The organism is Pseudomonas sp. p99-361, assembly GCF_003935475.1.
In the GTDB taxonomy this organism is placed as follows: Bacteria; Pseudomonadota; Gammaproteobacteria; order Pseudomonadales; family Pseudomonadaceae; genus Aquipseudomonas; species Aquipseudomonas juntendi.
Genome location: NZ_RHQO01000037.1, coordinates 1 through 53,386 on the forward strand (window position 1 = coordinate 1; position 53,386 = coordinate 53,386).

Here is a 53,386-nt window from a genome sequence, read left to right on the forward strand (position 1 = left end):
GGCATCGTGGCCCTGGACAACGGCATCTACAAGATCTGGTTCGCCCGTAACTACAAGGCGCACAAGCCGAACACCGTACTGCTGGACAACGCCCTGGCGACCATGGGCGCCGGCTTGCCATCGGCCATGGCTGCACACCTGGTCTACCCGGATCGCCCGGTGATTTCGGTGTGCGGTGACGGCGGCTTCATGATGAACAGCCAGGAGCTGGAAACCGCCGTGCGTCTGGGCATGCACATCACCGTGGTGATCCTGCGTGACGATGGCTACGGCATGATCCGCTGGAAGCAGGCCAACATGGGCTTCACCGATTTCGGCCTGGACTACGGCAACCCGGACTTCGTCAAGTATGCCGAAGCCTACGGCGCCAATGGCCACCGCGTGGAAAGCGCCGACGGCCTGCTGCCGCTGCTGGAGCACTGCATCAAGACCCCAGGCGTGCACGTGATCGACTGCCCGGTCGATTACAGCGAAAACGACCGCATCCTCAACAGCGAGCTGCGTGAGCGCGCGCTGGCGGTGTAAGAGCTGATGTCCTTATCGGGACTGCACGCTGGCACCCACAGGTCTCTCAAGATTCTGTGGGTGCTGGCTGGTGGCACATAACCAACACTTCACGTCTCGCAAGTCGATCATGCTCAGGCTCTTCAATTTATGGAGAGTACGAGTTCATGACCATCGGTTCTAGTCACAACTACCCTGCTGATCTGGCCATTGAGCCATCCTTGCCTTTGCAGCCTTGGGCCGCGCGTTTCCCAAATCCTCCAGACCTCTGCTTCGACTATCGCCGTCTTGTTGAACAACAGGGAGGTGTTGCACGTGCCGCCCGCCCGGAGCATCGGATCTGTATTGTTGGTGCTGGTGTGACAGGGCTAACAGCTGCTCGGGAATTGTTGCGCTGTGGTTTTACCCGCATCACTTTGATAGAGCAATCTCAGCGCGTGGGTGGGCGCCACCTGACAGTGGTGAACAACGGCGGCAATTACAAGCAGCCTTCAACCCCCTTCGAAATGGGGGCCATGCGTATGCCTCTGTTCAACAGGACAGGGGAATCACCTAAAGATGGTTGCTCGCTTATGGCCTACTACGCGACGCTGTTTAAGCTGAAACTTTCTGATTTCCCCAACCCTGGGACGCCTTGGGTGAACACAACCGGTATCTATCTTCGTGACGGGGAACTTGAGGAGGAGGGGAAGCCGAAGTTGCTGTTTTGGCGGAATCCACAAGGGGATACTCCTCCACCTACAGCAACGCTGCAAAAGGTCTATGAAAAATGGCAGCGCTTCGCCACGCAGTTTGCCGAGCGCGTTGCCATGGTGTATGGCACGCCATCCTGGGCGTCGACATGGCAAGCTATAGTCGAGCGTTACCACCTGCTGTCATTCAGGGATCTTGTGCGTTTGCCAATGCTCACTGTGTGGAATCCCGCAAACCCTGCTGATTTTGGCGGGCTGGGCATGAGCAGCGAAGAGTCGGCTATTTTCTATTCAATCGGTATTGGTGATGGTAGCTGGGGTGCATTTTACGACGTCTGCTGCCTGTATCCGCTGCGTACTGCGATCTTTGGCTTCAGCAGTCATTTGCAACTGGTGCATGGCCGCGTTGATCAGGATGGATTGCCCTATGCTGCGCCGTATCTGGAAGCCAGCAATGTTCCTGATAGTAGAGGGCTGATGTTCAACGGTCCGGCGTATATCGGTCTAGCGGCGATGGATGAAAGTCTGTTGTTTCTCGACGCCGGGATGAACGGCACTTCGCTTTATGATCATCTCCTTCGACAAGATGACGGGCTGTTGACAGACACCTCGGTCCGTTCCTTGCAAAAGCTTGAAGCGGGTCGTATTCGGGTCGGATACTGCTGGCACTGCAGTGATCCTGCACATCAAAGCCTCCAATATGATGACTTCGACAGTGTGATCCTGACTGTCCCTTCCTGGCTGATCGAGACCAACATGCGCCTCGACGGTTTTAGCCGTCAGATACTGCCGCAGTCGATTGTGGATGCGTGGAAGCACGCTCATTGGGAAACCAGCTGCAAAGTCTATGCGCCACTGAAGAAGAGTTATCTGGACAGTAAATCAGCGTTACCCCAGATCCTCGTCACCGACAGCTTGGTCCACGACGTATACGCCTATCGATACAACGATCGTTACCCCGACGACTGCATCCTGCTCAGCTACACATGGGAAGATGATGCAACGAAGCTAGCCGTATTCACTGATGAAGAACTGGCCAACAAGTGTGTGGAGGAACTCGACCGAATCCTCCTGCGCTGCTGCAATGTGGCCGAACCTATATCGCCTTACATCGATACCCGAAACATCCGCATACAGCGCTGGGCTACGGACAAAAATGCGCTCGGCTGCGCAAAGCTGTATCGCGCTGGTACCTACTACGACGCGGTCGGCCTGATGAAGTATAACCGCGATTACAGTGCCAGCTCGGGGCTTTATCTGGCTGGGGAGTCCTTCTCCGTTGACGCCGGCTGGACCGAGCCGAGTCTACGCACCGCGCTTGATGTAGTGATCAATCTTTGCAACAACACATCCGCAACGTTCAATGGAGACTTTACCCTTGAACACTATCCGCATTATCAACTTGGGAAATAGCGGCGGCTGGGTGTTTTTGTGAGATTCGTCCTACTGCGCTTACTCGCTTCTCCTTCGACCTCATAGGACCTGCCCGACTGTCTCTCCCAACCCCAACCCCGCTCTACTGGCGACCTTCCAAAACAACCACAAAAAGGAAGTCGCCATGTCCGAACATTGCCCCCCCGTCAGCCCTGTCCGCATCGCTGTCATCCAGTACGACCCACAAGTCGGGCTAGAGTACTGCGATGGCAACCTGAGCAGAGGCCTGGCACTGGCCCGGCGTGCGGTGCGTGAAGGTGCCAATCTGATCGTGCTGCCCGAGCTGGCCAACACCGGGTACACCTTTCACTCCCGTGCCGAGGCCTATGCCCATGCCGAAACGTTGCAGGCGGGCCGCAGCCTGAAAGCCTGGGCTGATTTCGCCAGGGAATATCAGGTGTACCTGGCAGCAGGATTCGCCGAGCGTGAGGGCCTGAAGCTCTACGACAGCGCCGTATTGTTTGGCCCCGACGGCCTGCTAGGCCACTATCGCAAGGCCCACCTGTGGAACCAGGAAAAGCTCTGGTTCACCCCTGGCGACCTCGGCTTCCCTGTATTCGAGACGCCAATCGGCCGTATTGGCCTGCTGATCTGCTGGGACATCTGGTTCCCTGAAGTGCCAAGGCTCATGGCCGCGCAAGGGGCAGACATCATATGCAGCTTGAACAATTGGGTGTGGACACCGCCTCCACTGTTTGATGAAACAGGGCGTTGCATGGCGTCGTACCTGACCATGACAGCCGCGCATGTGAACAATGTCTACATCGCCGCCGCAAACCGTATCGGCAGTGAGCGAGGAGGGCGCTTTCTCGGTTGTTCGTTGATTGCCGGAACCAACGGTTGGCCCATTGGTGCTGTGGCCAGTGCGGAGGAGGAAAGCATTGTCTACGCCGATGTCGACCTCAGCAGCGCGCGTTCAGCGCCGATCTGGAACAGCCTCAACGACCTGCAGCGTGATCGCCGTACCGACCTCTACGATGCTGCGCTTGGCTACCGCCTGCATGCGCCTATGCCACGCTGAGGATCCGCACATGAAGCCATTACTGCTGCCCAATCGGCAGCACGCCCCCGTGCTGATCTTCACCTGCCTGGCAATGCTGCTGGCAGCCAGTCTTGCGTTAGGCCCGTGGCCAGACTACGGGCAACTGGCGGCGACACTGGACCAACCGCTGAGTCGTTTGCGCTGGATAGTGGGCGATATCAGCGAGGTCGCATTCTACAAGCATGAGCTGCCTGCGCTGGGCTTGCTGCTAGGCGCCAGCCTGGCACATTGGGCCCATCTTCGCGGGTACCGCTGGCAGGGTTTTGCCATCTGCTATGGAAGCGGACTGTGGCCATGGGTGTTCACCAGCTCGCTGATGGGCCTTTTACTTAGCCATGCCTTGTGGGGATGGACCTTGGCCAGTGGTACCTGGCAACCAACGTTCGTGGCCTTCGTGTCGTTGCCGGCAGCCATGGTGCTGTTGTATGGGGCGGGCTGGCGTGTGGCGATAGCAGGCGCATTGCTGGGGGCATTACTGGTAACCCCGGCGAGTCTGCTGCTGGTCAACTACCTGTGCTACCCCCTGCAGTTGCCTGTGGTTATCGGCAACGTGGGTGGAATGGCCGTGGCAAGTGCCGCCGCTTTCCTGCTGTGCAAGCGCTACCCGTCATGGGTCCGTCAAAGCCACGAACCCGACGTTGTGAAGCCTGTGGCCAGCCAGCCATCCTACGGTGTGATCTGGACTTTGCGGCGTGTACTGGCCGATTTCAGTGAAGCCCCCTTCTTTGGCAATGAGCTGGCCAGTCTGGGTCTCCTACTGGGTTTGTTACTGGCTTACCTGTTGGCCCCGGCAGCACCTGCATACGGTTCAATGTTGGCGTTGCACATACTGGCCGGACAGGTCTTGGCATCCTTGGTCGGGGTCGTATTCTGGCGCGGCCAGTGGCAAGCCCGGGGGTGGTATCCGACTTATATTCCGATTGTCTCGATCGTGCCGGCCGCCGTGCTGACGCATGGCGGTAGTTGGCAAGTCATTGTGGCCAGTGCAGTGCTGGGGGCCCTGGTGGCTCCGCCGCTGGCAGTGGCGATCACGCAGCGGTTGCCGGGTTATGTGCATGGCTACATCGGCAACGTGGTGTCGATGGCGATCAGCACGTTGGGAATCGTACCGCTGATCGGGTTACTGGTGGGGGGAGAAGGATGATTGAGCATTCGGACCTGCCCAAGCTGTCGATCGCCAGTTTGGGCGGGACGGTCAGCATGCAGGCTACAGCGGGTGAGTGTGGCGTAACGCCCACCCTGGATTGTGAGCAGCAACTGCTTCAGGTACCGCAGTTGCGCGAAATGGCGCAGTTGACTGTAACGTCATTGAGCTTGGTCCCCAGTGCATCGCTCAGCTTCAACGCGTTGCTGGAAGTGCTGGCCTGGGCTCGCTGCGAAGTCGAGGGCGGTGCCCGGGCCGTGATACTGACCCAAGGCACAGACAGCCTTGAGGAAACGGCCTATTTCCTTGACCTGCTTTGGCCATTCGATGCGCCTTTGGTGATGACCGGTGCAATGCGCTCGCCCAGCCAGCCGGGCAACGATGGCCCGGCCAACCTTCTGGCTGCGGCCCAGGTTGCATTGGCACGAGGCAGCGGTGGGCGTGGTGTGCTGGTGGTGATGAATGATCAGATCCATCGTGCGACAAAGGTTCGCAAGACAGCTAGCCTGGCGATAGCGGCATTCGACTCGCCTGGTTTCGGTCCTGTGGGGGAAGTTGTAGAAGGTGTTGCAACGTACCGCCATCCCCCAGACAGGCGGGAGGTACTCCCGCTGCCGGGGCGTACCGACCAGCGCGTCATCCTGCTGGAGGCGTGCCTGGACGCCGACACTGTATTGCTGCAGGCTCTGCCCGCATTGCGCTACGACGGGCTGGTCATCGCCGGGTTCGGCGCCGGCCATGTTTCCGGCAATTGGTCTGATGTTCTGGAGCACATGACGCCAACCCTGCCAGTCATTGTCGCCACTCGTACAGGTGAGGGGGCTACAGCCCGCGCAACATACGGGTTTTCCGGCTCCGAGATCGACTTGCAGAAAAAAGGTGTGCATATGGCCGGGCACCTCTGCCCGCGCAAGTGCCGCATTTTGCTGTGGCTGCTGATTGGCGCCGACCGGCAGCATGAGTTGCCGGGTTGGCTGCCCACCTGAGAAAATTTGCCCGTGCAGTATCTTGCACGGGCAACCCTCCAAGCATTGCTGTGCTAGGGTGCACACACTTTTGCTAGCAAGGATTCCCTGCCCGATGCTCCCGCCACTCAGCGAAAAAGAACTGCACCGCCTCGAAGACCTGCTGATCACCTACGGCAACGACTACTCGGTACTCAACCTGGCCGAGCTCAATGGCTTTTTCACCGCGCTGGCTAGCTCGCCGACCACGGTCACCCCCGAGCGCTGGCTGCCGGCAGTGGCGGGTGGCAAGGTGCCCAAGTTCAAGAAACCGGCCCATGAAGAAGCCTACGTTGCATTGATGCTGCGGTATGCCGACCAAGTCGCCGGACAGTTGGGCGATCACATCGATCAGTTCGAGCCGCTGTTCGAGGAAACAGAAGACGAGCAGGGCACCGTGGTCGTGATGGAAGAATGGTGCTTCGGCTACATGCGCGCTACCCAGGTCGCCAACTGGGAAGCTTTGCCGCCAGAGCAGGACCAGTTACTCAAAGCCATCTCTTTGCATGGGCTGGAGGATAACTTCGAGCTGCTGGACCAGATGAGCGAAGCGGAGATACAGGCCTGTGTGCCGAAGGTGATTGAAGCCGCGCGTGGTTTGTTCCGCTACTTCAGCAAGCCGCACTGAGGCACACGGGCTCGGTTGCTGCGGTGCTTGCTGGGGCCGCACTGCGGATCCGTCGGCAAGCACCCGAAAAACGCAGACTGTTTTTTGTCATGGGGCGGTTAATTATTCCATCTGGCGAAATTATGGTTTCCCCCGCGCACTGATTCTGCTGCCAGCCGAATCAGTGCAGCATGTGCTCCATCAGCCCAATCCGGTGCTGACCAGGAGCCAAGCCCATGTCGAACCCGATCAAACTCTACAACTTCCCCAAGTCCGGCCACGCCCACCGCATCGAGCTGATGCTTTCGCTGCTCAACCTGCCTACCGAGCTGGTGTTCGTGGACCTGGCCAAAGGTGCGCACAAGCAGCCGGACTTCCTGGCCCTCAACCCGTTCGGCCAGGTACCGGTCATCGATGACAACGGCACGGTGATCGCAGACTCCAACGCAATCCTCGTTTACCTCGCCAAAAAATATGACAACGGCACCTGGCTACCCGAAGCGCCAGCCGCTGCCGCCCGTGTACAACGCTGGCTGTCGGTCGCTGCAGGCCCGCTGGCCTTTGGCCCGGCCGCTGCACGCCTGGTGACCGTGTTCGGCGCTTCGTTCAACACTGACGAAGTGATTACCCGGGCGCACACCCTGCTCAAGGTGATTGATGCCGAACTGGCCAAGTCGCCGTTCCTGGCAGGCGACACGCCGACCATCGCCGACGTCGCCAACTACTCCTACATCGCCCACGCACCGGAGGGCAACGTGTCGCTGGAGCCGTACGCCAACGTACGTAGCTGGCTGGCGCGGATCGAGGCATTGCCGGGCTTCGTACCGATGCCCCGCACCGTCATCGGGCTGCAGACCAGCGTCTGATGCCCCTGCGAGGAACGCCACCATGCAACAGTCCCCCGATCACCGCCCCTCGCCTTGGCATGCGGGCGAGAAAACCCTGCAGGAAAAGGTCGGTGTAGCAGAGCGCATGGAGGCGTTCGGGCAAAAGGTCATTCGTGACTACATGCCCGACCAGCACCGCACGTTCTACCATCAGTTGCCGTTCATGGTGGCGGCCAGCGTAGACGCTCAGGGGCGGCCCTGGGCGACGCTGCTGGAGGGGCCGGAAGGTTTCGTCAGTTCGCCCGACCCACGCCAGTTGACGATTGACGCCAGGCTAGCGGCCGATGACCCGGCGACCCCGGGGTTGGTCGCCGGGCAGGCAATCGGCCTGCTGGGCATCGAACTGCACACCCGCCGGCGCAACCGCCTCAACGGGCAGATTCGCCAGGCGGTTGCAGGGCAATTGCAGGTGACGGTAGAGCAGTCGTTCGGCAACTGCCCGCAATACATCCAGTTGCGCGATTACGCGCGCGTCGCCGAACCGGCTCAGGGGCGCATCGATGCGACGGCCCTGGATGCCACGACCGTCAGTATGATCCAGTCTGCCGACACCTTCTTCGTCGCCAGCTATGTCGAGCATGACAACGGCCAGCGTTCGGTGGATGTGTCCCACCGTGGCGGTCGGCCAGGATTCGTCAGGGTCCAAGGCAATACGCTGACCATTCCCGACTACGCCGGTAACCTGCACTTCAACACCTTGGGCAACTTGTTGGTCAACCCGAGGGCAGGTTTGTTGTTCATCGACTTCAGCAACGGCAACGTGCTGCAGGTGTGCGGGCGTGCCGAGGTGCTGCTGGAAAGCCCGGCCATCCAGGCGTTCGAAGGTGCAGAGCGGCTGTGGACGCTGGAGGTCGACCAGGTGGTGTGGCGGCCGGCTGCGGTTTCCCTGCGCTGGGCGTTCAAGGAGTACGCCCCCACCAGCCTGATGACCGGCACCTGGGCCGAGGCCGATGCGCGTTTGCAGCAACGTCAGCAGCAGCACCAATGGCAAGCCTGGCGGGTGCTCCGGGTAGAGCAGGAGAGCCGCGATATCCGTTCGTTCTACCTCCAGCCGCCCACCGGTTCCGCTGTGGCATTTGCCCCCGGGCAACATGTACCGGTGCAGGTCAAGCGCGACGGTGAGGCGCCGCTTATCCGCACCTACAGCTTGTCCAGCGCACCTTCCGACGGCTATTGGCGCATCAGCGTCAAAGCCCAGGGCCCGGTTTCCCGCCACTTGCATGAGCGCATCGCGCCAGGCGATGTGCTTGACGTCCGCCCACCCATGGGCAGTTTCACGCTCGACGTGCAGAGCACGCGGCCGTTGGTGCTGATTGGCGCTGGCGTAGGCATTACGCCGTTGCTGGCCATGCTGCGTGAGCAATTGAGCCAAGGTCAGGCTCGGGCCATCCACGTGTTCCAGGGTGCGCGTAGCCTGGCCGACCTGCCGTTCAGGCAGGAGCTGGCGAGTCTGCAGCAACGGGCCGCAGGCTTGCTGCACATTCATCGCGCCCTGAGCCAGCCGGAAAGCCATGCGCTGCTTGGGCGGGATTACGAGTTTGCCGGGCGCCTGGGCATCGGGCAGGTCAAGGCGACGCTGGCACTGGACGACTACGAGTTCTACCTGTGCGGACCGGGCAGTTTTACCCAGGACTTGTATGAAGGGTTGCGCGGCGTGCATGTGCCGGATGCGCGGATTCACGCAGAAGCGTTCGGGCCGTCGACGTTGCGCCGGCACACGCACGCCGACCAGCCCGCCTTGCAGCAGCCACCCGCTGCCAGCGAGCCAGTACCGGTGCACTTTGCGGCGTCGGCCAAGGAGGCGCGCTGGGCACCCGGCGGCGGTACCTTGCTGGAGCTGGCCGAGGCGCGCGGGCTGGCGCCGGACTTCAGTTGCCGGGGTGGCTCGTGTGGTACCTGCAAGACCAGACTGGTGAGTGGCCAGGTGCATTACCCGAATCCACCGGCAGAGCTACCGGAGGCGGGGTCGGTGTTGATCTGTTGTGCCGTGCCGGCGCAGGTGCAGGAGGGGGTACAGGCCCTGGTGCTGGACATCTGATACACCAGCCCCGCCTCTTCGCGGGCAGCAGAAAATACCCAGATGAACAATAATCCCGGCACCTCATGCCCCCAGGAGCTCGCATGGACCAGATCCACCTGATGAAGGTATTCGTCGCCGTAGGTGAGCTGGAAAGCTTCGCCGCTGCTGCCCGCCGCCTGGCCATCTCCCCGGCCGCCGTCACCCGTGCCGTCAGCGCCCTGGAGGAGCAGCTGGGGGTCAAGCTGCTACTGCGCACCACCCGCAGCGTGCGCCTGACCGAGGCAGGCGGCCGCTACCTGGAGGACACCCGGCATATCCTGGCCAGCATTCACGAGGCCAACGAAGCGGCGGCCGGCATCAATGCCACCCCCAAGGGCGACCTGGCGGTGACTGCACCGATCCTGTTCGGCAAGAAGTTCGTCATGCCCAGCATCGTTCGCTACCTGCAGCAGTATCCGCAAGTCGACGTGGCCGCCTACTTTCTCGACCGCGTGGTGAACCTGGTCGAGGAAGGCATGGATGTGGCCGTGCGGATCGGCCCGTTGCCCGACTCCGGGTTGAAGGCCTTGCGGGTCGGTCAGGTCCGGCGCATGTTGTGCGCTGCGCCCGACTACCTGGCGCGCCACGGTGTGCCCAGGCACCCCTCGGACCTGGCCGGGCATGCGGTGATCGGTACCACCAACCTGTCCCCCCGAGCCGGCTGGCGCTTTGGCGTGACCGATGAGCCGACTTTGGTGCGCATGAAACCGCGGCTGACGGTGACCAGCAATGATGGGGCTATCGCTGCGGCCTGCGGTGGCCTGGGGATTGCCCGTTTATTGTCATACCAGGTGGCTGATGAACTGGCGAGCGGGCAGTTGCAGGTGATTCTGGCCGAGTATGAGGAAGCACCCTGGCCGATTCACATACTGCACCGTGAGAGCAAGTACGGGTCGGCCAAGGTCAGAACCTTCATCGACATGCTGGCGCAGGCGCTGCGGGACCAGCAACTGGAGTGAGCATGTAGCGCCCACAATGCGTTACAACGCTTGGTACTGCATGCTGAACCCCAGGCTCATCGTGTCACCCTGTTGCAACAGCCTCAGCCCCGGCCGGCCGGGCAGGTGATGGGCGTTGACCGGGTGGCTGACCGGCTCGAAGCAGAAGAAGCCTTGCCCCGGCGGGCAGAACAGCAAGAAGTGCTCCGCCCCGCTGGCGCGACAGGCCAGCCGGTAGCCTGCCCCTGGCTGTTCGATCACACAGTGCCCCGGCCAGCCACTGAAGGCGTGGTCGACCAGCGTCTCGGGCAGGTGGCCCAGTGCTTCGAACCGCCACGGCTCGGGCACCGTGGCCTGATACGACGGCAAGCGCCCAGCCTCGGCCAGCCACACCTTGCGCGCGGTCGCAGACAGCTTGGTATCGGGGTAGCGCGGAAGGTAAGGGTGCAGGCCCAACCCATACCAGTTGGCCGAATCATCCCGGTGCGTCACATGCAGGTCCAGGGTCAGGCAGCCTTCATGCAGGTGTATATCCAGCGTGGCCTGGTAGGCGAAGGGTACGGCACTGTCCAGCGTCAGCCGTGCGCGCCGTTCGCTGTGGTGCGCCACGTGCCAGGCCTGCTGCCAGGCGCTGCCATGGATGGGAAACGGGTCGTGCTCGGTATTCGGCGCCAACGCCTGCCAGCCCTGCGGCCGGGCATAACCCGCCTCGGCAACCCGATTGGACCAAGGCGCCAGTGGGTAGCAAGCCAGCCGCCTGGGCGTGGCGCTGGCCAAGGCAGCCGCGTCGGTATGGCGCAGCAGCGCCTGCCCGGTTGCCTTGACCTGCCAGTTGACCAGGCTGGCGCCCAGTTCCGGCGCCAGGCTCAGGCGGGTCAGGCGGTCCTGCAGGTGCAGTGTGGTCACAGCCATGCAATGTTCCTCTGGAGCAGAGCGATCAGTTGGCCCGCCGGTAAGTGAGCAGCACGATGCCGCATACCACCACAGCGCCGCCGAGCAATTGCAGCGGGCCCAGTTGCTGGTCGAGCAGGGCCCAACCCAGCAGTAAAGTGGCGATGGGTTCGACGTTCATCACCGGGGCGTTTTGCGCCATGTTCAGCCTGGGTACGCAGACGAACAGCAAGCTGAACGCCAGCCCATACAGCAGTACCAGGCTGGCCAGCGCCACCCAGCCACTGCTGCTGCCCGGCAGCGACAAACCGGCCGGCATCACCCCGCTGGCGCCCGCGAGCAGCATGCTGGAGAACACGATCAGCAGGGTCAGCAGGCTGCGCACCGGGCCCCGCACGCTAGCCAGCTTGTGGTCGGTGATCCACAACGCGCAAGCGAAGGCACAAGCGGCGCCGAAGGCCAGGCTGACCCCCAGCGCCCAGTGTGGGTTGCCCGCACCGCTGTCGGCCAGGCGTGCCGGCACATCCAGCGCCAGCACCAGGCCGCATAGGATCAAGCCCATGAACAGGACGGTGCGGCCAGTGGGGCGCGCACCGCCCAGCGCCCAGGTCAGCAGCGCCAGCAGCATCGGGAAGGTATTGCCCACCAGCAAGGCCAGAGCCACCGGGATGCGCGCCACCGCCGAATACAGGCACAGGCTCTGGGTGGCGATCAGCAGGCCAAGCAGCAGTTGCCAGCGGCGGGTGCCAGCGGGCAGCGCCAGCGCCTGACGTTGCCACAGCAGCAAGCCGGCCAGCACCAGGAAGGTAATGCCGGAACGGCAGAGTATGGCCAGCAGCACACCGGTGCCGTCATCGAAGGCGATGCGTGCGGCGATATGGTTACCGGCGAATGAGCAGGCAAGCAGAGCCAGCAGGGCGATGGCCAGCTGGCGCGGAAACAGCGGGGGAGCAGAGGAGGGGACAGCCATGTGCAGGATCCGTTTGCAGGTAGATTTTCCAGCCCTATCGCAGTCGTTGTAGGAGCGGCCTTGTGTCGCGATGGGCCGCAAGGCGGCCCCAGCAATATTCGCAACAACGCCGAAAACCTGGGGCCGCTTTGCGGCCCATCGCGACACAAGGCCGCTCCTACAGGCTGAGGTGCGGTTACAGCACCACGCTAGGCAGCCACAGCGAAATGGCCGGAATGTAGGTCACCGCCATCAGCACCAGGAACAGTGCCAGGTAGAACGGCAGCAGCGCCTTGACCGTCGATTCGATACTCACCTTGCCCACCGCCGAGCCGACGAACAACACGGCGCCCACCGGCGGCGTGATCAGGCCGATCCCCAGGTTCACCAGCATGATCATGCCGAAATGCACCGGGTCCACGCCGATGCCGGTGATCACCGGCAACAGGATCGGCGTAAGGATCAGGATCAGCGGCGCCATGTCCATCACCGTGCCCAGCAGCAGCAACATGAAGTTGATGCACATCAGGATCACATAGCGGTTGTCCGACAGGGTGAGGAACGCCGTGGTGATCTTCGACGGGATCTGCATCAGCGTCATCACGTAGCCAAAGCTGGCCGCGAAGCCGATCAATATCATCACGATCGAGATGGTGCGCACCGTGCGGTGCATCAGCTTGGGCAGGTCGCGCCACTTGTAGTCACGGTAGATGAACATGGTCACGAAGAATGACCAGACGACCGCCACGGCTGCCGACTCGGTCGCAGTGAACACGCCCGAGAGGATACCGCCCAGGATGATCACCATGGCCATCAGGCCCCACAGTGCCTCACCGGCAATCTTCAGCGCTTGGCGCAGCGGGATGACCTCACCCTTGGGGTAGTTGCGCTTCTTGGCGAACAGCAGGCACAGGCCCATCATCACCGCGCTCAGCAGCAACCCTGGCATCACCCCGGCCATGAACAGCGAGGCGATCGAGACCGTGCCGCCCGCCGCCAGCGAGTACAACACCGAGTTGTGGCTGGGCGGGGTCAGCAGCGCCTGTACCGAGCCGCTGACCGTCACGGCGGTAGAGAACTCGCGCGGGTAGCCTTTGCGCTCCATCTCCGGGATCAGCACCGAGCCCACCGAGGCGGTGTCTGCCACCGACGAGCCTGAAATTGCACCAAAGAACGTCGAGGCCATGATGTTGACCAGCGAAAGGCCGCCGCGCACGAAACCCACCAGCACCCCGGCAAAGGCCACCAGCCGCCGTGACATGCCGCCTTCGGCCATGATGGCGCCGGCCAGCACGAAGAACGGAATGGCCAGCAGCGAGAATTTGTTAACCCCGCTGGCCACTTGGATCATCATCGCTTGCAGCGGTATGTCGATCCACCAGGCGCCGATCAGCGCCGAAAGGCCCAAGGCATAGGCCACGGGCATGCCCAGCAGGATGAGCGCAATGAAACTGCCCAACAGAATGAACGCATCCATTTACGCCGCTCCTTCGTTTTCTTCCAGTTGGTCGAGGCGCACCACCTTGCGGTGGCTCTGGTCGCCCAGCAGGAGTTTTTCCAGCACAAATACCAAGGTCAGCACGCCACCGACCGGGATCGGCGCATAGGTCATGCCCACCCGCACACTGGGCAGTGAGGCCAGAAACTGGTTCCAGGTGGTGATGCACAGCTGGGTGCCGTACCAGGTCATGAACAGGCACACCAGGACCATCAGCACCTGCACCAGCAGGGCCACCAGCCGGCGCTGCAGCGGCGGCAGGCGGTCGGTGATCATCGCCACCGCCATGTGCGCCCCGGCGCGGTAGCTGGCGGCGGCGCCAACGAAGGTGAACACCACCATCAGCAAGATGGCCACCGGCTCTGGCCAGCTGGCCCCGGTGCCGAGTACATAGCGGGCGAAGATGCCCCACGGGATGATCAGCGACATGCTCAGGATCGACAGGCCGGCGACCCAGATACAGGCGCGGTACAACGTGTCGTTGGCACGCAGAAAGAGGTTTTTCATGGGCATCACCAAAGCGGCAGGGCGGCTGATGTGGCCCTGCCGAGGTCGGTAGGAAAGGTCGCGCTTACTGCACCGCGTCGATACGTTTCATCAGGTCGGCGTATTGCGCGCCGTATTTTTCCCGCACCGGTGCGGTCGCGTCGTAGAAAGGCTTCTTGTCGACGGTGATGAACTCGACACCGGCGGCCTTGAGCTTCTCTTCGCTGCTGGCCGTTTTGGCATCCCACAGCACCCGCTCTTCCATCTGCGCCTCACGCGCTACCTTTTTCACCAGCGCTTGCTGTTCGGGGGTGAGCTTGTTCCAGGTGGTCTTGGACATCACCACCGGTTCGGGCAGGATCAGGTGGCCGGTCAGGGTGAAGTATTTGGCACTCTGGTAGTGGTTGTGTTCGAGCAGGGTCGGCGGGTTGTTCTCGGCGCCGTCGATTACCCCGGTCTGCAGCGCGCTGAAGATTTCCCCGGTGTCCATGGCGATCCCGTTGCCACCCATGGCGTTCATCATGTCGATGAACAGCGGGTTGCCCTGCACGCGAATCTTCATGCCCTTCAGGTCTTCCAGGCTGCGCACCGGCTTTTTCGTGTAGAGGCTGCGCGAGCCGCCATCCATCCAGGCCAAGGCCACCAGGTTGAAGTCGGAGTTGGTGATCTTGTCGAGGATCTCCTGGCCGATCTCGCCATCGATGACCTTGCGCATGTGGTCGTGGTCGCGGAACACGAACGGCATGTTGAACACGTTCACATCCGGCACCACCGGGCCGACGATCCCCAGGCTGACGCGGGTCATCTGCACGGCGCCGATCTGCGCCTGTTCGATCACTTCCTTCTCCGAGCCCAGCACACCGCCGGCAAACATCTTGAAGGTGATGTCGCCATTGCTGGCCTGTTCCAGTTTCTTGCCCATGTTCTGCTCGGCCACCACCGTGGGGTAGCCGGCGGGGTGAATTTCCGCGAACTTGATGTCCAGCGCCGAAACGGGCATGGCCACGCTGCAGGCGAAGGGGAGTACGGCAAGAAGCAGCTTGCGTTTGAACGTCATGATGAAACTCCGTGGTTTTTATTATCTGGTTTCGGGCGTGCAAAGGGTGTGGTGCGCGTCGCGGGGCTCAGCCCCGCCAGGCTGGCTCCTCCAGGCCCTTGGTGCCTGGGTTGAGGGCGAATACCCCGCCCGCCAGCGGCTGGTCGCCAAGGTCGAGCCCCGCCGGGCGGATCGAGGTGACGTACAGGGTGTCGAAGTTGGTGCCACCGAAGGCGCACATCGCCGGTTTCTTCACCGGCACGCTGAGCGAGCGGTCCAGGCGCCCGTCAGGGGTGAAACGGTGGATCTGCCCGGCGTCATTGCCGCATATCCAATAGCAGCCATCCTGGTCGATGGCGGCACCGTCGGGGCGGCCGGGGTAATTGCGCATATCCACGAACAGCCGCGGGTTGTGGGGTGTGCCCGTGTCGGTGTCGTAGTCGAAGGCCCAGATCTTCTGCACGCTGGGGTGCGAATCGGACAGGTACATGCGCGTGCCGTCGGGGCTGAAAGCCAGGCCGTTGGGCACGATCATGCCCGCTTGCTGCAGGTGCAAATGGCCCTCGCGGTCATGCCGGTACAGTGCCCCTACGTGGGCGCCTTGCTGCATGTCCAGCAGCATGCTGCCGGCCCAGAAACGCCCTTGGCGGTCGCAGCGGCCATCGTTGAAGCGCATGCCCGGCTGCGCATGCGGCACCCCGCTGAGCACACGGCTGGCCAGGCTGCCGTCGGCCTTGGTTTGAATCTGGAAGATGCCGCTTTCCATGCCGGCCACCCAGCCGTCGCCACTGCGGGCGATACAGGCCAGCATCTGGTCGCCCTGCCAGACCTGGTGCGTGTTATCCACCGGCTGCCAGCGGTGCAACTGGCGCGCGGGTATGTCGACCCAGTACAAGGCCTGCTCGCCAGGGTGCCACACGGGGCTTTCCCCGGTGCCGTTGCGGGCGTCGACGATCAGTTCACAGTGCATGGCCGTGCCTCCTGGCGCGTGCGGTCAGTTGAACGGTCCGGCCACGGCAAATGCGCCGCCCTGATAGACCATGCTCGGGTCATCGGCGGCAGGCGCCGGCTCGGCTTCCACCGCTGCGCGGAAGGGCTCCGAGCTGTCCTTGGGCACGTAGCCCAGGTGTGCGGCATGGCGGTTGTCCCACCATACGGTGCGGTTGGCCGAGGCACCGTAGACAATGGTGTGGCCGACGTTCGGCGTGAACAGGCCGCGCTCAATCAACTGCACCAGATCGTCGTAACTTAACCACGTGCAGAGCATGCGCGGGTTCTGTGGCCGGGGGAACGAAGAGCCGATGCGGATGCTGACGGTTTCGATGCCGTAACGATCGAAATAGAAGCTGGCGACATCTTCGCCATAGCACTTGGACAGCCCGTAGTAGCTGTCGGGGCGGCGCGGGGCATGCGCGTCGATGCGCTCGTTCTGGCGGTAGAAGCCGATGGTATGGTTGGAGCTGGCGAAGACCACCCGTTGCACCCCATGCTTGCGTGCCGCCTCGTAGACATGGAACACGCCGCAGATATTGGGGCCGAGAATCTCTTCGAACGAATGCTCGGTAGACACCCCGCCGAAGTGCACGATGGCATCGACGCCTTCAACCAGGGCATGCACGGCTGCCTTGTCGGCCAGGTCGCAGGTGACCACTTCTTCGTGTGGGCCAGCGGCTGGGGCCATGGGGTTGATGTCGGAAAGGCGCAGGACCTCGGCGCAGCCTTGCAGGCGTTCGCGAAGGACCTTGCCCAGGCCGCCTGCGGCTCCGGTGAGCAGCAGGCGTTTGAGGGGGGTAGTGGTCATGACCGGCTCTTATTGTTAATTGTTGTAGGTTGTCGTATGACTTTTGTGATTATTGGCGGTGCGATTCAGTGTTGTCAATGACAACGCAATGTCAGTCTGGTGTTATGCGCGTGCCCTGTAGGAGCGGCCTCGTGTCGCGAAATGAGCGGCGTAAAGCCTTACAGCAATGACAACGGGTAGTTGAAAATCAACCGGTTCTCATCGAACTCGTTATTGCTGTAGTCCCGCCGAATCGACGAATTGCGCCATTTCACACTCAAATCCTTGAACGCTCCGCTCTGGATCACATACGCCAGTTCAGTCTCACGCACCCATTCCTTGCCATCCGTCACCACCCCGCTGTGCACGTCGCGGCCGCTGATGTAGCGGTTCATCAAGGTCAGCCCCGGCACGCCGACGGTGACGAAGTTGAAGTCATGGCGCACCTGCCATGAGCGTTCGTTGGCGTTGTCGAAGCTGGCGTTGTAGCTGTCATTGGCCAGGGTTCCGCCACTGGTGCCATTGACCCGCATCCAGGTATCGCCATCGACCTTCTGCAGCCCGACCCAGAAGGTGCTGCCGCCGTATTTGGCGGAGAACATCCCCGAGTACGTCTTGTTGTCCAGCTCGCCAGCGCGCCTGGAACCGTCGTCATCACCCTGGAAATAGCCCAGGTTGGCGCCCAGGGTCCAGTCGCCGAGCGGCTGGCTGTGGCTCAGCTGCAGGTATTGCTGCTGGTACACGTCCTTGAGCACCGCATTCCACAGCCCCACCAGGGTGCGCTCCTGGTTGAACCTGTACTCGCCCCCGACGAAGTTGAAGCGGTCCGACACCGCGCCGCCGTAGCTCATGTCCTCCATGCTGGCGTCGTTGCGCGGGCTGTTGGCGCGGAACTGGCCGCCGTACAAGGTCAGCCCGGCAATCTCGTTGGACGTGACCTGCCCGCCACGCAATGTTTGCGGCAGTGAACGCCCGTCGTCCGCGCGCAGAATTGGCAGTACCGGCATCCATTCGCCGATCTTCAGCTCGGTTTTCGAAATGCGCGCCTTGCCCGCCACGGCAAGCCGGCCAAAGTCATCCGCCGGCCGCCCATCGTCGTGGCGTGGCAGCAGCCCGGTGCCGTAGGTGCCGCCCCCGCCATCGAGCTTCACCGACCACAGCCCCAGCACGTCCACGCCAAAACCCACCGGGCCCTCGGTGAAGCCGGAACGGGCATCGAGGATCACGCTCTGGGTCCATTCTTCGGCTTTGCCTTGCGGGTTGGCGGGGTTGGTGAAGTTGCGGTTGATATAGAAGTTGCGCAGGCCCAGCACGGCTTTGCTGTCTTCGATGAAACCTTGGGCAAGGCTGGTGCCCGGCAGGCAGCTGAGCAGGCTGGCGCCAAGCAGCGCACAGGGGAGGGTGGTGTGGCAGATTTTCGACATGGGTTGCTTCCGCTGATGTTGTTTTTGTTATGTGTTGTCGTACAACTTCGGCTTTTTTAACAAGTGAAAAACCCGCTGTCAACGGCGTTGGCCGCCAGCATTCAGCTACTTTCAGCGATGAGCGCTCAAGCGCAGGCTCTAGTTCGGGCTCGCAATAACAATTGGTCATACTACGACTGCCCGCGAATTGTTGCATTTGTCGCAACGCACTGCCTCGGGTGCGTCAGTTTGTCGCAGAATTATTTAGTAATACTATTCTTCGTTGCTGAATGTCTTATCGATTCAGACCCATGGAAACGGAGATTTCACCGATGAGCACTACCCGTGCTTCACACCCCTCACGCTTGCTGCCCAGATTGCTAGGCGTGGTTTTTTTGCTGATGGGCCTGGCCTTGCTGGCCGGCGGCATCAAACTGGCAACCCTTGGCGGTTCGCTGTATTACCTGCTGGCCGGCATTGGCTTGGCGATTACCGCAGCCTTGTTGCTGGCTGGCCGACGTGAGGCATTGAGCGTTTATGGCGTCGTGCTGTTGCTGAGTTCGCTCTGGTCGTTGGTCGAGGTGGGCCTGGACTGGTGGCAACTGGTCCCCCGGCTGGCCCTCTGGTTCGTCCTTGGCCTGGTGTTGTTATTGCCTTGGCTACGCAGGCCATTGACGCAGGGCCAGCCTTATCCCCTCGGTACAGGGGTATTGAGTGTGGGCGTGGCGGCCGCGGGTCTGATGGCGCTGGCCAGCCAGTTCACCCAGCCTGGCACCGTGGTCGGCCGCCTGGACCGTGACACGGCAGGTACCACCAGCACGGCACCGGCAATGCCTGACGGTGACTGGCAGTCCTACGGCCGTACCGAGTTTGGCGACCGTTACTCGCCACTCAAGCAGATCACCCCGCAGAATGTGGGCAAGCTCAAGCTGGCCTGGACCTACCGCACCGGTGATGTCCCCGGGCCAAACGACCCGGGCGAGACTACGGCGGAAAACACCCCGCTGAAAGTCAACGGCAAGCTCTACGTGTGCACCCCGCATAGCCAGGTGATTGCCCTGGACCCCGACAGCGGCAAGGAGATCTGGCGTTTCGATCCCAAGCTCAGCACGCAGAATGCGGCCAATTTCAAAGGCTGGGCGCACATGACCTGCCGCGGCGTGGCCTATTACGACACGGCCAGCTCGCAAGCGAGCCCCGCGCAGGGGCAGGCCTGCGCCAAGCGCATTTACGTACCCACCGCCGACACCCGCCTGATCGCGCTGGATGCCGATACCGGCCAACAGTGCGCCGGCTTTGGCGATAACGGCCAGATCGACCTTACCCGCAACATCGGCAGCTTCGCCCCCGGTGGCTATTACTCCACTTCGCCACCCACCGTGGCCGGCGGCCTGGTGATACTTGGCGGTCATGTCACCGATAACGTTTCCACCGACGAGCCGTCCGGCGTCGTCCGCGCCTATGATGCGATCACCGGCCAGCTGGTGTGGAACTGGGACAGCGGCAACCCCGACGCCACCGCGCCGATCAGTGACGGCCAGTTCTACACCCGCAACTCTCCAAACGTGTGGTCGGTGATCAGCGCCGATGAGAAGCTCGGCCTGCTGTACCTGCCCATGGGCAACCAGATGCCCGACCAGTGGGGCGGCAACCGCACGCCAGAGGCGGAGAAATTCAGTGCCGGCCTGGTGGCCCTGGACATCGCCACCGGCAAGGTGCGCTGGAACTACCAGTTCACCCATCACGACTTGTGGGACATGGATGTCGGTGGCCAGCCGAGCCTGGTCGACATCAAGACCGCCGAAGGCATCAAGCCTGCGGTGATGGCATCGACCAAGCAGGGCAGCATCTACGTGCTGGACCGCAGCAACGGTCAGCCGCTGGTGCCCATCCACGAAACCCCGGTACCGCAAGGCGCCGTGGAAGGTGATCACACCGCACCGACCCAGCCGATGTCCGAGCTCAATTTCATGCCGCCCACCCTGCGTGAGCGAGACATGTGGGGCGTAACGCCGTTCGACCAGATGCTGTGCCGCATCGACTTCCGTTCGCTGCGCTATGACGGCATCTACACCCCGCCATCGCTGCAGGGCTCGCTGGTCTACCCAGGCAACTTCGGGGTGTTCGACTGGGGTGGCATTTCGGTCGACCCGGAGCGCCAGATCGCCTTCGTCAACCCCAGCTACATGGCCTTCAAGTCGCAGTTGGTGCCAGCCTCGAAAATCGCCGGGCAGCCGGCGCGCAAGAGTGAAACCGAGGGCATCCAGGCCAACAAGGGGGCGCCTTATGGCGTGATCATGGGCGCTTTCCTGTCGCCGCTGGGGCTGCCTTGCCAGGCACCGGCCTGGGGCTATGTGGCCGCAGTGGACCTGACCACCCACAAGGTGATCTGGAAGCACAAGAACGGCACCGTACGTGACAGCTCGCCCATTCCGATCCCGCTGACCATGGGCGTGCCGAGCCTGGGCGGAAGCTTCACCACCGCCAGCGGCCTGGCGTTCCTCAGCGGCACCCTCGACCAGTACCTGCGTGCTTATGCCGTGCGCGATGGCAAGGTGCTTTGGGAAGGGCGCCTGCCGGCCGGTGCCCAGACCACGCCGATGACCTACACCGGCAAGGATGGTCGCCAGTACGTGCTGGTGATGGCCGGCGGGCATGGCTCGTTGGGTACCCGGCAAGGGGACTATGTGATGGCGTTTGCCCTGCCGGAGTAAGCGGCGGCAGGTTCAAGGCCTGTGAGATCGAGCACCGCGCGGCCGGCGCTTGGTTTCACGGGCTTTGTTGACGGCCAGCACGTCCCCCACCCCTGTCGGCAGAGCTTGGGCTGAAGCACTAACCTGAAGCGCGTTGGGCCCAGAACTAAAAGCTACAACTGGTGTCTGAGCACCAACAATGACATGACGTCCATTTCCCCAAGCAAGGAGGCTTCACCATGCAACCCACCCCAGTCACGTCCGCCGGCAAGCTGCTCGGCAGTTATGGTTATGGCAAGGCGCTGATCGTCTGCATGCTTATCCTGGGCAGTGTCTTCCTGGGCCTGGCCGCTTTCGTCGGCTACCTGAGTGCTACCAGCGGCCAGAACTTCAACGGCCCGCAAAGCCTGTTCTATTCCACCATCGCCTTGCTGGCGGTGCTCGGTGGGGTGATGTTCGCCCTGGCGCTGTGGCAGAAGAAACTGCGCGCTGCCCGTTATGAGGTTTATGAGAAAGGCATCTGCCAGATCATCGGCAACCAGCGCGATTACGTGCCCTTCAGCGAGATGGGCGACTTTTACCTGTTCGCTTCTGGGCAGACTGCCATTGCCGGCCTGATCAACAACCTCGCTTATCGCCGTAACGCCAGTGAGCCGTTTCGCCGGGTCAACCCACACCTGCAAAAGCTTTATGTGTTTCTTGAGCAGGTACGCGAGCTGTACCTGAACGAACGCCTGCCAGCAGTATTCGCCACCCTGCAAAGCGGCGGGGCGGTGCAGTTCAACTACCTCGAAACGTCCCAGGTTTGGGGCAAGCGCATGAGCGGCGAGTTCTTCAATGTCACCACCAAACCGCTGACCATCACTCGTGAAGCGCTCGACGTGGATGGCCGCAAGGTCGCGTTGAGCAGCCTGCGCAATGTTGACCTCAGCCAGTGGACCGAACTTGTGGTGATCAAGGACGAAAACGGTCAGACCGTGCTGTCGACCGTATCGACCGGCATCATCAGCTTTGACCTGTTCCTCAATACGTTGCACAACCTGCTTGAAGCCGAGTCGGCCTTAGCAACGCATGAAGCGTGATGCAATGCATCAACGAACTCGTGTCAGGTGCTAAATAATTTCGGTATTTCAGTTATTAACTCGACTTTTTGACGTTAAAACATGTTTTACAGGAATTACTTGTGCTGTTGATTGTGGGTGAGCCTATAATTCCCCTACCGCTTCGCGCCTGGGGGTAGCATTTGCCATGCTGGATTTAAGCTTTAGTAAACCCGTTGAGGTCGTCAAACGACTGTGTGAGCGCCTGCGCAGCGAGCGTTTGTCTCAACAGCTGACGCAAGCAGAGGTGGCGGGGCGAGCCGGTGTCGCCATCAGTACTGTTTCGAGTCTTGAGGCTGGACGAAACGTCAGCTTCGAGAACCTTGTGCGGATTGCGATGGTGCTCGGGCGTGCCAGTGAACTGGAGGGCCTGTTTCAGCCCAAGCTGGACAGCCTGGAAGACTTGCGCCGATATGAAGAAGGCGCCAAGCGTCAACGCATAAAGATGAGGCAGGGCGATGCCTGAGCAGGTGCGCGTCTACTACGAAGGCTGGGGAGAGCGCTGGCTGTGGGGTACGCTTGCCTCCACTAGTGTGGTCGGCAGTCGCCCGCAAATCGTCTTCGAATACAGCAATGAAGCCAGGCGGCGCGGGTTTGAGCTGTCCTCGTACACCTTGCCTTTGCGGGGCGAAAACCTGCGCAAAGGATTCGCTGCTCATCAGTCTTTTCTTCCAAGCCCTGTCTATGATGCGCTGCCGGACGGCTGGGGCATGTTATTGATGGACCGTTTGTTCAAGCGCCGGGGCCTTAATGCCGCGCGCGTTGGTCCGCTGGAGCGGTTGGCGTACATCGGTGACAGCGCCATGGGAGCCATGTCGTTCGAACCGGTCGCAACTGAAGGGTTCGAGCCACCGCAACACATCCCCCTTGAGATGCTGGCGGCCGAAGTTCATGAAGTACTTAAAGGGGAGGGGGGAGAATTTCTGCAGCGTCTGCTTCTGGTGGGTGGCTCTCCCCAAGGTGCAAGGCCCAAGGCTCTGGTCTATCGCGATCCGCTGAGCGGCTCATTCACCACCGTTGCCAAGCCAGGTCTGGAAGCCTGGCTAATCAAGTTTCCCGCCAAGGAAGAGCATCCGGAAGTCTGCGCGATAGAAATGGTGTACGCCGAATGCTTGCGCTTGTGTGGCATTGCGACCCCGGACACCCAGCATTTCAGCTTGCCCAATGGGCAGGCGGCCTTTGCCAGTAGACGCTTCGACCGCCAGGGTGACCTGCGTGTGCCAATGCAAAGCCTTGCCGCATTCACCGGCGCGGATTTCAGGTCGCCTGGCGCGCTGGATTATGTCAATTTTTTGCGTGCCACCCACATGTGTACCAATGATTTGCGGGAGAAGGCGCGAGCCTTCGAGCGTGCCGTGTTCAACGTGGCATTCAACAATCGCGACGACCACCCGAAGAACTTCGCTTACCTCATGTCGCGTACCGGAGAGTGGACACTGGCACCTGCCTACGACGTCACCTTCTGTGAAGGCCCGGGTGGGTATCACCAGATGGATGTGATGGGGGAAGCTTTGGATATCGGGCGCCAGGAGATGCTTGCCTTGGCACGCGAGGCGGACATTCCGGAGGTGACGGCGAGTGAGATTATCGACCGTATTTGCGCAGTCGCCCGCCAGTTTACGGAGCGAGCGCACCAGAGCTTTGCGCGGTTGATCACTCAAGACACTTTGCAAACGGTGCAGCGCCGTATCGATGAAAACGTCGCGTTACTTAGCTGATTGGGGGAGGCGGGCATAGCTGTGCAATGTTGACGTTTGACTGGGGAACTCGCTTCGGCGAGGTTTGCAAAGGGGTGCATGTTCTGCGATCAACCCTATACTGAAGTCGTCCTCGCTCACGACCACTTAGACTGGCAAGTCCAGTCCCGGCACATGCAACTGAGTGTGCCGTACCCCTCCTGTCGGCGTGGGCGAGGTCTCTTCACTTTGGCTTTTTTGAGCATGGCTCTCCGCTCCCACAGGATCCCCGTTTGCTGAAGACTTTCGTGATACCTGCAGTAGCTGGTCTTGCCATCGATGATTGCATTGCAGGATTAGCCAGGCTTTGGCAATAAGCAATGCCCTGTGGGAGCGGGCGTGCCCGCGAAGCAAGCGACGCGGTGTCTGGCGAATCGGCTTCACCATCCACCTGTCCATGGGCGGTCTCAAGTGCCCTGAAACGCTATCTTGATGGACAGGGAGGGACAATGCCGGGAGCTGTATAAGCCTCCCGCTTTTGCTTCTGCCAGGCAATAAAAAAGGCTGCCATTCGGCAGCCTTCTCGATGCTCAGCCCGGCCTTATTTTTCACTGACTTCCGAATAATAGGCATTGATAAATATAGTTCACTTAGACTAGCGACTAGACAGCTTTCCAAAAACCCCCTTTCAGGCACACCGCCTTAGACTGATAGGCAAAGCAGTGTCTGCGGAAATGAATATCACGATGCTCAAAGCTTTACTCAAGTTGCTCGAGGAGGCTCTGCTGGTATCGCCTGGCATTGTCACGGTAGTGGATCGCGTTGGCTTCAATCTCTCGACATTGTGCATCGGTCGCCTGACGCACGATCCGTGCAGGAGAACCCATTACCACTGAACCATCAGGAATAATTTTTCCCTCCGTAACCAGTGCATTCGCACCGATGATGCAATGCTTGCCGATTTTGGCGCCATTGAGTACCACGGCCTGGATTCCGATCAAACTGAAATCCCCAACCTCGCAGCCATGAAGCATCGCTTGGTGTCCAACCGTTACGCCGGTACCGAGGCTAAGGGGGCTACCCAAGTCTGTATGAAGCACTGCTCCGTCTTGAACATTGCAATCTTTGCCAATATGGATCAGTTCATTGTCGCCACGAATCACAGCACCGAACCACACGCTACTACCCTCATCAAGCTTGACGTTACCGATTACGCTCGCACTGGGCGCAATCCAGCTCTCGGAATGGGCATTGACACGGTGGCTTTGAAGGCAATATTTCATACAAGTCTCCTAAGTGGAATTGTGTGGTCCAGATATACCCTGATTATTTGGTTGCAGCTCGCCGCAACTGCGCCGGCGAGCCTCATGTAGATGTCAAATTGTTTTACGAGTTGGCTCTCGCTGGGCAGCACAATCTTTGGTTTCCTGCCCTTGACGTAAGGCAAGAGAAGCGAGAGCCGCAACAAGTAGCAAGATGGCCATGAGAAGCAGTCCGTTGGTCGAGCGTCCAGTACTTTGCTCGATCCACCCCATTACCGATGGTCCTACGAAGCCTCCTAACAAGCCACACGAATTGACGAACGCTAATCCGCCTGCCAATGCAGCGCCTTTTAGGCGTGACGATGGGTAGATGAAGATAATCGATTGCACAAGGAAGAACATCGATGCAGCTAGGCAGAAGCCTAGAAGTGCTGCGACTGGCCCGCTAAACGCCGCGATCACCAAGCCTGCAGACATAACGACATAACCACCTACAAGTAACGCTCGACTGCGTGCAGGTGTATCTGCAAAACGTGGCAAGGACGCTGCTCCGATTGCGGCTGCAATCCATGGCAAAGCAGTGAGCAGTCCAATGGTGAGGATCGAAAGATCGCCATAGGTTCGAATGATTCCAGGGAGGAAAAAGATCACGGTGTACACGGTGATCTGGTGACAAAAGTACACGAATATCGCCAGCAATATCTGTGGCTGTAGCCACTGACGGATCGAGTGCTCACCTTTTCCACCTTCCTCTCGTTCACGTGCGAGTCTCTCCTCTAGCGCTTGGGCTTCGGCGATGCTCAGCCAGGGTGCCTTGTTCGGCCGATCAGGCAGTTTTTTCCACACGACAATTGCAAAAAGAGCCGCCGGGAGGCCCTCGAGCACGAACATCCATTGCCACCCGTGCCAGCCCCATACGCCATCAAGTTGCATCAGCAGACCACCCAGCGGGCCGCCGACGATGTTTGCCAAGCAAACACCAAGCAGAAAGTAGCCGGTCGCTTTTGCACGTTCTTCCCGACCAAACCAATAAGTTAGATAAAGCATTACCCCAGGGAAGAATCCCGCCTCGGCAATACCCAAGAGTACGCGCAGTATGTAGAACGAGGTTTCGCCTTGCACGAAGGCCATCGACGCCGATATCAAACCCCAGGTAACCATGATACGCGCTATCCAGAACCGGGCTCCAACCTTGTGCATGATCAGATTGCTTGGCACTTCAAACAGCGCGTAGGTAAGGAAAAATAGCCCCGCACCCAGCCCGTATGCGGCAGCGGAGATTCCCAGATCAATTTCCAACTGATGTTTCGCTAAAGCGATGTTTGTACGGTCGAGGAAACTCAGTACGTATCCGATCACTAATAGCGGCATTAGTTTTCGGAAAAGCAACGCGGTGATTTCTTTCTGGCTCCGGGCAGTGCTTGCAGGGGAGGTCATTTGAGGGTCCTCTTATATGGCGCCCGCAGAGCCGGGCGCCTCTGTCTTGTCATTGTTTTAAAGTGGACTTCAGAGCGCGGTTGGCAGGCGGTCACCTGCCAAATTTTCCGCTCGGATATTTGAGTGTGTGAACAGCTGCAGAGCCGCGCCAGTCAAGGCGCAGCCGGCCATTACCAAAAAGCAGGTGATGTAGCCGGAAAGGTTCGTCCAGCCGCCGCCGATTGTGATCAACCAACCCATCAATATAGGGGCGATGCCACCGCCGATGAACATGGCGGTGGTAATGATGCCGTTGGCAGTCGATGTAGCCGACGGTTGCGCGGAGTCTGAAGCCACGGCGTAATAGATCGGCCATACAGCATTGGCCACCAATCCAAACAACAGCTGTACCACGATCATGAGGGTCATGGTCTCGGTGAAATAGAAGGCACCTACGCTTGTCGCCATCCATATGCCACATATGATCAGTGTGACTTTGCGGCCGATCATGTCTGACAATGATGGCCACACCAGCTGGCCGATAATGCCGGTCACGGTAAACACCACGCTCATGCCAGCTGATTGCGCCAGGGACAGACCTGCAATGTTGTACAGGTATGCCGGCAGCACGATATTGACCCCCATGTACACCACTTGGGTAAGCATGGTGTTACCTGCCGTGAGCGCGATGTTGCGATTGCGCAGGCTAGCTTTGAGAGTTTTCCAGGCTTGCCCCTTCATGACCTGGGCGCTTGAAGAGACATCCGGCGGCGTCATGTTTTTTGCAGCCATGTCGACGTAAAGACGGGTGATACGCTCTGATGTCGAATAGCGTGACCAGAACAGCATCAACGGTACGGCAACAAAAAAAGCAGCGAAGAAAACATATCGCCAGTTTTCCTCACCAAAGGTTGTCAAAACGAAACTCGCTACAATCCCGCTGAGCAGCGCTCCGATAGGGTAGCCGGTGTGGTGAGCACCTAGGGCAAAGCCACGGCGTTCTATTGGCCACCATTCGGCGGTGTTGCTCACCCCTACCGGTTCTCCCCAACCGGCACCGAGATTTACGCCCACGCGCAGGGCGACAAATGTGGTGAGACTATGGGTGAGCGCCTTGAAACCGGAAAGAAAGGAGATCGCGGTGTAGCCAAGTACTAGGGGAACCTGGAATCGGGCTCGCTTCCAGCCGCCACCGTAGCGATCGCTCCACATCGCACCGGGAATATCCAAAACTGCGAGTGCAAGCATGATAATTGTGGCGATCGTGCCCCAGTCATCAGGCGAGAGCTCGAAATGTTTAGAGATTGTGGGCCCCAAACGCAGAATGATCTCGCGATCATAGGCGTTGAGGATCCAGATCAGCCAGCAGACCAACAACGACACCCATGAATAGCGGTGAATGTTACGCAGCGATGCTTTCTTTTCGGTAGGCATGATGATTCACCAGGCCCCGGTACGGAGCCTTGTCAGACCAGAAATATTCGAACGATTTTGGAGCGCAGTCTTAGCTTCCGAATCGTCGTTCCGGAACGCCCCGAACGCCCAAGTCATGGAGCGCGAACAATGCGCCGCGTAATTGACCATCAGCGGGGAAGCGTGGAAGAGGAGGGCGGGCCATTGAGGTCACGAATAATACATCCAGATTCGGCCCACCAAACATCACGCTAGTAACCTTCTTAACCGGCATATCGATAATGCGGTCGACATCACCACAAGGGGTGTAGCGAACCAGTTTTCCGGCGTACACCAGCGCTTGCCATAGGCATCCCTCTGCGTCCACGGTGGCGCCGTCGGCTGCCCCGCCTTGGGAAGTGTCAATATGATGAGAGATACGGCGGTTGCTCGCCGTGCCGGTAGCTATATCGTAGTCGTAGACCCATTGCTCGCCGGTCCAGGTGTCTGTGAAATACAACAAGTCTCCATTCGGACTCCAGCATGGGCCGTTGGAGCAGATGATTCCTTCGTCGATGACGTGGACTGAAAGATCGGGATCGAGCCGGTATAGCTTGCCTGTCGCCAATTCTTCTCGAGTGTCCATCGAGCCGAACAGGAAACGCCCCTGCCTGTCGACCTTCCCATCGTTGAGCCGGTTGTGGGGGAGGTGGGGCTCAGGATCAATTATCAACGAAAGATCGCCCGTCAACATATCCAGATCGTGCAGGCCATTTTGCAACGCCACCAGCGCATGATCACCCTGCTTGCGCAGCGTCATCGAGCCGATTTTCTGGCCGACGTCCCAAGCACGCAATTCTCGACCGTCTTCAGTGGAGCGAAATACGCGCCCATCAAAGCTGTCGACCCAGTAGAGCCGTTGTTGCTCGACGTCCCACAAGGGACCTTCGCCGAGCGTAGTTTTCACATCGGCGACGATCTCGATACGCATGATATTTCCCTCTTTTATTGTTTTACGGGAAGAGATGACCTTTCGTTTTCCTTACGTCATCTGATGCAATCAGAAGTCGACGTTGTTGCGCCCCTTCAGTCCAAGGATTTCGCGAGCCTCGTCCGGCGACGCAACGCGTCCTCCCAAGGCTTCGACGACTGTGCGAATACGTCGAACCTGATCGGCATTTGATACCGCCAGTTTGCCGGGACCGTCCCAAAGAGAGTCTTCCAGCCCGACACGCGCATTCCCGCCCATCGCTAAACCCATGGTTGCAAGGGGGATCTGATTGCGCCCGGCACCGAGGATCGACCAGATATAGGCATCGCCAAACAATCGGTCAGCGGTCCGGCGCATCTGCATGAGATCTTCCGGGTGACCGCCTATGCCACCTCGCAAGCCAAAGACCGATTGAATAAAGATTGGTTTTTTTAACAAACCCCGGTCGAGAAAATGCGCTGCCGTGTAGAGATGGCCGATGTCGTAGCACTCGATCTCAAAGCGGGTGCGATTTTCCCCGCACGATTCCAGGATGTAGGCGATGTCGCGGAAGGTGTTACGAAAGACCCGATCATCACTCTCTTCCAGATAAGGGCGCTCCCAATCGTGCTGGAACTCCTTGAAGCGATGGAGCATTTCGTACAACCCAAAATTCATGGAACCCATGTTGAGAGATGCAAGCTCGGGCTTGAGCTGCAGTGCCGGTTGCAGCCGCTCCTCAACACCCATGGTCGGCGCTCCACCAGTGGTGAGATTGATGACTACGTCACTTTCACGCTTGATTCGTGGCAGGAACTGCCGGAACAACTCAGGATCCTGCACCGGACGTCCGTCTTTTGGATCTCGTGCATGCAGGTGGACTATCGCTGCGCCTGCCTCTGCTGCCCCGAGTGCGGCATCCCCGATCTGCTCAGGTGTCACCGGCAGGTACGGAGACATGGAGGGCGTATGGATCGCGCCGGTAACAGCGCAGGTAATAATGATGGGATTAGGCTTGGCCATGATGGGTTTCCTTTGACTTATTTTTGTGGAAACAGCGATGTAGGGGTAAAGGGTCAGAGATATTCGACGTTGCCGTCCACGCTGATCGCCTGGCCGGTCACGTTTCGAGCGGCTGGAGAGCAGAGGAACAGCGCCATGGCCGCGACATCCTCTGCAGTGACCATGCGTTTCAGCGAAATCTTCTTTAAGTATTCCTGGCGCATTTGCGGCTCGGGGACACCCTGTTGTTCTGCACGGGCGCGAATCACGCCGTCCATACGAGGGCCTTCGACGATTCCGGGCAGGATCGCGTTCACGCGTATATCGTCTTCACCCAACTCGGCAGCCAGGGATTTCATCATCCCGACAATGGCCCATTTGGTGGCGGCATAAGGTGTCCGCCATGCATAGCCCAGGCGTCCCGCGACTGATGCGATTTGGATCAGGTGGCCATGGGAAGACTCGCGCAACAGGGGAACAGCATGGTGAGCGAAGCGGTATTGTCCCGTAAGGTTAATCTCTACTGTGCGCTGCCAGTCTTCGTCGCTAATGCGGTCAACACCTGCAGTTGGCCCTGCAATACCAGCGTTGTTGATCAGCACATCTAGGCCACCGAAGCGTCCACGCTGGACGGCAAAAACTTCTGCGACCTGGGCGGCATCAGCCACGTCTGCCCGCGTGGCCGTAGCTTCGGGGTGGCGATCCAGGAAAGACGCGATGGCTTCTTGGCTTACATCACAAACGTGAACTTGGGCCCCCGCCTCGATGTAGGCTGCGGCGATGATTTCGCCGATACCGGCTGCACCGCCTGAGATCAGTACGCGAAGATGTGGGTAAGGGGTGAGTCTTTCTATAACGCTCATGCGCGTTTACCTCCTGATTTCTTGTTGTTTTCAAGTACGGAGAGCAAGCGACCGAGTGAGTCAGCTGCTTGCATGATGTCGTCGGTAACCGCAGCGCGAGCTGCGGCGGGATCATATGCCTGAAGAGCTGCGACAATCCGTGTGTGCGCTTCCATCGAACGGCTGAGATGGGATTTGTCAGGTGCAACCAAAGCGAAGCAAGGGCCCATGTGCAGCCAGAAGTTTTCGACCGCTGCAACGGTCAGTCCGGCGCGAGCGACGGCGTAGATGCGGCGGTGGAAGGCGAAGTTCGTCCACAGATAACGAGGCACATCAGCGGTATCTGCTGCCTCCTTCATCTCTGCGTAAATACGATGAATGTCGTCGAGATCTTCGCGTTGTAGGTAAGTGATGCACTTTTCAGCAAGCAGACCCTCAAGGGCTACTCGGGCATCACGGATTTCCCGCAAACGCTCGACTGTCATGACTGGCACGCGTAGGCGGGCTGTGCCGGATACTTCGAAGGCGTTCTCGGCAGTGAGCCGGCTCAAGGCTTCACGTACTGGCATTGGACTGGAACCCAGGGCCTCTGCGAGGCCGCGAATTGTCAGCTTCTGTCCAGGTTCAAACCGACCGCTCATCAGCGCCTCACGTAGCTGGCGGTAGACCTGTTCTTGCAGGGTTTCCCGTGAAACCTGGCGCAACACCGGTAAAGCAATCGGGGCGTCGGTCATGATGATCAGTCCTATTGTGTTTTGTGAGATGAAATATGTGATCACAAAAATTCAATGTCAAGTGTTGATTTCAAACCAACTGGCGCTGGGATAAAGTGCAATGAGCTTTAGAGTCTGCGATCGGGCGCGAAGCGATGGGATAGACCGTTGGAGAAACCTGGTAAGGGCCGGGCAGGCGCAAGCCATTTGGGTGTGGATGTCCCTACCCGCTTTTTACACAGTCCAAGGGTGGCAAGACGCAGCGAGGCGCTTGGCTATCGCGCCTGGGTGCATCTCGACCCTTATTATTTGATCGGCTTAACGCATCAGCCAGCCACCTGCGACATCGATCACTTGGCCCGTAACAAATGCGCTGTCCGGGGCACTCAGGTAGCACGCAGCATCCGCGACTTCCCATGGTTGTCCCAGCCTTCGAAGCGGCGTATCTGCGATGACGGCGTCAGTTGCCGAAGCCTAAACAGTCCTAAGAAGGGGGGGCTCGATGCGACCTGGTGCTAGTGCATTCGCTGTGATCCCGTATTCGCCGAGTTCGCCAGCCAGGTGCCGTGTCAATCCGATAATGGCTGCTTTCGTCGCGCTGTAGTGCGCTGCCACAATTGGTAAGAAGGCGCTGCCGGCCACGGAGGACATGCTGATAATGCGGCCAAAGCGGCGCTCAACCATCGGTACAGACAGGAGACGTGACAGGTTGAACGCACCGTTGAGATTGACGTTCACAACCCTTTGCCATTCCGTAGAAGTCATTTGCCATATTGGGGCCGGTTTACCATCATGCTTGGGAGATATTCCAGCATTATCGATCAAGGTATCAATTGGTCCGATCGCCTCAGACAGGCGTGCACATGCCTCCTCACACTGGCCGAAATCGCCTACGTCTGCGGAATGCCAAGCAACATTGTATCCTTGAGCCTTAAGTGCTTTCCTTGCTCCTCTAAAGCTTTCGGATCGAGATCGAGCAGCGCCACACTGGCACCTTCCTCACAGTACCGCCTCGCTATAGCCGCTCCAATCCCGCCTGCAGCGCCTGAGATCAATACAGCTACCTTTGTGTCTGCCCGGGATCATGGGGCTATCTCCAAAATTATCTTGCCAATGTGTTTGCTGCTTTCCATTAACTGGTGGGCTTGGGAAGCCTGAGCCAATGGGAAAGTTGAATGAAGGATGGGTAGGCAACGCCCTTCGCCCAGTAGTGGCCAGACTTGGGCCCGCGACCCTGATTGTCTTGATGCAGGTCGGTCAGGAGGGCGATGTGGACGAGCTCCTGGCAAAAATCCGGGATGAAATCAGAGCGCTGAAGCGGGTAGGGGTTTAGCTGTTCTTCGGCTTATACGAAAAAGCCACCTTGGCCTTTGCGGTTCAGGTGGCTTTGTTCATCTCATGCGCTTATTTGGTGCGAGAATTCGGAAAATCTGAAATTTGTTCGGTTCTCGCTGAAAAATAAGGCCCGGACGATCAATCCCAGCTCAACGCCCCACCAGTCTGATACTCAATCACCCGCGTCTCAAAGAAGTTCTTCTCCTTCTTCAAGTCCATGATCTCGCTCATCCACGGGAACGGGTTGGTAGTCCCCGGGTACTCTTCCTTCAGACCAATCTGGGTCAAACGACGGTTGGCGATGAACTTGAGGTAGTCCTCCATCATCGCTGCGTTCATGCCCAGTACGCCGCGTGGCATGGTGTCGCGGGCGTATTCGATCTCCAGCTGGGTCCCTTGCAGGATCATCTGGGTCGCTTCTTCCTTCATCGCCGCATCCCACAGGTGCGGGTTCTCGATCTTGATCTGGTTGATCACGTCGATACCGAAGTTCAGGTGCATCGACTCGTCACGCAGGATGTACTGGAACTGCTCGGCAACGCCGGTCATCTTGTTGCGGCGGCCCATGGACAGGATCTGGGTGAAGCCGCAGTAGAAGAAGATGCCTTCCAGTACGCAGTAGTAGGCGATCAGGTTGCGCAGCAGCTCCTTGTCGGTTTCGACGGTGCCGGTGTTGAACTCCGGGTCGGAAATGGCGCGGGTGTACTTCAGGCCCCAGGCGGCTTTCTTCGCGACCGACGGGATCTCGTGGTACATGTTGAAGATCTCGCCTTCATCCATGCCCAGCGACTCGATGCAGTACTGGTAGGCGTGGGTGTGGATCGCCTCCTCGAAGGCCTGGCGCAGAATGTACTGGCGGCACTCGGGGTTGGTGATCAGGCGGTACACGGCCAGGGCCAGGTTGTTGGCAACCAGCGAGTCGGCGGTGGAGAAGAAGCCCAGGTTGCGCATGACGATGCGGCGCTCGTCTTCGGTCAGGCCGTCCTGGCTCTTCCACAGGGCGATGTCGGCGGTCATGTTGACCTCTTGCGGCATCCAGTGGTTGGCGCAGCCGTCCAGGTACTTCTGCCAAGCCCAGTCGTACTTGAACGGTACCAGCTGGTTCAGGTCGGCGCGGCAGTTGATCATGCGCTTTTCGTCAACGGCAACACGGGCCGAGGAGCCTTCCAGTTCGGCCAGGCCTTCGGCAACGTCGAGGGCGTCGAGGGCTGCCTTGGCACGTTTGACGGCGTCGGAGTCAGCAGCGGTGGCCGCACGGGCTTCCAGGGCGGCGGCACCGCCGGCGCTGTCGAGCTTGTCGAGGGTGGCGGCGGCAGCGGCCTGCGCAGGGTTATTGCCTTTGGCGGCTACTTCGCCGTCTTCTTTGTCGAATTCGTCCCAGCTCAGCATGGTTTGGCTCCTGCTTGAGGGTTGCCCTGGGCAACCGCTTGGATTTAAAGAATGTGATGCCTGACGCAAGGCCGTAACGGCGAATGGACAGCTCGAGAGGCTGACTCTCGTTTACATCTGAATGTGTTCTGGCTTGTACCTGGCCAGGCCTCGGGGAGGGGCCAGGACAATTGAATGGTGCTCTTTTCAGAGGGGGCGAAGTATATCGGATTTCGCCTTGGATCGGGGCGCGTCTCTTGCGGGCGAGGGTAACTTTTTCGACCGGAAATGCGTGCGTCCGTTCACCGGGTTTGTGTGGCTTGCTATGGGAAGGGAGTGTAGCGGCAAAACGCGGATGGCACTACATGTTGTGGGTTTTTATTTTTAAGCCACATTATGTGGTGTTGGCGTGATTTTTGTGGGAGCGGCCTTGTGTCGCGAACGGGCCGCAAAGCGGCCCCGCGAATCATGCGGCGAAGCTGCAATCTTGGGGGCGCTTCGCACCCCAATCGCGACACAAGGCCGCTCCCACAGTGACCGCGTTTTGTGAGAAGTCCTGTTCTTTTGCCGAGCCGCGTGAGCGCTGGGGAAAAGGCAAGGTTTCTCCGGGGTGCAGATACAAAAATGCCGCGCGGGGCACCCAAGGGCACCCCGTGCGGCATTCAGGCCTTACTGGCAGGCTTCGCAGTCTGGCTCGTCGATCGCGCAGGCCTTCGGCACTGGCGCTGGGCCTGCTGCCTGAACCGGGGCGCTGTCGCCACCGCTGGAAACGGCGTTGAGCTTGCCGGTGTTGATGGTCGACTTCTCGGTGCTGGTCGCGGCCAGGGCACGGAGGTAGTAGGTGGTTTTCAGGCCACGGTACCAGGCCATGCGGTAGGTCACGTCCAGCTTCTTGCCCGAGGCGCCGGCAATGTACAGGTTCAGCGATTGCGCCTGGTCGATCCACTTCTGACGACGCGAGGCCGCATCGACAATCCACTTGGTTTCGACTTCGAACGCGGTGGCGTACAGGTCTTTGAGCTCTTGCGGAATACGCTCGATCTGTTGCACCGAACCATCGTAGTACTTCAGGTCGTTGATCATGACCGAGTCCCACAGGCCGCGGGCTTTCAGGTCGCGCACCAGGTACGGGTTGATCACGGTGAATTCGCCCGACAGGTTGGATTTCACGTACAGGTTCTGGTAAGTCGGCTCGATCGACTGCGACACGCCGGTGATGTTGGCAATGGTTGCAGTTGGCGCGATGGCCATGATGTTCGAGTTACGGATACCTTTCTTGACGCGCTCGCGCACCGGGGCCCAGTCCAGCGACTCTTCCAGGTTGACGTCGATGTACTTGGCACCACGCGCCTCGATCAGGATCTGTTGCGAATCCAGTGGCAGGATGCCCTTGGACCACAGCGAGCCCTGGAAGGTCTCGTAGGCGCCACGCTCGTCGGCCAGGTCGCACGAAGCCTGGATGGCGAAGTAGCTGACCGCCTCCATCGACTTGTCGGCGAACTCGACGGCCGCGTCGGAGCCGTACGGGATGTGCTGCAGGTACAGCGCATCCTGGAAGCCCATGATGCCCAGGCCGACCGGGCGGTGCTTGAAGTTCGAGTTACGCGCTTGCGGCACCGAGTAGTAGTTGATGTCGATCACGTTGTCGAGCATGCGCACGGCGGTGTTCACGGTGCGTTGCAGCTTGGCGGTGTCCAGCTTGCCATCATTGATGTGGTTCGGCAGGTTGATCGAGCCCAGGTTGCAGACCGCGATCTCGTCCTTGTTGGTGTTCAGGGTGATCTCGGTGCACAGGTTCGAGCTGTGGACCACGCCCACGTGCTGCTGCGGCGAACGCAGGTTGCACGGGTCCTTGAAGGTCAGCCATGGGTGGCCGGTCTCGAACAGCATCGACAGCATCTTGCGCCACAGGTCTTTGGCCTGGATGGTCTTGAACACCTTGATCTTGTTGTACTCGGTCAGGGCTTCGTAGTACTCGTAGCGCTCTTCGAAGGCCTTGCCGGTCAGGTCGTGCAGGTCGGGCACTTCCGATGGCGAGAACAGGGTCCACTTGCCGTCATCGAAGACACGCTTCATGAACAGGTCAGGGATCCAGTTGGCGGTGTTCATGTCGTGGGTACGGCGGCGGTCATCACCGGTGTTCTTGCGCAGCTCGATGAACTCTTCGATGTCCAGGTGCCAGGTTTCCAGGTAGGCACACACGGCGCCTTTGCGCTTGCCACCCTGGTTCACGGCAACGGCCGTGTCGTTGACCACTTTCAGGAACGGCACCACGCCCTGGGACTTGCCATTGGTGCCCTTGATGTACGAGCCCAGTGCACGGACCGGGGTCCAGTCGTTGCCCAGGCCACCGGCGAATTTCGACAGCATGGCGTTGTCGTGGATCGCGTGGTAGATGCCCGACAGGTCGTCTGGCACGGTGGTCAGGTAGCAGCTGGACAGCTGCGGGCGCAGGGTACCGGCGTTGAACAGGGTCGGGGTCGAGGCCATGTAGTCGAACGACGACAACAGGTTGTAGAACTCGATCGCACGGGCTTCCTTGTCTTTCTCTTCCAGCGCCAGGCCCATGGCCACACGCATGAAGAACACCTGTGGCAGCTCGAAGCGCACGCCATCCTTGTGGATGAAGTAGCGGTCGTACAGGGTTTGCAGGCCCAGGTAGGTAAACTGCTGGTCGCGCTCGTGGTCGATGGCCTTGCCCAGACGCTCCAGGTCGTAGCCTTTCAGGGCAGGGTCCAGCAGCTCGAATTCGACGCCTTTCTCGACATAGGCCGGCAGCGCCTTGGCGTACAGGTCGGCCATTTCGTGGTGGGTGGCGCTTTCGGCGACGTTCAGGAAGCCCAGGCCTTCGGCGCGCAGGGTGTCCATCAGCAGGCGGGCAGTGACGAACGAGTAGTTCGGCTCGCGCTCTACCAGGGTACGGGCAGTCATCACCAGGGCGGTGTTGACGTCCTTGATGGCTACGCCGTCGTAGAGGTTCTTCAGGGTTTCGCGCTGGATCAGGTCGCCATCGACTTCGGCCAGGCCTTCGCAGGCTTCGCTGATGATGGTGTTCAGGCGGGCCATGTCCAGTGGTGCCAGGCTGCCGTCGGCCAGGGTAATGCGGATGCTCGGGTGTGGCTCGACCACGGCGTCGTTGTTGGCGCGGGTCGCACGCTCCTTTGCACGCTGGTCGCGGTAGATCACGTAGTCGCGGGCGACTTTCTGCTCGCCGGCGCGCATCAGGGCCAGCTCGACCTGGTCCTGGATTTCTTCGATGTGGATGGTGCCACCCGATGGCATGCGACGCTTGAACGTGGCGGTAACCTGCTCGGTCAGGCGCGCGACGGTGTCGTGAATGCGCGACGAGGCGGCGGCGGTGCCGCCTTCAACTGCGAGGAACGCCTTGGTGATGGCAACGGTGATCTTGTCGTCGGTGTACGGGACGACAGTGCCGTTACGCTTGATCACGCGCAGTTGGCCAGGGGCGGTAGCAGCCAGATCCTGCTGGGAATCGGCGGCCTGCGGCACCTTGGCCTGCGGGTTCTCGCGAGTTGTGTCGGTTTGCATGGGTGGGTGTCTCCACAGTTTCTATATTGTACAGGCGCCTTTTGAGCGCCCACCGTTCCGTCCACTTGCTCGATAACCTCACGGGGATGCGCACTGCATGCGCACCCGCCCGCGCGGGCGTACCGACTTCGGGACAGACTCAGGAATAAGGGGCAATGGCTTGCCGCTCCCTGGCCGAAGTCAAAGGTTCTGGGCTGGGCCCAAAAACTGTTGCTGATGAGTGCCAGGCTGGCCTGCAACACCCATGCCCGAACAAGGCCCTGGGTGGGCTTGCCTCGGTCGCCTCCGCAGGAGCGGTTTGGCTGCTGAAATCACTTGAAGTTCCACCCCGAAGATCGCTTGATCTAGCGGGTTGACTTTTGTGTGTGATTTTGCACGAACCCCTATATCTAGTGGTTCGCTGCGATCGGGATACAAGATAATGCGGTATTGGGGTCTTTGCAAGGCGAGCGTCTGTGGATAACGTGTGGGTACTTTGTGGGTGAAAGGTGAGTATTCGCTGTAGGCCTTGTGCCAAGTGGTTTGCAGTATTTTTCGGCCGTTCGCCGCCCCGTCGCAGTTTTTGCGGGCGCGCACCCTACCACAAAAAACGCTCGAGCCAAGGGGGCAGGTGCGTGGCTGTAGCGGGTTGCTGCCTGTCAGATCGAGCACCGCGCGGGCCACGCTCGATTTCATGGACAGCAAAGATCTACAGTCATACGCTCAAAGGCCAAGATTGCGATCCAGAGAATAAAAAGGCCAAAGCCATGGACCAGACCCAACCCCGCATTCTGATCGTCGAGGACGACCCGCGCCTGGCCGAGCTGACCGCCGAGTACCTGCAGGCCAACGGCTTCGAGGTCGCGGTCGAGGGCGATGGCGCGCGTGCCGTGCGTCGGATCGTCGACAGCCAACCTGATCTGGTCATTCTCGACCTGATGCTGCCGGGCGAGGACGGCTTGAGCATCTGCCGCCGGGCGCGCAACCAGTACCCTGGGCCGATCCTGATGCTCACCGCACGCAGCGACGAACTCGACCAGATCCACGGGTTGGACCTGGGCGCCGACGACTATGTCTGCAAACCGGTGCGCCCGCGCCTGCTGTTGGCGCGTATCCAGGCCTTGCTGCGCCGTAGCGAAGCCCTGGACAGCAAGCGCCAGGACCTGGCGTTCGGTGCCCTGCACATCGACAACCGGCTGCGCGAGGCGCGCCTCGGTGAGCAACTGATCGAACTGACCGGCGCCGAATTCGACTTGCTCTGGCTGCTGGCCAGCAATGCCGGGCGGGTGCTTAGCCGCGAACAGATCTTCACTGCGCTGCGTGGTGTTGGCTACGACGGCCAGGACCGTTCCATCGACATCCGCATTTCCAGGATCCGCCCCAAGATCGGCGATGACCCGCTGCAGCCGCGGCTGATCAAGACCCTGCGCAGCAAGGGCTACCTGTTCGTCGGCGAGGCACCATGAACAATTCGATTTTCCTGCGCATCTATGGCGGCATGCTGGCGGTGCTGGTACTGGTGGCGCTGCTGGGCGTGCTCAGCCTGCACCTGGTCAACGAGGTGCGCGCCGCCCAGCACCGTGAGAGCCTGGCGCAAGGCACCTTCAGCCTGATGGCGGACAACCTGGCGGTGCAGAACGCAACCGAACGCAAGCGCTCGCTGTTGATCTGGGAGCGCCTGCTCGGCGTGCCACTGGCGCTGCAGCCGATGAGCGCCCGCCGGCTTGATGGCACCCAGCGTGCGCGCCTGGCCCGTGGCCTGGTGGTGGTGGAAAAAACCGGCCCGCATGCGGCACAGGTGCTGCGCAAGGTTGGCCAGGAAGACCTGATGCTGGTGGCGCAGATCAACCAGATCAGCGAGCAGCTGGCACGCGCGACACTTTATCTGCTGGCCGATGAGCTGGTGCGCTACCCGGTCACCGAACAACAGCAGCGCCTGGCCCGGTTGACGCAGGAAAAAGGCTTCGGCTTCGGCGTTGCATTGCAACGGATCGAGCGCGTCAGCCTGGACGATGACCAGCGGCACAGGGTCGAGGAGGGCGACACGGTGATGGCGCTGGGCAAGGATGGCGATTCGATCCGGGTGTTCGCCGGGTTGACCGGCTCGCCCTGGGTGCTGGAGATCGGCCCGCTGTACCAGCTCAACCCGTATCCGCCGCAGTTGCTGGTCCTGATCGCGTTTCTGGGCCTGTGCCTGATCGGTCTGGTGGTCTACTTGCTGGTCCGCCAGCTGGAGCGCCGCGTGTCGGGCCTGGAAGTTGCCGCCACACGCATCGCCCAAGGCAGCCTGGACACACGCGTACCGGCTGGCGACACCGACTCGGTAGGGCGCCTGGCCGCCGCATTCAATGGCATGGCCGAGCACTTGCAGCGTTCGCTGACCATGCAGCGTGAGCTGGTGCGCGCGGTATCCCACGAGTTGCGCACGCCGGTGGCGCGCCTGCGCTTTGGCCTGGAGATGATCGAAAGTGCCAGCACCGAGCAGGCGCGCGCCAAGCACCTGGCTGGCATGGACGGCGACATCCAGGACCTCGACAGGCTGGTCGACGAAATGCTCACTTACGCGCGCCTCGAGCAAGGCGCGCCGGCCTTGCAGTTCCAGCGGATCGACATCGATGCCTTGCTCGACCGGGTGATCGACGAGTTGGCGCCGCTGCGTGCCGATGTGCGCGTCGAGCGGGGTGAGTGCCAGGGGGCCGATGCCGATGGCGCCTGGGTCGAGGCGGAGCCGCGCTACCTGCACCGGGCGCTGCAGAACCTGGTCGGCAATGCCATGCGCCACGCCGAGTCGCAGGTACGCCTGAGCTACCAGCTGGGGCAGCAACGCTGCCGCATCGATGTGGAAGACGATGGCCCAGGCATCCCGGAGGGGGTATGGGACCGCATTTTCACGCCGTTCACCCGCCTGGACGACAGCCGCACCCGCGCCTCGGGCGGGCATGGCCTGGGCCTTTCGATCGTGCGGCGGATCATCTACTGGCATGCCGGGCGAGCCACGGTAGGGCGCAGTGCGGCGTTGGGGGGCGCCTGCTTCAGCCTGAACTGGCCGCGCCAGCAGGCACCCTTGTAGGCCTCAGACGCTTACCAGGCTAAGCAGATGGCCGTGTTGCAGGCTGAACTGGCCGTGCAGCTCTGCCCCGCGTTGCCACTGTGGCGACAGGTCGGTGAGCAGGCGCAGGCGCGCCAGCCCCTCGCCAGACCAGTCGAGCACTTCGGCGTGCTCGAAGTAGAAACGCTGGCGGGTCAGGGGGTAGAGGGTCTTGAACAGGCTTTCCTTCAGCGAGAAGGTCAGGGTGACCGTCAGCCCAAGCTGAGCGCGGTCCAGGCGCTCCAACTCGGCCGGGGTGAGAATTTCGCCCATCAAGCGCTCGGCGCGTTCGTCATTGAGCAGGGCTTCCTGATCCAGGCCCACGCCCTGGCAGCTGTGGGCGGCAGCAACCACCGCGGCGGCCCAGCCTTGGCCATGGGTGATCGAGCCATGAATGCCGGCGGGCCAGATGGGCGAGCGGTCTTCATGGGTGCCAGGCACGTAGTTGCGACCGTCCAGGCGCTGCAGCGCGGCCCGTGCGCATGCACGGCCGGCCAGGTACTCGGCCTGGCGCTTGGGCACCGAGCGCAGCAGGCTGGCGCTTGGCACTACCCCCGCGCGCTGGAAGTCGTCGGCCCCTAGCTGGGCGGGGTCGAAGGCGCAACTGACCAGCACCGCACCGGGTAATGGGCGGGGCAGGGGCCAGTGGTACTGAAGTGGGGCGCAGCAGGCGGGGAGCGTGTTCATGGCGGCTATTGTGCCAGCCGCGGCGACGGTGTGGGAGATGCAATAACCGAGGCTGCCGTGCAGCCCATCGCCGGCAAGCCTGCAGGCCCGAAGATCTATGCAGTGCCTGTGAAAGCTGACTTGCCGGCGATGGACCGCAAAGCGGGCCGCACAATCGCTATTTGAATACCTTCTTGAAAAACGCCTGCATATCCGCCCAGGAGCTTTCATCCGCGGCCTTGTTATAACCAATGTCCGGCCCGCCATGTTCGCCATGGCTCAAGCGGTCTGCATCCGGGTTGGTGAAGCCGTGCTTGGCCCCTTCGATGCTGACGAACTGATAGTTCACCTTGGCCGCATCCATCTCGGCCTTGAAGTCCTTGACCTGTTGCGGTGTGACCATGCTGTCGGCCGCGCCGTGCTCGACCAGGATATCCGCGCGTACCACGCCCGGTTTGGCCGGGGTAGCGGTAGCCAGTGCGCCATGGAAGCTCACTACGCCGTCGAGTTTCTCCCCACGGCGTGCAGCATCCAGCACCACCTTGCCGCCGAAGCAGTAGCCGACCGCACCCAGCTCGTGCTTGTTGGTGTTCGGTTGCAGTTTCAGCAGCTCAAGGCCCGCATCGAAGCGCCTGGCTGCAGCGGCAGGGTCTTTCAGTGCGGCCGCCATGAACGCCTGGGCATCCTGCGGGTGCTCGGTGTGCTTGCCATCGCCATACATGTCAATGGCCAGGGCGTTATAGCCCAGCGCTGCCAGGTCACGGGCGCGGCGCTTGGCATAATCGTTCAGCCCCCACCATTCATGCACCACGACAATGCCTGGGCGCTTGCCCTCGACGGCGTCGTCGTATGCGTAGTAGCCGACCAGCCGGTTGCCGTCGGCATCCTGGTAAGGAATTTCGCGGGTTTGTACCGCCGCTTGGGCAAGGGCAGCGCTGCACATCAGGGTCAGAGCCAGCAGGACACGCATGGGTACTACTCCTAGGTCGGCAATCAAGTCGTTCAGCCGAGGTTCAGTCAGGGTTCAGTCGCGGTTCAGGGTGCCCTGCTTACTCTAGCTTCCAGACCGAAACAGCGCACCCAACTGGAGTAACCTGCCATGAAAACTTTCAATACCCTGCTTGCCGCCATGGCCGTCTGCGCCGCTGGCATCACCACCGCCCAGGCTGCCGACGACAACTTCGCCAGCCTCACCTACGGCCAGACCAGCGACAAGGTTCGCAAGTCCGGCCTGTTGCAGCGCAACACCGACAACCTCAACACCGACGGCATCGTCGGCAAGGATGACACCTGGGGTGTGCGTGTGGGCAAGATCAACGACCAAGGCCGCTACTACATGACCTATGACAACGTCTCGGGAGATCACAGCGGCCTGAAACTGCGTCAGGAAAACCTGCTGGGCAGTTATGACCTGTTCCTGCCGGTGGGCGATACCACCAAGCTGTTTGGCGGTGGCAGCCTGGGCATGACCAAGCTCACCCAGGACTCGCCAGGCGCCCGCCGCGATACCGACTACGGTTATGCCTACGGGCTGCAGGCCGGTGTGATCCAGGACATCACCGACAAGGCTTCGGTCGAGCTGGGCTACCGCTATCTGCGCACCAATGCGGCAACCGAGGTGGGCGCGCATGGCGGGCCGAAGGATGGCACCCTGCGCCTGAGCAGCAGTGCGCAGACTTACCTGGCGGCCTCCTACAAGTTCTGACGGCCTGCCGGGTTATCCTGTACCGGCCTCTTCGCGGCTAAAGCCGCTGCCACAGGGATCGCACAGTCCAGCAAACCTGTGTGCTCCCTGTGGCAGCGGCTTTAGCCGCGAAGAGGCCGGTACAGGCAATAGATGAAAAGGAGCTGCATATGAAACTGCTGGTGGTCGAGGACGAAGCCCTGCTTCGCCATCACCTCTACACCCGCCTGGGCGAAAGCGGCCACGTGGTCGAGGCGGTCGCCGATGCCGAGGAGGCGCTGTACCAGGCCGGGCAGTACCACTTCGACCTGGCCATCATCGACCTGGGCTTGCCCGGTATCAGTGGCCTGGAGCTGATCACGCGCCTGCGCAGCCAGGACAAGACCTTCCCCATCCTCATCCTCACGGCCCGTGGCAACTGGCAGGACAAGGTCGAAGGCCTGGCCGCAGGCGCCGACGACTACCTGGTCAAACCCTTCCAGTTCGAAGAGCTCGAAGCCCGCCTGAGTGCGCTGCTGCGCCGCTCCAGCGGCTTCACCCAGTCGACCATCGCTGCCGGCCCGCTGGTGCTCGACCTCAACCGCAAGCAGGCCAGCCTCGATGCGCAGCCGTTGGCGCTCACGGCTTATGAGTACCGCATCCTCGAATACCTCATGCGCCATCATCAGCAGGTGGTGGCCAAGGACCGCCTGATGGAGCAACTGTACCCAGGCGATGAGGAGCGTGACCCGAATGTGATCGAGGTGCTGGTCGGCCGCCTGCGCCGCAAGCTGGAAGGCGAGCAGGGGTTCAAACCCATCGATACCGTACGTGGCCTGGGCTACCTGTTCACCGAGCGCTGCCGATGATTCGTTCCCTGCGCGTGCGCCTGATGCTGGCCGCCGCCGTGCTGGCGCTGCTGTTCATGCTGGGGTTGCTGCCCGCGTTGCAGAAGGCGTTCAGCCTGGCCCTGCAGGAGTCGATCGAGCAGCGCCTGGCCTCGGACGTAACCACGCTGATATCGGCCGCGCGCATCGAAGGCGGCCAGTTGCAGATGCCTGAACTGCTGCCGGACGAGCGTTACAACCTGCCGTACACCGGCCTGCTCGGGTATATCTTCGACCGCGATGGCCACCTGGTCTGGCAGTCCCGCGCCACCGCCGACCGGCACATCAACTACCGGCCGCGCTATGACGGGCGCGGCAACGAATTTGCCCGCATCCACCAGGCCGATGGTGAAGAGTTCTTTGTCTACGACGTCGAGATCAAGCTGCTGGGTGGCCAGAGCGCAGCCTACAGCATTGTCGCCCTGCAGCCGGTGAGCGAGTACAAGGCGACCCTCGACGGCCTGCGCGAAAAGCTCTACCTGGGCTTCGGCGCCGCCTTGCTGGCGCTGCTGGTGTTGCTGTGGGCCGGCTTGACCTGGGGCTTGCGCTCGCTGCGCCGGCTCAGCCACGAACTGGATGAGGTGGAAGCAGGGGCGCGCGATGGCCTGAGCGGCGAGCACCCCCGCGAGCTGCTGCGCCTGACCCGCTCGCTCAACCGTTTGCTGCGCAGTGAACGCGAGCAGCGTACGCGCTACCGGGATTCGCTGGACGACCTGGCACACAGCCTGAAAACCCCGCTGGCGGTGTTGCAGGGGGTGGGCGAAAGCCTGCAGCAGCGCAGTGGCGAACGCGAACAGGCGCGGGTGCTGCAAAGCCAGATCGAACGCATGAGCCAGCAGATCGACTACCAGCTGCAGCGCGCCAGCCTGCGCAAGAGCGGCCTGGTGCGCCACAGTGTGCCGCTACGGCCTGTGCTCGACAGCCTGTGCAGCACGTTGGCCAAGGTATACCGGGACAAACGCGTGGAGGTGCAACGGGTGTTACCCGGGGCGGCCCAGGTGCCGATGGAGCAGGGCGCCTTGCTGGAGATGCTCGGCAACCTGCTGGAAAACGCCTATCGGCTGAGCCTTGGCCAGGTGCGCGTAAGCCTCGAGCAAGTGCCAGGGCGCCTGAGCTTGTGCATCGAAGACGACGGGCCGGGCGTACCGGTCGACCAGCGCGAGCGCATCCTCGAGCGCGGTGAGCGGCTGGACAGCCAGCACCCGGGGCAGGGCATCGGCCTGGCGGTGGTCAAGGATATCGTCGACAGCTATGACGCCGTGCTCAGCTTGGGGGACTCACCACTGGGTGGGGCTGCGTTCAGGATTACCTTCAACCTCGATTGATTCGGCCCGGGTGGGCGGATTCCCGCCAACATGCCTGTACAAAACCCGCCACCGGGCGGAAATCCGCCAGCTTTCCTCACCTTTATCGCCCCGTCGTTGGGCATTAATCCTTGGTACACAAGGCATTTGCACCCTTGCTGGGCACTTTGGCACCACCCTTGCTATTGATCTACGCAGAGGCCTGCCCAGGCAGCTCGAACACAACGACAAATCCCTCCAAGTGCAGGAGGGTTAGCGATTCAGGTGCCCCATCACCCTGGGAAGGGTGAGCCGGCACACTTGAGGAAAATTAGCCATGACGACACGTCAGCCGCTGTACAAATCCCTGTATGTCCAGGTGTTGGTCGCCATCACCATCGGCATCCTGCTCGGCCACTTCTACCCGGAAACGGGCGTCGCGCTCAAACCCTTCGGTGACGGTTTCGTCAAACTGATCAAGATGGTCATCGCCCCGATCATCTTCTGTACCGTGGTCAGCGGCATCGCCGGCATGCAGAGCATGAAGTCGGTCGGCAAGACTGGCGGCTACGCGCTGCTGTACTTTGAAATCGTCTCCACCATCGCCTTGATCATTGGCCTCATCGTCGTCAACGTGGTCAAGCCAGGCGCTGGCATGCACATCGACGTCAGCACCCTGAACGCCAGCAGTGTGGCTGCCTATGCCGCCGCCGGCGCGCAGCAGACCACGGTCGGCTTCCTGCTCAACGTCATCCCGAACACAGTGGTCGGTGCATTCGCCAACGGCGATATCCTGCAAGTGCTGATGTTCTCGGTCCTGTTCGGCTTCGCCCTGCACCGCCTGGGCAGCTACGGCAAGCCGCTGCTGGACATGATCGACCGCTTCGCCCATGTCATGTTCAACATCATCAACATGATCATGAAGCTGGCCCCGCTTGGCGCCTTCGGTGCCATGGCCTTCACCATCGGCCAGTACGGCGTGGGTTCGCTGGTGCAACTGGGCTACCTGATGGCCTGCTTCTACATCACCTGCCTGTTGTTCGTGCTGGTGGTGCTGGGCGGTATCTGCCGCGCCCACGGCTTCAGCGTGCTGAAACTGATCCGCTACATCCGTGAAGAGCTGCTGATCGTGCTGGGCACCTCCTCGTCGGAATCGGCCCTGCCGCGCATGCTGGCCAAGATGGAACGCCTGGGTGCCAAGAAGTCCGTGGTTGGCCTGGTGATCCCGACCGGTTACTCGTTCAACCTCGACGGCACCTCGATCTACCTGACCATGGCAGCGGTCTTCATTGCCCAGGCCACCGACACCACCATGGACATCACCCACCAGATCACCTTGCTGTTGGTGCTGCTGGTGGCTTCCAAGGGTGCTGCCGGCGTCACCGGGTCGGGCTTCATCGTGCTGGCTGCCACCCTGTCGGCGGTGGGCCACCTGCCGGTTGCCGGCCTGGCGCTGATCCTCGGTATCGACCGCTTCATGTCCGAAGCCCGCGCCCTGACCAATCTGGTCGGCAACGCCGTTGCCACCGTGGTCGTGGCCAAGTGGGTCAAGGAAATGGACAACGACAAGCTGGCCTCGGAGCTGGCGTCCGGCGGTGCACCGCTGGTTGATACCCGCCCAACCGACGACCTGGGTGTGGCTGAAGGCCCGGCTCGTTGATAGCGGCTTGAAATGCAAAAAGGCGACCTCGGGTCGCCTTTTTCATGCCTGCACGGTCCTTGTGGGAGCGGCCTTGCGTCGCGAAAGGGCTGCGTAGCAGCCCCGGCAAGCTTGCAGGATGGCTAAAGGCCCGGGGCCGCTACGCGCCCCATCGCGACGCAAGGCCGCTCCTACAATGGACAGCGAACAAGCCTGAATCGGGGTCAGGCCAGCACCACCTCCAACACCCGGATCGCCTCCGGCTGCGGGTAATGCCAGCGCACCTGCACATCCCAGAACCTCACCCCGTACACCCGTTCCGGTGCAGGTACCTGGTAGGCCGGGCGTGGGTCCTGGGCCAGGCACTGTTCGATCAGCGCCACCAGCGGCTCACCCAGCCGCAATGCATGCTCGCGGGCCTGCGCCAATGCGCTGTCGGCCCAGTGCACGGCAATGGCTGCAGGCGCGGCGCTGGCCATCTGGTTGCTGGCGCATGCAATGCTGTCGGCGTAAGGCACGTAGGGCTTGATGTCCAGCACCGGCGTGCCGTCCAACAGGTCGATCCCGGACAGCAGCAGCCGCCCCGGTTCAACCCCCTCCAGGCGCACCACCGACTGGCCGATGCCATTGGGCCGATGGGTGGCGCGGGTCGCGAACACGCCCATGCTCTTGTTGCCACCCAGGCGCGGTGGCCGCACCTTCAGGCGTGGCTTGTCTTCCAGCGCCTGGTGGAACAGGAACAGCAGCCAGACATGGCTGACCTGCTCCAGGCCTTCGACTGCCTCACCCTGGTCGAACGGCGGCAGCAGCTCCAGCACCCCGCGGGCGGCGGGAGCCAGCTGCGGTTGGCGCGGAATGGCAAACTTTTCCTTGAAGCATGAACGGACGATACCGACCGGGGCAACGGTGTGCTGCATGGTCACTCAGCCGCGCACGCGCAAAGTCAGGCCCTTGAGGAAGTTGCGCAGCAGCTGGTCGCCGCACGGCCGGTAGTTGTCGTGGCCAGCTTTGCGGAACAGTGCACTCAATTCCGGCTTGCTGACCGGGAAGTTCACGGACTTGAGGATCGCGTGCAAGTCGTCCTCCTTGAGTTCGAAAGCCACCCGCAGCTTCTTGAGGATCAGGTTGTTGGTCACCGGCAGCTCGATCGGTTGCGCCGGGCGGCTGTCATCCTTGCCGCGACGGTAGAACACCAGGCCGTCGAGGAAGTGCGCCATCACCCGCTCAGGGCAACGCACAAAGCCTTCTTCGTCTTCTTTCTTCAGGTAGGTGGCCAGCACCAGCGGGTGCACTTCGAGGCCGGAGAGGCCGATGATCTCGGCCATCTTGGCGTCGTTCACCTTGAGCATGTAGCGCAGGCTGCGCAGGACGTCGTTGTGGTTCATTGCTGCTGAATCCTGTTCAGGTGCCGCGCGTTCCAGCGCGGCCTATTACTTAGAAACGTTCGGTAGTGGCCACATAGCGCCATTGGCCCAGCGGCAACTTGCCCATCGACACGCCACCCAGGCGAATGCGCCGCATGCCCACCAGCTCCAAGCGCAGGTAAGCGCACAATTCGGCGATCTGCCCGGGCTGCGGGTTTTTCAGGGCCATGCGCAGGTGGGTCTCGTTCTGCCAGCTGGCCTTGGCCTTGGGTAGCTCACGGTCATTGCGCGTAGCACCGCGGGCCAGGCGCTCCAGTGCCTGGGGCGTGGTCTGGCCGCGCACTTCAACGATGAATTCCTGCTCCAGGCGGCGCAGGTCGGCTTCGATCTTGCGGGTCACCCGCCAGTCCTGGGTGAACACTTGCAGGCCACTGGCGCCGCGCTCCAGTCGGGCGACGCAAGCCTGCCGGGCAAAGTGCCCGTGCAGCGCACGCACGCCCTCGCGGTGGGCTTCGCTGAGGCTGCCCATGTTGATGCTGGCGCGGGCGCTTTCGCTGTCCATGTTGGCAGGCTGGTTCAGCAGCAGGGTCACCGGCTCCAGGGTCTCGGCGCGGGCGCCAGGCAACAGCTCGACGCGCTGTTGCCCGACCTTGAACTGCGGCTGCTCGACCACCACGCCATCGACCGTGACCCAGCCTCCTTCAATGTACAGCTCGGCCTCGCGGCGAGAGCAGCCAAGCTGCTCGATGAGGCGTTTGGACAGGCGGACGGGTTCGGACATGGCGCAATTCGCAGAGGCAGGGAAAGGTGACCATTGTACCTGCCCCTACGCGGTTGATGATGGGAATCTGTGTCACTTGCGCCATTTCGGCGACCTGCTGCGGCATATTCAGTCGCCGCTGCACTGGCTTGTGCCCCGCAGGCGCATATGCAGCAGGGGGTAGGGTTGGCCAAGGCCGTCGGTAGGGGAGCGGCCGACCACCTCGAAACCTTCATGCAGGTAAAAGCCCAGGGCTTGCAGGTTCTGCTCGTTGACGTCCAGGGTTTCGGCATTGAGTTCGTTGATGGCGTAGCGCAGCAAGCGCCTGCCTACGCCCTGGCCACGGTAGGCCGGGGCAACGAAGAGCATATCCACCCGGCTGCTGGCGACCCCGGCGAACCCGCAGATACGCTGGCGGTCCTTGCAGCAGACCAGCATCACGGCGTCGAGGTAGCGGTACAGCACATGCTCACGCAGCAGCCGGACATAGGCATCGGGTAGAAAATCGTGGGTCGCGCGCACCGAGTCTTCCCAGACCTGGGCCAGTTCGGGGTAGTCGCTAAGGTGCGGGGTTTGCAGGGACAATGGCTGGCGCATCGGGGTACGTTCCTCTGGGGCTGAGGAAACGATAGATGCTAAAAGCGCAACAGGCCCAAGGATTGCCGGTGCGCCTGCGCGGCCCATCATCGGCCAGGCAGCTCCCTGGTAAAGGAGCTGCTGGCCGGCGATGGTGCGCAGCGTACTGCGTGGGTGTCAGACCGGCTCGGCCCACATGTCGTATTCGTCGGCGTCTACCACCCGGCAACGAACCTTGTCGCCTGGCTTGAAGCCATGGTCGCCATCGATGAACACGCTGCCGTCGATTTCCGGGGCATCGAAGAAGCTGCGGCCTACCGAACCTTGCGCCTCGACTTCGTCGATCAGCACTTCGATTTCCTTGCCGATGCGCAGTTGCAGGCGGGCAGCGCTGATGGCCTGCTGGTGGGCCATGAAACGGTCCCAACGGTCCTGCTTGATGTCGTCCGGTACTTCAGCCAGGCCCAGGTCGTTGGCCGGGGCGCCTTCCACCGGCGAGTACTGGAAGCAGCCCACGCGGTCGAGCTGGGCTTCGGTCAGCCAGTCCAGCAGGTACTGGAAGTCTTCTTCGGTTTCGCCGGGGAAGCCGACGATGAAGGTGGAACGGATCACCAGCTCGGGGCACTGTTCGCGCCATTGCTTGATGCGTGCCAGGGTACGGTCTTCGAAAGCCGGGCGCTTCATCGACTTGAGCACTTTCGGGCTGGCATGCTGGAACGGAATGTCCAGGTACGGCAGGATCTTGCCGGCCGCCATCAACGGGATCACATCGTCGACATTCGGGTAAGGGTACACGTAGTGCAGGCGCACCCAGGCACCCAGGCTGCTCAGTGCTTGGCACAGTTCAAGCATGCGGGTCTTGACCGGGCGGCCGTTCCAGAAGTCGGTCTTGTACTTGACGTCAACGCCATAGGCGCTGGTGTCTTGGGAAATCACCAGGATCTCCTTGACCCCGGCCTTCACGAGGCGCTCGGCCTCGCTCAGCACTTCGCCCACCGGGCGGCTGACCAGCTTGCCGCGCATCGACGGGATGATGCAGAAGCTGCAGCTGTGGTTGCAGCCTTCGGAAATTTTCAGGTAGGCGTAGTGGCGCGGGGTCAACTTGACCCCTTGTGGCGGTACCAGGTCGATCAGCGGGTTGTGGTCCTGGCGGGGTGGCACCACTTCGTGCACGGCGTTGACCACCTGCTCGTACTGTTGCGGGCCTGTGACCGACAGCACGCTTGGGTGCACGTCACGGATGTTGCCTTCTTCAACGCCCATGCAGCCGGTTACGATGACCTTGCCGTTTTCCTTGATCGCTTCGCCGATGACTTCCAGCGATTCGGCCTTGGCACTGTCGATGAAGCCGCAGGTGTTGACCACCACCACGTCGGCATCCTCGTAGGTGGGCACGACTTCATAGCCTTCCATGCGCAGCTGGGTCAGGATGCGCTCGGAATCGACCAGGGCTTTGGGGCAACCCAGGCTTACGAAACCTACCTTGGGGGTGGCGGGCGTGGTGGACATGACTAACCTCGGTATTGAATGCAGGTCGCCCGGCCGGAATCGGGGGCGATCTTGACGGGCGCTTTTGGCGCCTCTGATCAAAAAGTGCGCAATTCTAGCGAGCGCAGTGACGCTTGACCAGCAGAAATACGACGAACGCTGCGCTATGCTTCGCGCCGTTGCGCCAAGCTGCAGTGAGTGCTTGGTCGCAGAGTGAATACTGAAAGGCCGTAATGGCCGTCTGCGGGAGTGGTCGATGGTTCAGGCAAGCAGTCACGCTGAGGGCGGGCACGAGGGTAAGCAGAGTGCGACGCGGTCGCTGGGCCTGCTCGTGGCAGCAGTCGGGGTGGTTTATGGCGATATCGGCACCAGCCCGCTGTATACCCTGAAGGAAGTCTTTACCGGTGGTTATGGGGTGCCGGTCAACCATGACGGCGTACTGGGGATCCTGTCGCTGATCCTCTGGTCGCTGCTGTGGGTGGTGTCGTTCAAGTACGTGATGTTCATCCTGCGCGCCGACAACCAGGGCGAGGGCGGCACCATGGCCCTGACTGCGCTGGCGCGGCGGGCTACGGCGGCCTACCCGCGGCTGCGCACACTGATGGTGATCTGTGGCCTGATCGGCGCTTCGCTGTTCTATGGTGACAGCATGATCACCCCGGCGGTGTCGGTGCTGTCGGCGGTAGAGGGCATGGGCCTGGCGTTCGACGGTATCGACCACTGGGTGGTGCCGATTTCGCTGGTGGTGCTGGTGGCCTTGTTCCTGGTGCAGAAGCACGGTACCGAGAAGATCGGCAAGCTGTTCGGCCCGATCATGGTCACCTGGTTCGTGGTGCTCGGTGCACTGGGCGTGCACGGCATTTCGCAAAGCCCGGAAGTGCTCAAGGCCTTCAACCCCGGCTGGGCGGTCAACTTCTTCTTGGTGCACCCGGGGATGGGCGTGGCCATTCTGGGGGCGGTGGTGCTGGCGCTGACCGGTGCCGAGGCATTGTATGCCGACATGGGCCATTTTGGCCGCAAGCCTATCGCCCGTGCCTGGTTCATCCTGGTGCTGCCGGCGCTGGTGCTCAACTATTTTGGCCAGGGTGCGCTCCTGCTGCAGGACCCGGATGCGGCCCGCAACCCGTTCTACCTGCTGGCACCGGGCTGGGCGCTGTTGCCGTTGGTCGGCCTGGCCACCCTGGCCACGGTGATCGCCTCGCAGGCAGTGATTTCCGGGGCCTTCTCCTTGACCCGCCAGGCCATCCAGCTGGGTTATATCCCGCGCATGCAGATCCAGCACACCTCCAGCGACGAGCAAGGGCAGATCTATATCGGTGCGGTGAACTGGACCCTGATGGTGGGTGTGGTACTGCTGGTGATCGGTTTCGAGTCCTCCGGGGCGCTGGCGGCAGCCTACGGTGTTGCGGTAACCGGGACCATGCTGATGACCACGATCCTGGTGTCGGCGGTGATGCTGCTGCTGTGGAAGTGGCCGCCGCTGCTGGCGGTGCCGATTCTGGTCGGTTTCCTGCTGGTCGACGGGCTGTTCTTTGCCGCCAACGTGCCGAAAATTGTCCAGGGTGGCGCTTTCCCGGTGCTGGCCGGGGGCGTGCTGTACCTGCTGATGAGCACCTGGAAGCGTGGCAAGCAGATCCTGGTCGAGCGCATCGACGAAGGGGCATTGCCGCTGCCGTTGTTCATCAGCAGTATCCGCATTCAGCCACCGCACCGGGTCGAAGGCACGGCGGTGTTCCTGACCGCGCGTTCCGATGCCGTGCCGCATGCGCTACTGCACAACATGCTGCACAACCAGGTGCTGCATAGCCAGGTGGTGTTGTTGACGGTGGTCAGCGAGGACCGGCCGCGGGTGCCGGAGCACGAGCGCTTCGAAGTGGAAGCCTATGGTGACGGCTTCTTCCGCGTGCTGCTGCATTTTGGCTTCATGGACGAGCCGGACGTACCGGCGGCGTTGAAACTGTGCCATCTGGATGGCCTGGACTTCACCCCAATGCGCACCACGTACTTCCTCAGCCGTGAGACGGTGATCGCCTCACGGCTCGAGGGGATGTCGCGCTGGCGTGGCAACCTGTTCGCCTTCCTGCTGAAGAATGCCAACGGCAACCTGCGCTTCTTCAACCTGCCGCTGAACCGGGTGATCGAACTGGGGACCCAGGTCGAGATCTGATTGGCAAGGGGCTGCTTTGCAGCCCATCGCTGGCAAGCCAGGCTCCCACAAGTACTGCGCTGATATTCAACATGGCACGGTCCCTGTGGGAGATTCTATGGTTCCTGGCAAGGGTAGCCGGAGCATCTTCAGCGCCTGTGAGATCGAGCGCCGC

At 61.2% G+C, this 53,386-nt stretch carries 45 protein-coding genes and 1 pseudogene; 20 read left to right on the forward strand and 26 right to left on the reverse strand.

The features are described 5' to 3' along the window. The 9 genes from EGJ22_RS16620 to EGJ22_RS16660 all read left to right on the forward strand — a co-directional run. Positions 1-525 (forward strand): thiamine pyrophosphate-dependent enzyme (locus EGJ22_RS16620; protein WP_256671865.1); only part of this gene is annotated, 525 nt, incomplete at its 5' end. A 146-nt stretch (positions 526-671) separates the two neighbouring features. Further along, positions 672-2,609 carry an FAD-dependent oxidoreductase gene (locus tag EGJ22_RS16625; RefSeq protein ID WP_029885573.1) on the forward strand — a complete coding sequence of 646 codons (1,938 nt, stop codon included), beginning with the start codon at positions 672-674 and terminating at the stop codon, positions 2,607-2,609. A 145-nt stretch (positions 2,610-2,754) separates the two neighbouring features. Beyond that, positions 2,755-3,651 carry a nitrilase family protein gene (locus tag EGJ22_RS16630; RefSeq protein WP_009682591.1) on the forward strand — a complete coding sequence of 299 codons (897 nt, stop codon included), beginning with the start codon at positions 2,755-2,757 and terminating at the stop codon, positions 3,649-3,651. Positions 3,652-3,661: 10 nt separating this feature from the next. Then, positions 3,662-4,816, forward strand: coding sequence for a hypothetical protein (locus EGJ22_RS16635; RefSeq protein ID WP_029885572.1), 1,155 nt, complete (start codon positions 3,662-3,664; stop codon positions 4,814-4,816). Then, positions 4,813-5,802 carry an asparaginase gene (locus EGJ22_RS16640; RefSeq protein ID WP_029885571.1) on the forward strand — a complete coding sequence of 330 codons (990 nt, stop codon included), beginning with the start codon at positions 4,813-4,815 and terminating at the stop codon, positions 5,800-5,802. Before EGJ22_RS16635 ends, EGJ22_RS16640 begins: the two co-directional genes overlap by 4 nt. Positions 5,803-5,896: 94 nt before the next feature. Beyond that, positions 5,897-6,448 (forward strand): UPF0149 family protein, encoded by a 552-nt coding sequence (locus EGJ22_RS16645; RefSeq protein ID WP_029885570.1) that lies wholly within the window; start codon positions 5,897-5,899, stop codon positions 6,446-6,448. Between the two features lie 215 nt (positions 6,449-6,663). Then, positions 6,664-7,293, forward strand: a complete 630-nt coding sequence (locus EGJ22_RS16650) for a glutathione S-transferase family protein (protein ID WP_029885569.1) — start codon at positions 6,664-6,666, stop codon at positions 7,291-7,293. A gap of 22 nt (positions 7,294-7,315) precedes the next feature. Continuing rightward, the gene (locus EGJ22_RS16655; RefSeq protein WP_064314309.1) at positions 7,316-9,352 is read left to right on the forward strand and encodes a pyridoxamine 5'-phosphate oxidase family protein; all 2,037 of its coding nucleotides are present in this window, start codon (positions 7,316-7,318) and stop codon (positions 9,350-9,352) included. Positions 9,353-9,435: 83 nt separating this feature from the next. Continuing rightward, positions 9,436-10,332 (forward strand): LysR family transcriptional regulator, encoded by an 897-nt coding sequence (locus tag EGJ22_RS16660; RefSeq protein WP_029885567.1) that lies wholly within the window; start codon positions 9,436-9,438, stop codon positions 10,330-10,332. A gap of 21 nt (positions 10,333-10,353) precedes the next feature. Here the strand turns inward: EGJ22_RS16660 and EGJ22_RS16665 are convergent, their stop codons facing one another. The 8 genes from EGJ22_RS16665 to EGJ22_RS16700 form a co-directional block, all read right to left on the reverse strand. Further along, positions 10,354-11,223 (reverse strand): aldose 1-epimerase, encoded by an 870-nt coding sequence (locus tag EGJ22_RS16665; protein ID WP_029885566.1) that lies wholly within the window; start codon positions 11,221-11,223, stop codon positions 10,354-10,356. A 25-nt stretch (positions 11,224-11,248) separates the two neighbouring features. Further along, on the reverse strand, positions 11,249-12,172 hold the full coding sequence (locus tag EGJ22_RS16670; protein ID WP_029885565.1) for an EamA family transporter: 924 nt from the start codon (positions 12,170-12,172) through the stop codon (positions 11,249-11,251). 175 nt (positions 12,173-12,347) lie between these two features. Continuing rightward, on the reverse strand, positions 12,348-13,628 hold the full coding sequence (locus EGJ22_RS16675) for a TRAP transporter large permease (protein WP_009682579.1): 1,281 nt from the start codon (positions 13,626-13,628) through the stop codon (positions 12,348-12,350). Further along, positions 13,629-14,156 (reverse strand): TRAP transporter small permease, encoded by a 528-nt coding sequence (locus EGJ22_RS16680; protein ID WP_029885564.1) that lies wholly within the window; start codon positions 14,154-14,156, stop codon positions 13,629-13,631. 64 nt (positions 14,157-14,220) lie between these two features. Then, on the reverse strand, positions 14,221-15,192 hold the full coding sequence (locus tag EGJ22_RS16685) for a TRAP transporter substrate-binding protein (protein WP_029885563.1): 972 nt from the start codon (positions 15,190-15,192) through the stop codon (positions 14,221-14,223). Between the two features lie 67 nt (positions 15,193-15,259). Next, on the reverse strand, positions 15,260-16,141 hold the full coding sequence (locus tag EGJ22_RS16690; protein ID WP_029885562.1) for an SMP-30/gluconolactonase/LRE family protein: 882 nt from the start codon (positions 16,139-16,141) through the stop codon (positions 15,260-15,262). 24 nt (positions 16,142-16,165) lie between these two features. After that, complete coding sequence (locus EGJ22_RS16695) at positions 16,166-16,972, reverse strand: NAD(P)-dependent oxidoreductase (protein WP_009682575.1); 807 nt, start codon at positions 16,970-16,972, stop codon at positions 16,166-16,168. Positions 16,973-17,130: 158 nt separating this feature from the next. Next, positions 17,131-18,375: an OprD family porin gene (locus EGJ22_RS16700; protein WP_029885561.1), complete on the reverse strand. Its 1,245-nt coding sequence runs from the start codon at positions 18,373-18,375 to the stop codon at positions 17,131-17,133. 311 nt (positions 18,376-18,686) lie between these two features. On the opposite strand from EGJ22_RS16700, the gene EGJ22_RS16705 reads away from it, so the two are divergent. From EGJ22_RS16705 to EGJ22_RS16720, 4 genes are all read left to right on the forward strand, one after another. Further along, positions 18,687-21,068 carry a glucose/quinate/shikimate family membrane-bound PQQ-dependent dehydrogenase gene (locus EGJ22_RS16705; RefSeq protein WP_029885560.1) on the forward strand — a complete coding sequence of 794 codons (2,382 nt, stop codon included), beginning with the start codon at positions 18,687-18,689 and terminating at the stop codon, positions 21,066-21,068. Positions 21,069-21,286: 218 nt separating this feature from the next. Then, on the forward strand, positions 21,287-22,129 hold the full coding sequence (locus EGJ22_RS16710; RefSeq protein ID WP_029885559.1) for a hypothetical protein: 843 nt from the start codon (positions 21,287-21,289) through the stop codon (positions 22,127-22,129). Between the two features lie 166 nt (positions 22,130-22,295). Next, on the forward strand, positions 22,296-22,613 hold the full coding sequence (locus EGJ22_RS16715) for a helix-turn-helix domain-containing protein (protein ID WP_029885558.1): 318 nt from the start codon (positions 22,296-22,298) through the stop codon (positions 22,611-22,613). After that, entirely contained in the window at positions 22,606-23,865 is a 1,260-nt protein-coding gene (locus EGJ22_RS16720) for a type II toxin-antitoxin system HipA family toxin (RefSeq protein WP_029885557.1), read from the forward strand. The genes EGJ22_RS16715 and EGJ22_RS16720 overlap by 8 nt, the downstream gene beginning before the upstream one ends. Positions 23,866-24,581: 716 nt before the next feature. Here the strand turns inward: EGJ22_RS16720 and EGJ22_RS16725 are convergent. From EGJ22_RS16725 to EGJ22_RS16775, 11 genes and pseudogenes are all read right to left on the reverse strand, one after another. After that, a complete protein-coding gene (locus EGJ22_RS16725; protein ID WP_080709184.1) occupies positions 24,582-25,106 on the reverse strand; it encodes a gamma carbonic anhydrase family protein in 525 nt (174 codons plus the stop codon). A gap of 93 nt (positions 25,107-25,199) precedes the next feature. Then, positions 25,200-26,522, reverse strand: a complete 1,323-nt coding sequence (locus EGJ22_RS16730; RefSeq protein WP_050492184.1) for an MFS transporter — start codon at positions 26,520-26,522, stop codon at positions 25,200-25,202. A gap of 69 nt (positions 26,523-26,591) precedes the next feature. Further along, positions 26,592-27,935, reverse strand: coding sequence for an MFS transporter (locus EGJ22_RS16735; RefSeq protein WP_029885554.1), 1,344 nt, complete (start codon positions 27,933-27,935; stop codon positions 26,592-26,594). 70 nt (positions 27,936-28,005) lie between these two features. Next, entirely contained in the window at positions 28,006-28,884 is an 879-nt protein-coding gene (locus EGJ22_RS16740; protein ID WP_029885553.1) for an SMP-30/gluconolactonase/LRE family protein, read from the reverse strand. A gap of 69 nt (positions 28,885-28,953) precedes the next feature. Further along, complete coding sequence (locus EGJ22_RS16745; RefSeq protein WP_029885552.1) at positions 28,954-29,886, reverse strand: 3-keto-5-aminohexanoate cleavage protein; 933 nt, start codon at positions 29,884-29,886, stop codon at positions 28,954-28,956. A gap of 53 nt (positions 29,887-29,939) precedes the next feature. Then, positions 29,940-30,728: an SDR family oxidoreductase gene (locus tag EGJ22_RS16750; protein WP_029885551.1), complete on the reverse strand. Its 789-nt coding sequence runs from the start codon at positions 30,726-30,728 to the stop codon at positions 29,940-29,942. After that, positions 30,725-31,441, reverse strand: coding sequence for a GntR family transcriptional regulator (locus tag EGJ22_RS16755; protein ID WP_029885550.1), 717 nt, complete (start codon positions 31,439-31,441; stop codon positions 30,725-30,727). Before EGJ22_RS16755 ends, EGJ22_RS16750 begins: the two co-directional genes overlap by 4 nt. 297 nt (positions 31,442-31,738) lie before the next feature. Beyond that, positions 31,739-32,475: pseudogene (locus EGJ22_RS16760) on the reverse strand (SDR family oxidoreductase). 27 nt (positions 32,476-32,502) lie between these two features. Further along, on the reverse strand, positions 32,503-32,709 hold the full coding sequence (locus tag EGJ22_RS16765) for a zinc-binding dehydrogenase (RefSeq protein WP_080709183.1): 207 nt from the start codon (positions 32,707-32,709) through the stop codon (positions 32,503-32,505). A 184-nt stretch (positions 32,710-32,893) separates the two neighbouring features. Next, positions 32,894-34,144 carry a ribonucleotide-diphosphate reductase subunit beta gene (locus tag EGJ22_RS16770; protein ID WP_029885549.1) on the reverse strand — a complete coding sequence of 417 codons (1,251 nt, stop codon included), beginning with the start codon at positions 34,142-34,144 and terminating at the stop codon, positions 32,894-32,896. 648 nt (positions 34,145-34,792) lie between these two features. Beyond that, the gene (locus EGJ22_RS16775) at positions 34,793-37,672 is read right to left on the reverse strand and encodes a ribonucleoside-diphosphate reductase subunit alpha (protein ID WP_029885548.1); all 2,880 of its coding nucleotides are present in this window, start codon (positions 37,670-37,672) and stop codon (positions 34,793-34,795) included. A 746-nt stretch (positions 37,673-38,418) separates the two neighbouring features. On the opposite strand from EGJ22_RS16775, the gene EGJ22_RS16785 reads away from it, so the two are divergent. After that, positions 38,419-39,117, forward strand: coding sequence for a response regulator (locus tag EGJ22_RS16785; protein WP_009682568.1), 699 nt, complete (start codon positions 38,419-38,421; stop codon positions 39,115-39,117). Then, a complete protein-coding gene (locus tag EGJ22_RS16790) occupies positions 39,114-40,721 on the forward strand; it encodes an ATP-binding protein (protein WP_029885547.1) in 1,608 nt (535 codons plus the stop codon). The genes EGJ22_RS16785 and EGJ22_RS16790 overlap by 4 nt, the downstream gene beginning before the upstream one ends. 3 nt (positions 40,722-40,724) lie before the next feature. On the opposite strand, the gene EGJ22_RS16795 is transcribed toward EGJ22_RS16790, so the two are convergent. Both EGJ22_RS16795 and EGJ22_RS16800 read right to left on the reverse strand, forming a co-directional pair. Further along, a complete protein-coding gene (locus EGJ22_RS16795; protein WP_029885546.1) occupies positions 40,725-41,426 on the reverse strand; it encodes a 4'-phosphopantetheinyl transferase in 702 nt (233 codons plus the stop codon). Positions 41,427-41,583: 157 nt separating this feature from the next. Next, entirely contained in the window at positions 41,584-42,375 is a 792-nt protein-coding gene (locus EGJ22_RS16800; protein ID WP_029885545.1) for a dienelactone hydrolase family protein, read from the reverse strand. 129 nt (positions 42,376-42,504) lie between these two features. Here EGJ22_RS16800 and EGJ22_RS16805 point away from each other — a divergent pair, with 129 nt between their 5' ends. The 4 genes from EGJ22_RS16805 (at position 42,505) to EGJ22_RS16820 (ending at position 46,898) form a co-directional block, all read left to right on the forward strand. Continuing rightward, positions 42,505-43,110 (forward strand): outer membrane beta-barrel protein, encoded by a 606-nt coding sequence (locus EGJ22_RS16805; RefSeq protein WP_029885544.1) that lies wholly within the window; start codon positions 42,505-42,507, stop codon positions 43,108-43,110. 149 nt (positions 43,111-43,259) lie between these two features. Beyond that, positions 43,260-43,937 (forward strand): response regulator, encoded by a 678-nt coding sequence (locus EGJ22_RS16810; RefSeq protein WP_029887593.1) that lies wholly within the window; start codon positions 43,260-43,262, stop codon positions 43,935-43,937. Next, positions 43,934-45,280, forward strand: coding sequence for an ATP-binding protein (locus EGJ22_RS16815; protein ID WP_029887592.1), 1,347 nt, complete (start codon positions 43,934-43,936; stop codon positions 45,278-45,280). Before EGJ22_RS16810 ends, EGJ22_RS16815 begins: the two co-directional genes overlap by 4 nt. A gap of 295 nt (positions 45,281-45,575) precedes the next feature. Beyond that, positions 45,576-46,898: a dicarboxylate/amino acid:cation symporter gene (locus EGJ22_RS16820; RefSeq protein ID WP_009682559.1), complete on the forward strand. Its 1,323-nt coding sequence runs from the start codon at positions 45,576-45,578 to the stop codon at positions 46,896-46,898. A gap of 203 nt (positions 46,899-47,101) precedes the next feature. On the opposite strand, the gene tsaA is transcribed toward EGJ22_RS16820, so the two are convergent. From tsaA to rimO, 5 genes are all read right to left on the reverse strand, one after another. Next, positions 47,102-47,794 (reverse strand): tRNA (N6-threonylcarbamoyladenosine(37)-N6)-methyltransferase TrmO, encoded by a 693-nt coding sequence (tsaA, locus tag EGJ22_RS16825; RefSeq protein WP_009682558.1) that lies wholly within the window; start codon positions 47,792-47,794, stop codon positions 47,102-47,104. Positions 47,795-47,800: 6 nt separating this feature from the next. Continuing rightward, positions 47,801-48,262: a DUF1456 family protein gene (locus tag EGJ22_RS16830; protein WP_029887591.1), complete on the reverse strand. Its 462-nt coding sequence runs from the start codon at positions 48,260-48,262 to the stop codon at positions 47,801-47,803. A 49-nt stretch (positions 48,263-48,311) separates the two neighbouring features. Next, positions 48,312-49,022, reverse strand: a complete 711-nt coding sequence (locus EGJ22_RS16835; protein ID WP_029887590.1) for an rRNA pseudouridine synthase — start codon at positions 49,020-49,022, stop codon at positions 48,312-48,314. Positions 49,023-49,130: 108 nt separating this feature from the next. Next, a complete protein-coding gene (locus EGJ22_RS16840; RefSeq protein WP_029887589.1) occupies positions 49,131-49,598 on the reverse strand; it encodes a GNAT family N-acetyltransferase in 468 nt (155 codons plus the stop codon). Between the two features lie 156 nt (positions 49,599-49,754). After that, entirely contained in the window at positions 49,755-51,086 is a 1,332-nt protein-coding gene (rimO, locus tag EGJ22_RS16845; protein WP_029887588.1) for a 30S ribosomal protein S12 methylthiotransferase RimO, read from the reverse strand. A 235-nt stretch (positions 51,087-51,321) separates the two neighbouring features. On the opposite strand from rimO, the gene EGJ22_RS16855 reads away from it, so the two are divergent. Next, complete coding sequence (locus tag EGJ22_RS16855; RefSeq protein ID WP_029887587.1) at positions 51,322-53,232, forward strand: potassium transporter Kup; 1,911 nt, start codon at positions 51,322-51,324, stop codon at positions 53,230-53,232. Positions 53,233-53,386 lie beyond the last annotated feature (154 nt).

Excerpts from the sequence above, each read along its gene's own strand:
- EGJ22_RS16700 (WP_029885561.1), bottom strand. The coding sequence starts at position 18,375 with ATGTCGAAAATCTGCCACACCACCCTCCCCTGTGCGCTGCTTGGCGCC.
- EGJ22_RS16680 (WP_029885564.1), bottom strand. The coding sequence starts at position 14,156 with ATGAAAAACCTCTTTCTGCGTGCCAACGACACGTTGTACCGCGCCTGT.
- EGJ22_RS16750 (WP_029885551.1), bottom strand. The coding sequence starts at position 30,728 with ATGAGCGTTATAGAAAGACTCACCCCTTACCCACATCTTCGCGTACTG.
- EGJ22_RS16795 (WP_029885546.1), bottom strand. The coding sequence starts at position 41,426 with ATGAACACGCTCCCCGCCTGCTGCGCCCCACTTCAGTACCACTGGCCC.
- EGJ22_RS16720 (WP_029885557.1), top strand. The coding sequence starts at position 22,606 with ATGCCTGAGCAGGTGCGCGTCTACTACGAAGGCTGGGGAGAGCGCTGG.
- EGJ22_RS16855 (WP_029887587.1), top strand. The coding sequence starts at position 51,322 with ATGGTTCAGGCAAGCAGTCACGCTGAGGGCGGGCACGAGGGTAAGCAG.
- EGJ22_RS16660 (WP_029885567.1), top strand. The coding sequence starts at position 9,436 with ATGGACCAGATCCACCTGATGAAGGTATTCGTCGCCGTAGGTGAGCTG.
- EGJ22_RS16840 (WP_029887589.1), bottom strand. The coding sequence starts at position 49,598 with ATGCGCCAGCCATTGTCCCTGCAAACCCCGCACCTTAGCGACTACCCC.
- EGJ22_RS16690 (WP_029885562.1), bottom strand. The coding sequence starts at position 16,141 with ATGCACTGTGAACTGATCGTCGACGCCCGCAACGGCACCGGGGAAAGC.
- EGJ22_RS16645 (WP_029885570.1), top strand. The coding sequence starts at position 5,897 with ATGCTCCCGCCACTCAGCGAAAAAGAACTGCACCGCCTCGAAGACCTG.
- EGJ22_RS16805 (WP_029885544.1), top strand. The coding sequence starts at position 42,505 with ATGAAAACTTTCAATACCCTGCTTGCCGCCATGGCCGTCTGCGCCGCT.
- tsaA (WP_009682558.1), bottom strand. The coding sequence starts at position 47,794 with ATGCAGCACACCGTTGCCCCGGTCGGTATCGTCCGTTCATGCTTCAAG.
- EGJ22_RS16710 (WP_029885559.1), top strand. The coding sequence starts at position 21,287 with ATGCAACCCACCCCAGTCACGTCCGCCGGCAAGCTGCTCGGCAGTTAT.
- EGJ22_RS16625 (WP_029885573.1), top strand. The coding sequence starts at position 672 with ATGACCATCGGTTCTAGTCACAACTACCCTGCTGATCTGGCCATTGAG.
- EGJ22_RS16635 (WP_029885572.1), top strand. The coding sequence starts at position 3,662 with ATGAAGCCATTACTGCTGCCCAATCGGCAGCACGCCCCCGTGCTGATC.
- EGJ22_RS16775 (WP_029885548.1), bottom strand. The coding sequence starts at position 37,672 with ATGCAAACCGACACAACTCGCGAGAACCCGCAGGCCAAGGTGCCGCAG.
- EGJ22_RS16830 (WP_029887591.1), bottom strand. The coding sequence starts at position 48,262 with ATGAACCACAACGACGTCCTGCGCAGCCTGCGCTACATGCTCAAGGTG.
- EGJ22_RS16730 (WP_050492184.1), bottom strand. The coding sequence starts at position 26,522 with ATGACCTCCCCTGCAAGCACTGCCCGGAGCCAGAAAGAAATCACCGCG.
- EGJ22_RS16670 (WP_029885565.1), bottom strand. The coding sequence starts at position 12,172 with ATGGCTGTCCCCTCCTCTGCTCCCCCGCTGTTTCCGCGCCAGCTGGCC.
- EGJ22_RS16815 (WP_029887592.1), top strand. The coding sequence starts at position 43,934 with ATGATTCGTTCCCTGCGCGTGCGCCTGATGCTGGCCGCCGCCGTGCTG.
- EGJ22_RS16705 (WP_029885560.1), top strand. The coding sequence starts at position 18,687 with ATGAGCACTACCCGTGCTTCACACCCCTCACGCTTGCTGCCCAGATTG.
- EGJ22_RS16655 (WP_064314309.1), top strand. The coding sequence starts at position 7,316 with ATGCAACAGTCCCCCGATCACCGCCCCTCGCCTTGGCATGCGGGCGAG.
- EGJ22_RS16745 (WP_029885552.1), bottom strand. The coding sequence starts at position 29,886 with ATGGCCAAGCCTAATCCCATCATTATTACCTGCGCTGTTACCGGCGCG.
- EGJ22_RS16695 (WP_009682575.1), bottom strand. The coding sequence starts at position 16,972 with ATGACCACTACCCCCCTCAAACGCCTGCTGCTCACCGGAGCCGCAGGC.
- EGJ22_RS16685 (WP_029885563.1), bottom strand. The coding sequence starts at position 15,192 with ATGACGTTCAAACGCAAGCTGCTTCTTGCCGTACTCCCCTTCGCCTGC.
- EGJ22_RS16735 (WP_029885554.1), bottom strand. The coding sequence starts at position 27,935 with ATGCCTACCGAAAAGAAAGCATCGCTGCGTAACATTCACCGCTATTCA.
- EGJ22_RS16835 (WP_029887590.1), bottom strand. The coding sequence starts at position 49,022 with ATGTCCGAACCCGTCCGCCTGTCCAAACGCCTCATCGAGCAGCTTGGC.
- EGJ22_RS16810 (WP_029887593.1), top strand. The coding sequence starts at position 43,260 with ATGAAACTGCTGGTGGTCGAGGACGAAGCCCTGCTTCGCCATCACCTC.
- rimO (WP_029887588.1), bottom strand. The coding sequence starts at position 51,086 with ATGTCCACCACGCCCGCCACCCCCAAGGTAGGTTTCGTAAGCCTGGGT.
- EGJ22_RS16665 (WP_029885566.1), bottom strand. The coding sequence starts at position 11,223 with ATGGCTGTGACCACACTGCACCTGCAGGACCGCCTGACCCGCCTGAGC.
- EGJ22_RS16755 (WP_029885550.1), bottom strand. The coding sequence starts at position 31,441 with ATGACCGACGCCCCGATTGCTTTACCGGTGTTGCGCCAGGTTTCACGG.
- EGJ22_RS16640 (WP_029885571.1), top strand. The coding sequence starts at position 4,813 with ATGATTGAGCATTCGGACCTGCCCAAGCTGTCGATCGCCAGTTTGGGC.
- EGJ22_RS16715 (WP_029885558.1), top strand. The coding sequence starts at position 22,296 with ATGCTGGATTTAAGCTTTAGTAAACCCGTTGAGGTCGTCAAACGACTG.
- EGJ22_RS16650 (WP_029885569.1), top strand. The coding sequence starts at position 6,664 with ATGTCGAACCCGATCAAACTCTACAACTTCCCCAAGTCCGGCCACGCC.
- EGJ22_RS16725 (WP_080709184.1), bottom strand. The coding sequence starts at position 25,106 with ATGAAATATTGCCTTCAAAGCCACCGTGTCAATGCCCATTCCGAGAGC.
- EGJ22_RS16820 (WP_009682559.1), top strand. The coding sequence starts at position 45,576 with ATGACGACACGTCAGCCGCTGTACAAATCCCTGTATGTCCAGGTGTTG.
- EGJ22_RS16800 (WP_029885545.1), bottom strand. The coding sequence starts at position 42,375 with ATGCGTGTCCTGCTGGCTCTGACCCTGATGTGCAGCGCTGCCCTTGCC.
- EGJ22_RS16675 (WP_009682579.1), bottom strand. The coding sequence starts at position 13,628 with ATGGATGCGTTCATTCTGTTGGGCAGTTTCATTGCGCTCATCCTGCTG.
- EGJ22_RS16785 (WP_009682568.1), top strand. The coding sequence starts at position 38,419 with ATGGACCAGACCCAACCCCGCATTCTGATCGTCGAGGACGACCCGCGC.
- EGJ22_RS16790 (WP_029885547.1), top strand. The coding sequence starts at position 39,114 with ATGAACAATTCGATTTTCCTGCGCATCTATGGCGGCATGCTGGCGGTG.
- EGJ22_RS16740 (WP_029885553.1), bottom strand. The coding sequence starts at position 28,884 with ATGCGTATCGAGATCGTCGCCGATGTGAAAACTACGCTCGGCGAAGGT.
- EGJ22_RS16770 (WP_029885549.1), bottom strand. The coding sequence starts at position 34,144 with ATGCTGAGCTGGGACGAATTCGACAAAGAAGACGGCGAAGTAGCCGCC.
- EGJ22_RS16630 (WP_009682591.1), top strand. The coding sequence starts at position 2,755 with ATGTCCGAACATTGCCCCCCCGTCAGCCCTGTCCGCATCGCTGTCATC.